Below are 50,257 nucleotides of genomic sequence, written 5' to 3' on the forward strand. Positions count from 1 at the left end.
GGCAGGTATCGAGAGTGCCTCTGGGGGGTGGCTGGGGGGGTCCTCTTCGTGGAGGGCGCCTAGGCCTCGGTGTTGGATCGCCCCTTTTGTGTCCCCCCCCCCCCCCCACCGGCGTTCACGGGTCGGCGGCGCGTACGGGGGGTACGGACGCGTCGGCGTGCGGCGCTATGGCCTCGGGCCGAGGCCCAGTTCACGCAGCCGGGCGTCGAACGCCTCGATCCGGGCGGTGTCCTCGTAGAAGTCCTCCTGCTCGACGATGCGACCCCACCTGGTGCGGACCTGCAGGATGGTCCTGTTTCGGTAGGCGACGGTGCCGTCGGGCGCGAGCGCATGGTCGTTGAAGCGGACGAGGATCGTCATCCGCCACGGCGGCCCGCCGAAGTAGGCCTCGACGATCTCGCCGCGCAGCCCGGCGTGGACGAAGCTCTTCAAGAACTCCTCGATCGCGTCCCGGCCGGCGTGCACCCCCGCCCACCGGTGATCGCCGTCCGCGAATCGCAGCACCGCATCGCGGTGGTACGAGCGCAGCAGCGGCCGGTGGTCGCCCGCGTTGAGGGCGTCGACGTTCCGCTTGAACTTGACCAGCAGCATCCTGAGCAGCACGTAGCGGCCGGTGAATGCCGTCGTCGCACCGGCCGCGAACCACGCTCTCATGACTGTCAGTGTCCCTCATTGGGGAGCGGCCTGTCAGCGGCTTCGGGGGCGAGGTGGCCGCGGCCCCGCTCGGGCCTACCCGGCGAGGAAGTCGCGCTGGAAGATGCCCATCCGGGTCGCGTCGCGGTAGCGCCCGGCGGCGAAGAACTCCTCCCGCAGCACTCCCTCGACGGTGAACCCGACCTTCTCGTAGATGTGCACCGCGGCGTGATTCTCGGTGTCGACGAGCAGATACACCTTGTGCAGATTGAGCACCCCGAACGCGTGGGCGAGGACCTTGCGGGTCGCGATGCCCGCGTAGCCCCTGCCCTGGTTGCCGGGTGCCACGATGATCTGGAACTCGCAGTTCCGGTGGATGTAGTCGATCTCCACCAGTTCCACCAGCCCGACCGCGTCGCCGCCGGATTCGATGACGAAACGCCGTTCCCGCTCGTCGTGGATGTGGCGGTCGTACAGCTGGGTCAGTTCGGCGAGCGACTCGTACGGCTCCTCGAACCAGTACCGCATCACCTGGGAATCGTTGAACAGCAGGTGCACGAACCGCAGGTCGTCGCGTTCGAGGGGACGCAGGTGCACGATCGTCGAGGTGTCGGCCACGGGGTCGAGGGTATCGGCTTCCCGCGCGGTGCGGCCGCCGCGCCGCGCGGCGGCGCGACCGGAATGTCCGGAGTTCCGCCTCCCCAGCCGCTCGATACACTAGTGTATCGAGCATGGCCAGGAGTCGAGCGCAGACCCGGGAACGGCTGCTCGCCGCCGCCCTCGACGCGTTCGCCGAGGAGGGTGTCGGCCGCGCCACCGTCGAACGGGTCTGCGAGCGTGCGGGATTCACCCGCGGCGCGTTCTACTCCAACTTCGGTTCACTCGACGAACTGTTCCTCGCGATGTGGGAGCAGCGGTCAACGGCCATGCTCGCCGACCTCCGCGCCGCCGTGACGACGGCCATGACAGCGGCGCTGCCCGACGGCCCACTCGACCTCGATCACGCGGCCGCGCGCATCCTCGACGCGATCCCGGTCGACGACCGGTGGTACCGCGTCACCGCCGAGTTCACCGCGCACGCGCTGCGCAACCCGGCCCTCAAGCCGGTCATGGCCGCCCGCGAGGCGGCGATCCAGGCGACGATCATGCCCATCGTCGAGTCCGCGCTCACCCGAGCAGGGCGCCGCATCCTCAACCAGCAGGCGCTCGGCCGCGCGCTCGTCGCGGTCCACGACGGCACCTCCAGCCAGGTGCTGATGGAACCGGACGACCCCCGAGTATCCCGTGCACGTACCGACCTGTTCGTCCATGTGCTCCGCAGTTACAGCGAGGAGAAGTGATGTCCGAGACAGCCGATGTCATCGTCGTCGGGGCCGGCCTCGCCGGCCTGGTCGCCACCTACGAACTGACCCGGGCGGGCAGAACCGTCCTCGTCGTCGACCAGGAGAACGAGGCCAACCTCGGCGGTCAGGCGTTCTGGTCGCTTGGCGGACTGTTCCTCGTCGACAGCCCCGAGCAGCGCCGGATGGGCATCAAGGACTCCTACGAACTCGCGCTGCAGGACTGGCTCGGCAGCGCCGGGTTCGACCGGGACCGCGAGGACCACTGGCCCCGGCAGTGGGCGCGTGCCTACGTCGACTTCGCTGCCGGTGACAAGCGCGCCTACCTGCACGAGCTGGGCCTGCGGGTGATGCCGAACGTCGGCTGGGCCGAGCGCGGCGGCGGGCTCGCCACCGGGCACGGCAACTCGGTGCCCCGCTTCCACATCACCTGGGGCACCGGCCCCGAGGTGGTGCGGGTGTTCCTCGAGCCGGTGCTCGACGCCGCAGCCCGCGGGCTGGTCACCTTCCGGCACCGGCATCGGGTCGACGAGCTGATCGTGGAGAACGGCGCCGCGGTCGGCGTCCGGGGCGCCGTCCTCGCCCCGGCACACGAACCTCGCGGTGTCCGGTCTAACCGGGACACCACCGGGGAGTTCGAACTGCGTGCGCAGGCCGTGATCGTCACCTCCGGCGGCATCGGCGGCAACCCCGACCTGGTGAAGCGGAACTGGCCGGTGGAGCGTCTCGGTCGCGCGCCGGAGCGGATGATCACCGGCGTCCCCGCCCACGTGGACGGCCGGATGCTCGGCATCACCGAGGACGCGGGCGGCAACATCGTCAACCGGGACCGGATGTGGCACTACACCGAGGGCATCATCAACTGGAACCCGATCTGGCCCGACCACGCGATCCGGATCATCCCCGGCCCCTCGTCGCTGTGGCTCGACGCCACCGGTACCCGACTGCCCGTCCCACTGTTCCCCGGTTTCGACACCCTCGCCACGCTCAAGTACATCCTCGGCACCGGCCACGACCACACCTGGTACATCCTGACCCAGTCGATCATCGAGAAGGAGTTCGCGCTGTCGGGTTCCGAGCAGAACCCCGACATGACCGGCAAGGACCTCAAACTGCTGCTCGGCCGGGTCAAAAAGGGTGCGACCGGGCCGGTTGAGGCGTTCAAGCAGCACGGCGAGGACTTCGTCGTCCGCGACAATCTCCGCGACCTCGTCGACGGGATGAACGCCATCAACCCCGGCCCGCAGCTGGACTACGAGCAGGTCGAGCGGGAGGTGATCGCGCGGGACCGGGAGGTGGACAACGCCTACTCGAAGGACATGCAGATGATGGCGATCCGCAACGCCCGCGCCTACCCGGCGGACAAGGTGGTGCGCGTCGCGAAACCGCACAAGCTGCAGGACCCCGAGCACGGCCCGCTGATCGCGGTGCGCCTGAACCTGCTCACCCGCAAGACCCTCGGCGGGCTCGAGACCGACCTCGACTCGCAGGTGATCCGGCCCGACGGCACCGCGTTCGACGGCCTGTACGCCGCGGGCGAGGTCGCGGGGTTCGGGGGCGGCGGCGTGCACGGCTACAACGCGCTCGAGGGCACCTTCCTCGGCGGCTGCATCTTCTCCGGGCGCAGCGCAGGCCGCGCCCTGGCCCGCCGCCTCTAGTGCGCTTCGCGCCCGTGCGCGATTCGTACCCCACCCGGGGTACGAATCGCGCACGGCCCGCTGCCCGGCGTCGGGTAGGCTGGGACGACTTGTGGCCACCACCGTTTCGTGAAGGGCAGCGTACCGCCGAGATGAGACTTTTCCTGGACATCCTGCTGATCGTCACCAGCCTCCTGCTGGTACTGCTGGTGCTGCTGCACCGCGGCAAGGGCGGCGGCCTGTCCAGCCTGTTCGGCGGCGGCGTGCAGTCCAGCCTGTCGGGTTCCACGGTGGTCGAGAAGAACCTCGACCGGCTGACGGTCTTCACCGCCGCGATCTGGCTGATTGCGATCCTCGGCATCGGCCTCGAGATCAAGTTCAGCTGACCTGGCGGCGCGCCCGTCCAACTACCGCAGGTTCGCGACACCGTCGCGTCCGGCGATGATCCCGACGCTTCCCTGATCCACACCCTCGCCGCCCCGGACCCCGCGCCGGGCGGGGGGATTTTGGCGTACCTCCGACACGCCCTGTGCGGGGCCCGCTCTCGGCCAACGCCTTCGGTCGAAGCACCGGACCGTTGTGGTGAGTGGGGTGTCAGTCGTTTGTGTCGGATTCGCGTGAAATATCCTCTTCGGTAAGTGGGACTTCCAGGTCGGCGAGAACCGGGTCGGCGGACGGGACGGACGCGGCGCCGGGGGTACGGCGGCCACGGAAACCCGGTGGGGTACAGCAGGTAGACGCATTCTCGACGTAGGCGCGGTCTCAGTTCGGATGCCGGCCTCCGTCGCGCAACCGCGTGTTCATCCGCACCCGCGACAGTGCTCACCCATGCGAACGACACGTTGACCGCGACCACAACAGGAGGACAGATGGGATTCTGGGACCAGCTCAAGGCGAAGACTCAGGAACTGAACGGGCAGCTGCAGACGAAGACCGCCCAGTTCAAGAACAAGGAGTTCGCGAACGGCTCGATGGCCATGTGCGCCTTGATCGCCGCGGCCGACGGCAGGATCGACCCGTCCGAGCGCCAGAAGACGGCGGCGCTGATCATGTCGAACGAGTCGCTGAAGGTGTTCACCCCCGACGAGCTGCGCGAGAAGTTCGACTGGTACTGCGACAAGCTGGCTGGCGATTTCGACTTCGGCAAGGTCGAGGCCACCGCCACGATCGGCAAGCTCAAGTCCAAGCCCGAGCAGGCCCGTGCGGTGATTCAGATCGGCATCATCATCGGCGGCGCGGACGGCAACTTCGACCAATACGAGAAGAACGCGGTCAAGGAAGCATGCTTCGCGGTCGGCATCGACCCCGGCGAGTTCGACCTCTGATCGTCGCATCGGCCGTCGATCGACCGCACACCGGCCACCGGCCGGAAGGTGCACCTACGACGTCGGTTTCCGGAACACGCCGGGAACCGTGACAGCACAACGAGTCCAGGAGGACCAAACATGGGCGTGAGCCTGACCAAGGGTGGCAATGTCTCGCTGACGAAGGAGGCCCCCGGGTTGACCGCGGTGGCCGTCGGTCTCGGCTGGGACCTGCGCACCACGACCGGGCAGGACTTCGACCTCGACGCGTCCGCGATCGCGCTGGGTACCGACAAGAAGGTCGTCTCCGACCAGCACTTCGTGTTCTTCAACAACCTCAAGTCCCCCGACGGAGCGATCGAGCACACCGGCGACAACACCACGGGTGAGGGCGACGGCGACGACGAGATCATCAAGGTCGACCTGGCCGCCGTGCCCGCGACCATCGACTCGATTGTCTTCCCGGTGTCGATCTACGACGCCGACAACCGCAGCCAGTCGTTCGGCCAGGTCCGTAACGCCTACATCCGCGTCGTCAACCAGGCCGACAACTCCGAACTGGCCCGCTACGACCTGTCGGAGGACGCGTCCACCGAAACCGCGATGGTGTTCGGCGAGCTGTACCGCAACGGTGCCGACTGGAAGTTCCGCGCCGTCGGCCAGGGCTACGCGTCGGGACTGTCGGGCATCGCCCGCGATTTCGGCGTCAACGTCTAGCACGTGACACGCGGGTGGCGGCGCACCGAGGAAAACGGTTGCGCCGCCACCTGTCCCGGGGCCAGCGCAGTCGCCCCTCTCGTGCCGTAGCACCGTTCGCACCATTCCGAGACGGGGGACGTCGTCGTGCGGTCCCCCTTCCCGGCTCACCACTTTCGGATGGAGATTCCATGAGCGTGTCACTCGCCAAGGGCGGCAATGTTTCCCTGTCGAAGCAGACGGCGAACCTGACGTCGATCACCGTCGGACTCGGCTGGGATCAGCGCACCACCACCGGCGCCGCCTACGACCTCGACGCCTCGGCGCTGCTGACCGGAGCAGAGCGCAAGGTGCTCTCGGACAGCCACTTCGTGTTCTACAACAACCTCAAGTCCCCGGACGGTGCGGTCGAGCACACCGGCGACAACCTCACCGGTGAGGGCGACGGCGACGACGAGTCGATCAACATCGACCTCACCGCCCTCGACCCGAAGGTGACGAACATCTTCTTCCCCGTCTCGATCCACGACGCGGTCGAGCGCGGACAGTCCTTCGGCCAGGTCATCAACGCGTTCATTCGCGTCGTCGACCGCAACACCGGCATCGAACTGGCCCGCTACGACCTGTCGGAGGACGCCTCCACCGAGACCGCCATGATCTTCGGCGAGGTCTACCGCAACGGTGCCGAGTGGAAGTTCCGTGCCGTCGGCCAGGGCTACGCATCCGGTCTGGCGGGCATCGCCCGCGACTACGGCGTCAACATCTGACGTTCCACTTCTCGGTGGTGCCCGAGCCGCAGTGACCCGGCGCCGCCACTTCATTCCCCATTGAGAAAGGCCACCTCCCGTGGTACTCCGCACATTCGGCATCTCCATTGTCGTCACTGTCGTCTCCCTGGTGGTGGCGTTCCTCTACGGTGGACCGCAGGCACTCCTGCTGTGCCTGATCCTCGGCATCTTCGAGGTCTCCCTCTCGTTCGACAACGCGGTCATCAACGCGACCGTCCTGCGCCGGATGAGCGAGTTCTGGCAGAAGATCTTCCTCACGATCGGCATCGTCATCGCCGTCTTCGGCATGCGACTGGTGTTCCCGCTCGTCATCGTCTGGCTCGCCTCCGGGCTCGGCCCGATCGCGGCCCTCGACCTGGCACTCAACCCGCCGGCCGACGATGCCGCCTACTTCCCGGACGGGTCACCGAGCTACGAAACCCTGATCACCGACGCGCATCCGCAGATCGCGGCCTTCGGCGGCATGTTCCTGCTGATGCTCTTCCTCGGTTTCATCCTCGAGGAGAAGGAGATCACCTGGCTGTCGTGGATCGAGCGGCCGCTCGCCAGGATCGGCAAGCTCGATCAGCTCGACGTCGTCATCGCCGTAGGTCTGCTCGTACTCACCGCGGTGTTCATCGCCCCGGCCGACGAGACATCCACCGTCATGATCGCCGGTGCGCTGGGCATGATCACCTACATCGCCGTCAACGGCCTCGGTGAACTGTTCAACGTCGCAGAAGAGGACGAGTCGACGGGACGGTCCGGACCGACCGAGCTGGCGAAGGCCACCGGCAAGGCCGGCTTCTTCCTGTTCCTCTACCTTGAGGTTCTGGACGCGTCGTTCTCGTTCGACGGTGTGATCGGCGCGTTCGCGATCACCTCGGATCCGATCATCATTGCGCTCGGCCTCGGTTTCATCGGCGCCATGTTCGTCCGCTCGCTCACCGTGTACCTGGTGCGCCAGGGAACGCTGTCGGAGTATGTGTATCTCGAGCATGGTGCGCACTGGGCGATCGGTGCCCTCGCGCTGATCCTGCTGTATTCCATCGGAACCCACGTCAACGAGGTCTTCACCGGCCTGATCGGCGTTGTCCTGATCGTTGCTGCCCTGGTCACCAGCGTCATTCGCAATAAGCGCGGTGCCGACACCGGCGGTGACCTCGATCCGGACGATCGCGCCGCGGTCAACGCCTGACCCGCTGGCACCACCCGCGCTACTCGCCGCCCCACCCCGCAGGCCGGGGTGGGGCGCGACATCAACCAGACAAGGAGTCGCACCATGGCGATCAACCTGAACAAGGTGACCCTCGACAAGGCCACCCCCACCATCTCCCTGGCGAAGTCGGGTGACGGCCAGGGCACGATGCGCGTGAACCTGAACTGGACCGCCGGAGCAGCGGCGCCCGCGGGCAAGGGCTTCCTGGCGAAGCTCAAGGCAGCGGCGGCGCCGAGCATCGACCTGGACCTCGCGGCGATGTACGAGCTGGCCGACGGCTCCGTCGGCGTGGTCCAGGCGCTCGGAAACTCGTTCGGCGCATTGAACCAGCGACCGTTCATCCACCTCGACGGCGACGACCGCAGCGGCAGCAACACCGCAGGGGAGAACCTCCACATCAACCTCGCCGACATCAGCAAGTTCCGGCGGATCCTGATCTTCGCGTACATCTACCAGGGTGCGCCGAACTGGTCGCAGGCCAACGGTGTCGTCACCCTGTTCCCGACGTCGGGACCGCAGGTCGAGGTCAAGCTCGACTCGGCGGACAACCAGGCCATCTCCTGCGCGATCGCGATGTTGCAGAGCAACGGTCGCGAGCTGACCGTCACCCGCGAGGTCCGCTACGTCCGTGGTGCGCAGAAGGAAATCGATGAGGCGTACGGGTTCGGCATGAACTGGACCGCTGGCCGCAAGTAGCAGGCGAGCAGCCCGGCCAGGGTGTGGGCAGGCGTGTCTGAGGACCGCCCGCCCACACCGGGCACGGCCTTCCCTTGAAAGGATCCGTTCACCTCGTGATCACCCCGACTCGCGGCGCCAACACGACCAGGATCGCAACCATGCGGGCACTCCGGGCCGCCCCGAACCAGCGCCGATAGCAGCGGACCGTGGCCAGGACATTCATGCGTCGACTCTTCGCAGGCGACTCGGGCGACGACCCCGCCGCCGCCGACGCCTACAGCGCGATGACGACGGCATTCCTGCAGTCCGATCAGCTGATCACCGACATCGAAAGCGGTGTCGCGGCGGCCCGTGCAACCGACCCGACGGGCCAGGCGACGCAGCAGTGGGCACCGATCAGGGAACAGCATTCCGCGGCGACCGCGACCTACCTCCAGTTGCAGCGATCGGAGCCCGATTCGCCGTACCAGGCCGCGTCGGTGTACCAGGAGTGCACTCGCTCCCTGGACCGGGTGTGTGCCGAGATGATCCGGTTCCGGGACAGGTTCAGCGACGCGCTCGGCCGGGCCCGCGCGGTGCAGCAGCTCGCAGCCAACGCATCACAGCAGGCACGCGCCGACGCGAATGCTGCCGTCACCGCGCTCGACCGCACGGAGAACCTGCCGTTCCTGCAGTACCCGTCGGTGATCGCCGCCGTCGACGTGCTGGCGGGGCAGGTCCGCACACTCGACGCGGTCACCAACAGCGCCGACGAACGGGACGCCGCGGCCGCGGTGACCGACGCGGCCGCAGCCGTGCACGCGCTACTCGCGGCGGCCCCGGGCCGCGGCGCCGAGGCGCAGAATGCTGTCCGGTCGATCGCGACCCGGATCAGTGCGGTCGCGACCCGCGCCGACCAGCTGGGGCCTGCCCGGTCGGCGTTGCTGCGCGAGTTCAGTGCCGCCTGCTCGAACGACCTGGTCGACAACGACCGGATCGCCGCATCCGCGGCGGCCGCCGCCGAGCAGGAGGTGGCGGCCGCCCGCGGCGAGATCGCCGCTGGCCGGCCCGAAGCCGCGCTGGCGCACTGCGCGTCGGCGCGTGACCACCTGCGGGAGGCCGACGCCGCCGTGGATGCGGTCACCGACCGGCTGCGGTCCCTGCGCGAGGTCCGCGCGAACCCCGCCCGGACGGCGGACACGGTGCGGTTCCGATTGCGGGACGCGCAACAGCTGGCGATGCAACGCGACCTCGTCGGCGAATGGGGGTCGGTCCTCGACGCCCAGGTCGACCGCATCGACCGCGCGTGTGCCGCACTCGACGGGGTGCATCCCGACTACTGGACCTACACGACCGACCTCGAGGCGATCGAGCGCTTCATCGTCGGGGTCGTCGACCGCATGAGAGGACGCGGATGACCCGCCACCTTGACACCCCCGATCTTCGGATTGGGCAGGCGTTGCACCACTTTCACCACCTGGACCCGCTGACCCGGGACCAGCTGTTCCTGCGCCAGCCGACCCCGTTCACCGACACCGACACCCGGGAACGGTTGGCCGTCGCCCTCGGTGCCACCCTGTACGTGCCGGGGAACCGACCGGACCTGGCCGACACCATCATTCGCCGGTGCGCCGAGGGGGTGATGTCGATGGTCATCGACCTCGAGGACGCGGTCGCCGACGACCAGGTCGACGCCGCCCTCGCCGGCGCGGTCGCCGCACTCGACGCCCTCGCCGCCACCCCGGCCCGCGGGATGCTGCTCTTCGTTCGGGTCCGCACCGCCACCGAGATCCGCGCCGTCACCGCGGCGCTCGGCGCCGGAGTCGAGGCACTGACCGGGTTCGTGATCCCGAAGTTCACCGCCGCCACCGGAGCCGGCACCCTGAACGCGGTGCGGGAGGCGTCGGAGACCCTCGGCAAACACCTGTACGTGATGCCGGTCCTCGAATCCCCGGTGCTGGCGTACCGGGAGGCCAGGGACACCGAACTGCAGACGATCGCCGCGCTGCTCACCGAGCATCGGGAGCGGGTGCTCGCGGTGCGGGTCGGGGCCACCGACATGTGCGCACTGTTCGGGATCCGGCGCGACCGCGACCTGACGATCTACGACGTGCGCGTCGTCTCCGATGTGATCGCCAGCATCGTCAACTATCTCGGCCGCACGGACGGCACCGGGTTCGTGATCACCGGCCCGGTGTGGGAGTACTTCGCCGACCACGAACGCATGTTCCGGCCGCAACTGCGGGAAACCCCGTTCGCGGAGCACGACGCGGTGCGGTTCCGCCAGCAACTCGTCAGCCGCGACCTCGACGGCCTGCTCCGGGAGATCGCCCTCGACCACGCCAACGGCATCCAGGGCAAGACCGTCATCCACCCCTCGCACATCGCGCCGGTGCACGCGCTGGCCGCGGTCACCGCCGAGGAGTACCACGACGCGGTCGACATCCTCGGCGGCGACACCGGCGGGGTCCTCGCATCGGGATACGGCAACAAGATGAACGAACTCAAACCGCACCGGGATTGGGCACAGCGGGTTGCGCTGCGCGCGTCGGTGTTCGGCGTGACCAACCCGGGAGTGACCTTCGTGGACCTGCTGACCGCCCTGGCGGCCCGATGACCACCACCACGGCCACCGGCATCGCACCGGCGTGGGCGACCGCACAGTTCGGCCTCGCCCTCCACGACAGCGACACCGACACCGATTCCCGGTGGCGGGTCACCGATCTCGTGCGGCCCGGACTGCGCCGCAACCCGCGGCGCGCGCACCTGCTGGTGTCCACCGTCCTCGGCAAGCACGTGCCGACCGACCCGGCGCGGGTGCGCGCGGCCGCGGACGCCCTCGCCGATCGGGTGGTCACCGTTCTCGGTGGCGACGCTTCGGCAGCGGTCGTCCTCGGATTCGCGGAAACCGCGACCGGTCTCGGGCATGCGGTCGCCGCCCGGATGGGTGCCGCCTGCTACCTGCACTCGACCCGCCGCCGCACTCCGGGCGTCCCGGTCCTGGGCGGGTTCGAGGAGGGGCATTCGCACGCCACCTCGCATCTGCTGCAGCCGACCTCCCCGGACCTGTTCACCGGTGATGCGCCGCTGGTCCTCGTCGATGACGAGATCTCCACCGGCGCCACCGCCGTCGACGCGATCCGGGCCCTGCACCGGATCGCGGCCCGCGACCGGTACGTGATCGCGTCGCTGGTCGACATGAGCGAACCCCACCACCGGGCGGCGATCGACGTGGCCGCCGCCGAACTGGGCGTGCGGATCGACCACGTCGCGCTCGCCGCCGGTCGCACCGAACTCCCGGACGGGCTCACCGAGCGGGTCACCGCCCTCGCCCCGCCCGTTCTCAACCCGGCAGGCGACCCGGCGGGGGACACGGTGGTCGTGCCGGTCGGCTGGCCGGCGGACCTGCCCGACGGCGGCCGCTACGGCATCCTCGACGCCGACGCCGACGCGTTCACCGCCGCCGTCGCGGCGGCCACGGACACGCTCGTACCGCACCTGGACCCGGCACGCCCGGTGATCGTGATCGGGCACGAGGAGCTGATGTACCTGCCGCTGCGGATCGCCGAACACCTCGCGGACGCCGGGTTCGCCGTCCGCTACCAGACCACCACCCGATCCCCGGCCTACGTCCACGACGATCCCGGCTATCCGCTGCGCCGCGGCTTCGAGTTCCACGCCCCGGAACCGGATCCCGACGCCCGCCGCTACCTGTACAACGCGACCTGGCCCGGCCCGGGGCCGGATGCGCAGCTGCTGATCGTGATCGACACCCCCGCCGACACCGCCGAGCTGCGCTCTCCCGGTGGGCTTCTCGACGTCCTCACCGCCGCCAGCCACGACGTCGTCGTCGCTGTCGTCCCGGCCACCGACCACCACGCCCTCACCGCAGCGAGGAACCGCCCATGACCACCATCCCTGTCGCGCCGCCGCCGTTGACCGGACCCGGCTTCGGCTCCTACGCCGCCGACGAGGTCGCCTGGCTGCTCAAGGACCTCTCCGCCCTCGACCTCGAGGCCGACCTCGCCGAACGCGAGCGGGCCATCCAGGCGGGGACCGCGCACTACGCCGAGTCCCTGCCCGTCGAATACCAGCCCGACGCCGCCTACCGGGACCTGTTCGACACCGCCCTTGCCGACTCCGCGGCGCGTCTCGCGCACGCCGTCGGCACCGTCACCGAACTCCTCGTCGCCGAACGCGGACCGAACCTGACCCTGGTGTCGCTGGCGCGGGCCGGTACCCCCGTCGGCGTCCTGATCCGCCGCTGGGCCACGCGATTCCATCAGGTGTCGTGGCCGCACTACGCGGTCTCGATCGTCCGGGGCCGCGGCATCGACACCGTCGCCCTCGACCACATCACCGGCCGCCACGACCCCGACTCGGTGGTGTTCGTCGACGGCTGGACCGGCAAGGGTGCCATCACCCGCGAACTCACCGCCGCACTGGACGCCTACGCCGCCGCCGGGGGTCCGCGCCTGTCGGACGACCTCGCGGTCCTCGCAGACCCCGGCCACTGCGTGCGCACCTACGGCACCCGCGACGACTTCCTCATCGCGTCCGCCTGCCTGAACTCCACCGTCTCCGGACTGGTGTCGCGCACCGTCCTGAGCGACCGGCACATCGGGCCCGGCGAATTTCACGGCGCCAAGTTCTACCGCGACCTCACCGGCCAGGACGTGTCGAACCGCCTGCTGGACACCGTCACCGCCGAGTTCGACGCCGCCCACCCTGCGGCCGTCACAGCCGCCGGTGCGATCGCCGCGGGGGACCGGACACCGTCGTGGACGGGATGGGCGTCGGTGGACGCGGTCCGTGCCGAGTACGGCATCGGCTCGGTGAACTTCGTCAAACCCGGTGTCGGGGAAACCACCCGCGTCCTGCTGCGCCGCATCCCGTGGAAGGTCCTCGTCCGCGACGCCGACGCCCCCGAACACGCCCACATCCGGATGCTCGCCGCCGCCCGCGACGTCCCCGTCGAGGTGGTGCCCGACCTCGCGTACTCGTGCATGGGCTTGATCAAGGAGCAGCCGTGACCGCACGTTCGTCGCTGGTGGCCACCGACCTCGACCGCACCATGATCTACTCCCGCGCCGCCGCCGGGGCCGACCAGTTCGCGGCGACCGCGCCGGTGTGCGTGGAGATCTACGACGACGCGCCGCTGTCGTACATGACCGCCGCCGCCCACACCCTTCTCGCCGACCTGACCGCGCGCACGGTGGTCGTGCCCACCACCACCCGGACCCCCGCCCAGTACCGGCGGATCGACCTGCCTGGCGGCCCGTACCCGTACGCGGTCACCAGCAACGGCGGCGCCGTCCTCGTCGACGGCCACCCGGACCCGGTGTGGCGGCAACGGATCGACCGGATCGTCGCCGCCGCAGGCCCGCCGGTCACCGCGGTCGTCGACGCACTGCGCACCCGCATCGACGACGGCTGGGTGCGCAGCCTGCGGACCGCCGACGACCTGTTCTGCTACCTCGTCGTCGACACCGCCGCCCAACCCGACGACTTCGTCGCCGCCTGGCGGGCGTGGTGCGCGCCGCGCGGCTGGAACGTCTCCCAGCAGGGCCGCAAGATCTACACGATGCCGAACGCGGTCACCAAGAGCGCCGCCCTGCGCGATGTCCACGACCGCCTCGTCGCCGACGGCGCACTGCACGCGGGCAGCCGGGTCCTCGCCGCCGGTGACGGTGTCCTGGACATCGACCTCCTCGAACACGCCGACGCCGCGATCCGCCCCCGCCACGGCGAACTCGAGGACACCGGCTGGCAGCACCCGGACGTCGCCGTCACCGCGGCCAGCGGTATCGCCGCAGGCGAGGAGATCCTCACCTGGTTCCACCACCACACCGCCCCCACCGAAGCACTGCTCCCGCAAAGGAAGTCGACGTGACCCACCAGCTGACCAAAGGCCAGAACGCGCCCCTGCAGACCGACACGATCGTCGTCTCCGTCGCCCTGTCGACGCAGGCCGACGTGTCCGCGCTGCTGCTCACCGAATCCGGGAAGGTCCGCACCGACGCGGATTTCGTCTTCTTCAACCAGCCCACCGGCCCCGGTGTGCAACTGGTGAGCGGCGCCGCCGGGACGAACCTGCGGATCACCACCGGTCAGATCCCCGGCGACATCGATAAGGTCCGCGCGATCATCACACTGGACGATTCGGGTTCCTCGTTCGGCCAGTTCCCGGCGCCGACCGCGCACGTCGCCGACGCGTCCGGGGCTCCGCTGTTCGAGTACTGCATCGACGGGCTGTCCAGCGAGTCCGTCGTCATCGCCCTCGAGATCTACCGCCGCCAGGACACCTGGAAGGTGCGGGCGGTCGGGCAGGGATACGCCGGTGGGTTCGCGGCCCTGGTCACCGACCACGGCATCACCGTCGACGACGCACCCGCACCCGCACCGACCCCGCCCCCGGCGCCCGCACCGCAGCCCGCACCCGCCCCCGCGGCGGCGCCCGCCGAGGTCAACCTGACCAAGGGGCGTCCCGTCAGCCTCGCCAAGGGGCAGAAGGTGAACCTGCGCAAGGACGGTGGTGTCGCGCTGACGATGGTGAAGATGGGTCTCGGCTGGGATCCGGTGGAGAAGCGCGGCATGTTCGGCAGCCGCGCCGTCGACATCGACCTGGATGCCTCCGCCGTCCTGTTCGCCGACGACCAGATCGTCGACGTCTGCTACTACGGGCAGCTCCGCTCGAAGGACGGTTCGATCCACCACCAGGGCGACAACCTCACCGGCGCCGGGGACGGCGACGACGAGGTGATCAACGTCGACCTCACCCGCATCCCCCCGTACGTCACCACCGTCCTGTTCATCGTCACCTCCTACAAGGGGCAGACGTTCGCGCAGGTGCAGAACGCGTTCTGCCGGCTCGTCGACGCCACCACCAGCAGCGAACTCGCCCGCTACACCCTGCACGGCGGCATGCCGTTCACCGGCATGGTGATGGCCAAGGTGTTCCGCGGCCCCGACGGCTGGAAGCTGCAGGCGATCGGTGACGGCATCCAGGCCAGGCATGCCGGTGAGGCCGCACCGCACCTGGTGCCGTTCACCCGGAACTGAGCACACCCGACCGAGGAGGAACGACGGTGCAGCTGACCCGCGGGCAGAACTCCGTGCTGCCGACCACGACACTGCGGTTCACCGCCACCGGTGACATCGCACTCGACGTGTCCGCGTTGGTCACCGACGCTGGCCTGCAGGCACTGTCGTCCGAGGACTTCGTGTTCTACAACCAGCCGCACACCCGCGGTGTCCGGATGGGGGAGGGCAGCGTCGAGGTCGACCTCGACGCTGTCCACCCCGACGCCAACGCGGTGCTGTGCATCGCCAGCGTCGACCCCCTCGCCGGAGCCGGGGCCGTCGTCACCACCGTCACCGCCGTCCTCACCGACCCGGCGGGGACACCGGTCGCCGGCTGCGACATCGATTGCCGGTCCGCCGAAACCGCGGTGATCTGCTGGGAGCTGTACCGGCGCGGCGGGAAGTGGAAGGTCCGGGCCGTCGGCCAGGGCTACGCGGACGGGCTCGCTGGCCTGATCACTCACCACGGTGTCGACGTCGACCGCGGGGACACCGAACCCGAACCCGCCCCGCCGGCCCCAGCGCCCGCCACCGGCGAGTACGGGCCGATCGAACCACTCGACCCGAACCACATCATCGAACGATTCACCATGATCTTCGAGGACGCGGCCCGCAGCGCCGGTGCACTGATCGCCGCCCGCCGCTTCGCCGAAGACCGTCTCGACCGGGAACTGACCGACGCGGTCGCCGACCCGGCCACCCGCAACAGCGCCCACACCGCGGGCATCCGCGACCAGGCCCGCCGCCGCCACGACACCGTCGTCGCCGACGCCGACGCTCGCTACCGCGGCGACACCGGGCACCTGGACACCGAACTGCGCACGATCGGCCCGCTGTTGCCGCGGTCGTTCGCCGACTGGGACGCGCCCGCCTGGACCGCGGGCACCCCGGAACCCGGTCCGGCCGACGGGATCCGGATCGGTGATCTGTCCGCGCCCGAGTGCGGACCGCTCCGGGTCCCGGTCTGCCTGCCGTTTCCGCTGCGGCGGCCGCTGCGCATCGTCGGCGCCGACACCCCGGCGACCGCGTCCGTCACCGCCGCCGCCGTCCTGCGGATCCTGGCCGCCGACCCGAACATCGTCCTTGACGTCGTCGACCTGTCCGGTGGGCTCCGCCCGCTCACCGACGGATTCGCCCACCGCGGGGGAGTCACGATCACCCGGGCCGATGACATCGGCCCCTACCTCGACACCACCGCGGCGGCAGCCGAACTCGCGCTCCTGGACCGCGGCACCCCGCACGGCGCCCCGCCGCAGCCGCGGTTGATTGTGCTCGACCACTTCCCGTACGGATACGACCCGAGGCGGCTACCGGCCATCGCGTTCCTCGCCGAACACGGCCCGGCGCTGGGGGTGGTCACCGTCCTCGTCACCGACGATCTCGCCGCGGTCGAACGGATCCACCCCGACCTGCCGCGCGGCAGCTACGCCCTGCCCGTGGCGGGCGCCGACGACTGGCGCGACCCCTGGACCTCGACCCCCTGGACGTTCACCGCCGACCGCGCCCCCGCCGACACCGGCCGGGTCGTCGACGTCCTCGCCCGCACCACGAGACGGTAGGCCGGTCCGGGGCGGGGGAGCTCAGTCGTCCTCGACCTCGAGGCCGTAGCCGGTGGCCATCGCCGCCAGATCGTCGTCGTGGCCCTGGCCGACGGCACGAATCCGCCAGGCGCCGTGCCGCCGGTAGATCTCGGTGAGGATCATGGTCCGCTCGACGGTGCCCGCGTCCAGCACGAACGTCGCGAAGGTGTGGTCCGGGCCGTCGACGCTGACCGCGACCGCGCCAAGATCACCGAAGGTGCGGCCACCCTCGATCGCCGCGGCGATCACGACGCGGTGGCAGTCGTCGGGCAGCGCCGCGAGGTCGACCCGGACGCACTGCTCGCTGCCGCCGTCGATGGAGAGCACGACCGCGTCGTCCCCGTCGGTGGGATTGTTGTAGAACACGAAGTCCTGATCCGAGTCCACCCGCCGGTCGTCGCCGAGCAGGAAGGCGACGACGTCGACGTCGAACTCGTCGCCGACGCTCTCCGCCCGCCACGACACGTTGACGGACCACACCGTCGGTGTCGCGGGCAGGTCAACCGTCTGCCCGCGCAGCAGGATCGGCGCGGACACCCGCGACTCGTGCCGCATGTGCGGCGGGACGAACCCGGAGGTGATCCCGTCGGTCACGTCGGACTCCCGAATCACCGGCAGTCCGCGTGCCTCGACCCGCGGCATCCGCCGATCGGCGCCGCCGCCCGACAACACCAGCACGTCGGTGACGGCGGCGGTGAGGTTGAGGGACGGGCGGGCACCGAGTTGGATGATGCGAGACCGCATCATCACGCACTCCAGGTGTGTTCCGCCCATCAGCAGGATCCGGCGACCCCGCCATGCAGCACCGGCACGGGAGGCCGCCGGTGCTGGCGCGGGATGCACCACCTCGACCTGGTTGCCCGGTGGGGCGACCGCGGCCCGCGTCGCCTTCGGCTGACCCGGGACGACCCTGGTCAGGAGCCCGTCCAGCTGCGCCTCGGAGATGATCGGGATGCCCTCCGCGGCAGCCCGTCTCACCTTGGCGTGCGGCGACTGCGGATCGTCGCAGACGACGACGCTGGTGTGGCGGCTCACCGAGTTCATCACGTCGAACCCGGCCCCGGACAGGGCGGCGGCGATCGCGGGCCGCGGTGCACGAGTCGGTCCGCTGACGACGATCCTCATGCCCTGGACGAGACCGACCGCCGGGTCGAACCGACCCGGATTCCGGTACCCGGACGGCACCCGCTGCACCTGCTCCGGACGCATCGCCACGCGTCGCCCCGCACACGCGACGACGGGGAGGGGCAACTGCAGCGCTTCCGCCAATGACACGCTGCGCGTGAACACCTCGGTGAGAACGCGGGCGTCGTCGAGGGCATCGTGTGCGTGGAACTGGGGCACTCGCCAGTAGTCCGCCAGGGTGGCCAGCTGATGATTGGGGACGTCGAGTTCGAGTCGCCGCGACAACGCGAGCGTGCACAACCGATTCTCGATCGGTGTGCGCACCCCGGCGCGCTGGAACTCCGCGTCCAGGAACCCGTAGTCGAACGACGCATTGTGCGCGACCATCGTCCGGCCGGCCAGGAGTTCGGCGAGCTCGGCGGCGATCTCGCCGAACTGGGGCGCCCCCGCCAGCCTGCCTGCGGTGAGACCGTGGATGTCGACGGCTCCCGGATCGACGCCCGGATTCAGCAGCGTGGAGAATTCCCGTTCGACGGATCCGTCCTCACGCAACACCACGGCCGCCACGCTGAGGACCCGATGCGACGCCGCATGCATGCCGGAGGTCTCGGTGTCGACCACCACCCACCGGTGGCCCGTCGATACGTCACGAGAACCGGTCTCGCGCGCCGCCACGCTCGTCATTCGCTACCTCCGATGTGTGCCACTGCTGTGGAATCCCCGGCAATCATCGCCGATACCGCAGACCTGTACCGCCGCGCCCCGGCCCGGACCCGGATGATGCCGCTGCCGGGTGATCCGAATCCCCGGGTACCCGGCCGCTGAACCGGCGTCTGATCAGGGGGAGTCGGAACCGAGGCGGTGGTGCCCGCGTCAATTCAGGTAGCAGCAGCGTCGATCCAGGAAACGACACGGGGCGGGGACCACCATGGAGCAGTGCACTCGAACGCGGGACTGGCGCACGGGCGTCCGTGCATCCGCATACGCGCGGAGCGCGCCGCGCAGCCGTTCGCTGCTCCGTGGCATCCGGGCGGATGCGGCGCCGCGCGAGACGAATCCGATTGCCGCGGACGAGGAGCCGACCCGGGAGTGAACTCCTCAGGCAGGCAGGTTCGCGGCCGCCGCCCGGTCAAGGAACCAGACGGTCTCCTCGGCCCCGAGCGCACCCGCGGCGGGGATGTCGACGGTATCCGCACCCGCGATCGCGGCGGCGACCGCGTCCGCCTTGTCCGCGCCGGCGACCAGCAGCCACACCCGCCGCGACCGGCGCACCGCGGGCAGGGTGAGGGTGACCCGCTCGGCGGGCGGCTTGGGGGAGTCGGTGACACCGACGACGAAGCGGTCCGCTTCCCGGACCGCATCGGTGTCGGGGAACAGCGAGTTGACGTGTCCCTCACCGCCCATGCCGAGCAGGTGCACGTCGAACTCCGGGATCGGTCCGCCGCCCGCGTGGGCGGCGAGGAGATGCTCGTATGCGTGCGCGGCCGCGTCCGGGTCCCCCGCGTAGGCGCCGTCCCCGTACGGCATCGGGTGCAGCCGCGCGGACTCGACGGGGACGTGGTCGAGCAGCGCGTCGTGGGCTTGCACCTCGTTGCGGTCCGGATGGCCGCGCGGGACGAAACGCTCGTCGCCCCAGAACACGTCGACCCGTGACCAGTCGATCGCACCCGAGTCCGCCCGCAGCTTGCGCAGCAGCCCGATCCCGTTGCCGCCGCCGGTGAGGACGACCGACGCGGACCCCCGTGCGGCCTGAGCGTCGACGATCACCTCGACGAATCGGCGCGCGGCGGCCGAGGTGAGGGCGTCGGAATCGTCGTACGTCTGCACGGTCACGGAGTCAGTCATGGCGAACACCCTATTCGCTGGGGTCTCTCAGGGGGAGGACCGTTTTCGAGTCGAAGGACCTACCCGAACTCGACGCGGGCGAGCCCGGCGAGCGCGGCATGGTAGATCTCGTCCGGATCCAGCCTGCGCAGATCCTCGGCGAGGCAGTCCCGGGTCTCCCTGCGCGCCAGGGACACCAGCGAGTCCGGTGCCCCGGTCCGGCTGAGGGTCGCCGTCTTCCCGGTCTGCGGCCTGCTCAGGGCGATCGTTCCGCTGGTGCGGTGCAGTTCGATCCGCAGGTCCCCGGCCAGTCGGCGCACCGGGCCGTCGATTCGGCTGGCGAGCCACCCGGCGATCAGGTCGACCGCCGGTTCGGTGGGCAGCCCCGACACGGTCGCCGACAGCAGTGGCTGGTGCGGCGGCTGATCCAGGGCGGACGTCAACAGCGCCCGCCACGGGGTGGCGCGCGCCCATGCCAGGTCGGTGTCGCCCGCGGTGTACGCCTGCAGGCGGGACTTGATCGTCGTCGCCGGGTCGGGTGCGCCGGTGGCGTCGGTGATCCGCCGAATGGCCAACCGCCCCAGCGGATCACGTGCGGGAACGGCGGGCGGCTTGTCGGGCCACCACGCGACGACCGGGGTGTCCGGCAACAGGAACGGGATGACGACGCTGTCCTCGTGCCCGGCGAGCTCGCCGTACAGGCGCAGCACCACGACCTCGGAGGCTCCGGCGTCGCCGCCGACCCGGATCTGCGCATCCAGCCGGGACTCGCCGTCCCGGTCACCGCGAGTGACCACGATGACGCGACACGGGTGTTCGCGGCTCGCCTCGTTGGCGGCCTCGATGACCGACTCGGCGTTCTCGTCGTCGTCGGTGCTCACCACCAGCGTCAGCACCCGCCCCAGCGTGACGGCGCCACCGGTCTCGCGGATCTCGACGAGCCGCTTGTTGACGGCGCCGGTCGTTGTTGCGGGGATGTCGATGATCACGAGTGGAATTCTCCCATCAGGAGCGGCGTCACGGCCGCCGCCATTCGCGTCCGGTCCGGCGGAGCATCTCGTGCGCCGACTCCGGACCCCAGGTACCCGCCTCGTACGGGTCGGGTTGTCCGCTCGCCGCCCAGTGCTCAAGCACCGGGTCGAGGATCTTCCACGACAGTTCAACCTCGGCGTTGACCGGGAACAGGGACGGCTCGCCGAGCAGCATGTCCAGGATCAGCCGCTCGTACGCCTCGGGGGACGACTCGGTGAACGCCTGCCCGTAGCTGAAGTCCATGTTGACGTCCCGGACCTCCATCGAGGAGCCGGGCACCTTGGACCCGAACCGCATCGTGACGCCCTCGTCGGGCTGCACCCGAATCACCAGCGCGTTCTGCCCGAGTTCCTCGGTCATGGTGGCATCGAACGGCAGGTGCGGTGCCCGCTTGAACACGACGGCGATCTCGGTGACCCTGCGGCCGAGCCGTTTACCGGTGCGCAGGTAGAACGGCACGCCTGCCCAGCGGCGGGTGTCGACCTCGAGGGTGATCGCGGCGAACGTCTCGGTCGTCGACTCGGGGGAGAAGCCCTCCTCCTCGAGCAGGCCGACCACCTTCCGTCCGCCCTGCCAGCCGCCCGCGTATTGACCGCGGGCGGTGGTCTCGTCGAGGGGTTCGGCGAGCCGGGTCGCGGACAGCACCTTGATCTTCTCCGCCTGCAGTTCGGCGGGTTCGAAGCTGACCGGCTCCTCCATCGCGGTGAACGCGAGCAGCTGCAGCAGGTGGTTCTGGATGACGTCCCTGGCCGCGCCGATGCCGTCGTAGTAGCCTGCCCGGCCACCGAGACCAATGTCCTCGGCCATCGTGATCTGCACGTGGTCCACGTAGTGGGCGTTCCAGATCGGGTCGAACAGCTGGTTCGCGAACCGCAACGCCAGGATGTTCTGCACCGTCTCCTTCCCGAGGTAGTGGTCGATGCGGAACACCGAATCCTCGGGAAAGACCGTGTTGACGACGGCGTTGAGCTCCTTCGCCGAGTCCAGGTCGTGGCCGAACGGCTTCTCGATCACCACCCGCCGCCACTGGTCCGCGACCGGCTGCGCCAGCCCCGACCGCGACAGCTGCTCGCACACGGTCGGGAACGCCGCGGGTGGGATCGCAAGGTAGAAGGCGTGATTGCCGCCGGTGCCGCGTTCGGCGTCGAGCACGGTCAGGGTCCGGGTCAGCTCCGCGAACGCGGCATCGTCGTCGAAGCTGCCCTGCACGAAGCGGATTCCCTCGGAGAGTCGGTCCCACACCTCCTCACGGAACTCGGTGCGGGCGTGCTCGCGGACCGCGTCGTGCACGACCTTGCCGAAGTCCTCGTTCGCCCAGTCGCGGCGGGCGAACCCGACCAGCGCGAACCCCGGCGGCAGCAGGCCCCGGTTCGCCAGGTCGTACACGGCGGGCATCAGCTTCTTGCGCGCCAGGTCGCCGGTGACCCCGAAGATCACCAGGGAGCACGGGCCCGCGATCCGCGGCAGTCGCTTGTCTCGCTCGTCGCGCAGCGGATTGATCCACTCCTGCGCGGCTCCCGTGCTCCCCATCGCCATCTACGAGGCCGCGGTGAGGGACGCGGCGGTGGCCTCGAGGAGCTCGTTCCAGGAGACCTCGAACTTGTCGACGCCCTCCGACTCGAGCTTGTCGAAGACGTCACCCAGGTCGACCCCGACCCCGGCGACCGCGTCGAAGACGTCCTGCGCGGCGGCCGCGGTGCCGGAGATCGTGTCGCCGGTGACGACGGCGTGGTCGGCGACCGCGTCGAGCGTCTTCTCCGGCATCGTGTTGACCGTGTTCGCGGCGACCAGTTCGGTGACGTACAGGGTGTCCGGGTAGTCGGGGTTCTTCACACCCGTCGACGCCCACAGCGGACGCTGCACCCGCGCACCGGACGTCGCGAGCGCGGCAAACCGGTCGCCGGACTCGAAGACGTCCTGGTAGGCCGCGTACGCGAGCCGGGCGTTGGCGACGCCGGCCTTGCCGCGCAGCGCCAGCGCCGCGTCGGTGCCGATCTGCTCCAGCCGGGCGTCGATCTCGGTGTCGACACGGGAGACGAAGAAGGACGCGACCGAGTGAATCGTCGACAGGTCGTGCCCGGCGGCCTTCGCCGCCTCGAGGCCTGCCAGGTAGGCGTCGATGACCGCCCGGTGCCGGTCCACGGAGAAGATCAGCGTCACGTTCACGCTGATACCCTCCGCGATCACCCGGGTGATCGCGGGCAGGCCCGCGAGGGTGGCCGGGATCTTGATCAGCAGGTTCGGCCGATCCACGATCTTCCACAGCTCGATCGCCTGCGCAACCGTGCCGTCCGTGTCGTTGGCCAGCCGCGGATCGACCTCGATCGAGACCCGGCCGTCGACGCCGCCGGACGCCTCGTGCTGCGGCGCCAACAGGTCGCAGGCGTTGCGGACGTCGTCGGTGGTGAGCGCGCGGACCGTGTCGTCGACGTTCGCTCCGCGGCCGGCGAGCTCGTGCAGCTGCGCGTGGTACTCCGGGCCCTGGAGCGCGGCCTGGAAGATCGACGGGTTCGTCGTCACGCCGACCACGGACTTCTCCGCGACCAGCTGCGCGAGGTTGCCCGTCTCGAGTCGGTTGCGGGACAGGTCGTCGAGCCACACCGAGACACCGGCGGCCGACAGTGCGGCGAGATTCTCGTTCTGTGCCATGGCAATTCAGCCCTTCACTGCGGTGATTGCGCGGCGGGCCGCGGCCGTCACGTTCTCGGCCGTGAACCCGAACTCGCGGAACAGGGTCTTGTGGTCGGCGGAGGCGCCGAAGTGCTCGATGGACACGGCCTCGCCCGCGTCGCCGAGCAGTCGCCACCACGGCATCGCGATCCCGGCCTCGACGGAAACCCTGGCGCGGGTCGCGGGCGGCAGCACCTCATCGCGGTACGCCTGGTCCTGCTGGAGGAACCAGTCCAGGCAGGGGACGGACACGACCCGGGTGCCGATGCCGTCGGCCTCGAGGGCGGCGCGGGCCGCCACGGCGAGGTGCAGCTCGGAACCGGTCGCGAGCAGGATCACCTCGGGAGTTCCGGTGGCGGAGTCCTCAAGCACGTACGCGCCCCGCTTGACGCCCTCGGCTGCCTTCTCCTTCGTGCCCTCGAGCACCGGGATGTCCTGACGGGTCAGGGCGAGCGCGGTCGGCCCGGTGGTGTGCTCAAGCGCGTACCGCCAGGCCTGCGCGGTCTCGTTGGCGTCACCGGGACGCAGCACCGACATGTTCGGGATGGCGCGCAGTGCGGCGAGGTGCTCGATCGGCTGGTGCGTCGGGCCATCCTCGCCGAGACCGATCGAGTCGTGCGTCCACACGTAGACGGCGGGGGTGCCCATCAGCGCCGCGAGCCGGACCGCTGGCCGCATGTAGTCGCTGAACACCAGGAACGTGCCGCCGTAGGGGCGGGTCGGACCGTGCAGCGCGATGCCGTTGAGGATCGACCCCATCGCGTGCTCGCGGATGCCGAAGTGCAGCGTCCGGCCGTACGGCTGCGCGGTCCAGTCCTTCGTGGAAATCGATGTCGGACCGAACGAGTCGGAGCCGTCGATGGTGGTGTTGTTGCTGCCCGCGAGGTCGGCGGACCCACCCCACAGCTCCGGCAGGATCGGGCCGAGGGCATTGAGCACCTTGCCCGAGGCCTTGCGGGTGGCTGCGCCCTTAGCGTCCGGCTCCCAGGTGGGCAGCGCGTCGGTCCAGCCTTCCGGGAACTCCCCGGCGTCCAGGCGGTCGAACAGCGCCTTGCGCTCGGGCTCGCGGGCGGCCCAGGCGTCGAACTCGCCCTGCCAGGCGGCGTGGGCGGCCGCGCCGCGGTCGAGGACCTCCCGCGCGTGCGCCAGGGCGGCCGGGTCGACGTCGAAGCTCTTCTCCGGGTCGAAGCCGAGGGCCTTCTTCACCCCGGCGACCTCCTCGGCGCCGAGCGCGGCACCGTGCGCGTCGCCGGTGTTCATCTTGGTCGGCGCCGGGTACCCGATGATGGTGCGCAGCACGATGATCGACGGCCGGTCGGTGACCGCCTTCGCGGCCTCGACCGCATCCAGCATCGCGGAGACGTTCTCGCCGCCCTCGACCCGCTGCACGTGCCAGCCGTACGCCTCGTACCTCGTGGCGACGTCCTCACCGAACGCGATGTGGGTGTCGTGCTCGATGGAGATCTCGTTGTCGTCGTAGAAAACGATCAGGTTGCCCAACTGCTGCACGCCCGCGATCGACGACGCCTCCGAGGTGACGCCCTCCTGCAGGTCGCCGTCGGAGGCGATCACGTACACGTGATGGTCGAACGGGCTGGCGCCCGCGGCGGCGTCGGGGTCGAACAGGCCGCGCTCGCGCCGCGCCGCCATCGCCATGCCGACGGCCGACGCGAGACCCTGACCGAGCGGTCCGGTGGTGATCTCGACGCCGGTGGTGTGCCCGTACTCGGGGTGACCGGGCGTCAGCGACCCCCAGGTGCGCAGCGCCTCCAGGTCGGCCAGCTCGAGGCCGTACCCGGACAGGTACAGCTGCAGGTAAAGGGTGAGGCTGGAATGCCCGCAGGACAGGACGAAGCGGTCCCGGCCGACCCACTCCGCGTCCGCGGGGTCGTGGCGCATGATGCGCTGGAAGAGCGTGTAGGCGAGCGGGGCGAGGCTCATCGCGGTGCCGGGGTGGCCGTTGCCGACCTTCTGCACGGCGTCGGCGGCGAGGACACGCACGGTGTCGACCGCCTTGGTGTCCAGGTCGGTCCAGTCGCCGGGGTGCACCGGCTGGGTGAGGACGCGGATCTCGTCTGTGATCGACACGAGCTTCAAGTCTCCTGACATCGGGTGATCGGCACGGTGACGGCGGGACGGACGGCGGGTGCGGTGAACCCGGCGTCGGCTCCGACACTCCAGCGTAGTTCCGACCCAAGGGTAGTGCGCGCGTGCACGCCGGTCGATCCGGCGTCCGCCGCGGCGGTGGTCGCGGGCCTGCTGGCCGCCGCGGCGTCCGATTCGGGTCGTTCGACCCGTGCCCGGTTCGGATCTGTTCGCGCCGCCGTCTACCATCGGGTGTAGTAGTGCTCGGGTCCCCGGCCGTGGCGCCGCGTCCGCGGCTGCCCCTGCACCGTGGACCACCGGAGCGGATGTCGCACGGCGCCAGGCCAGTGGGGCGAACCGTGATACCGGGCCCTCGTCGGGGCCCGAGAAGTAGGAGTGACGGTGCGGATAGTGGAGCGTGGCGGACACGGTCTCGCTGGTGCCCCCGATGCCACCCCCCGGAACGGGTCGGACTCCCTCTGGGGTCGGATCACCGGGAAGGTTCTCGCCTACCTGGCGCTGACCAAGCCACGGGTCATCGAACTTCTTCTGGTGGCGACGATCCCGGCGATGCTCCTCGCGGATCGCGGCACCGTCGACTTCCCGCTGATCCTCGCCACCCTGTTCGGTGGCTGGATGGGCGCCGCCAGCGCCAACACCCTCAACTGTGTCGTCGACGCCGACATCGACAAGGTGATGAAGCGCACCGCGCGCAGGCCGCTGGCCCGGATGGCGGTCCCCACCTCGCACGCGCTGGTGTTCGGCCTGGTGCTCGGCGCCGCGTCGTTCTGCTGGCTGTGGTGGGCGGCGAACCTGCTCGCCGGCATCCTCGTGCTGCTGACCATCGCGTTCTACGTGCTGGTCTACACGATGGTGCTCAAGCGGCGGACCTGGCAGAACGTGATCTGGGGCGGTGCCGCCGGCTGCATGCCCGCGCTGGTCGGCTGGGCCGCCGTCACCGGCAGCCTGAGCTGGGAACCGATCGTCCTGTTCCTCGTCGTCTTCTTCTGGACGCCGCCGCACACCTGGGCGCTGGCAATGCGGTACAAGGAGGACTACAAGGCGGCCGGGGTGCCGATGCTGCCGGTGATCGCCACCGAGGAGCGCGTCACCAAGCAGATCCTCGTCTACACCTGGTTGACCGTCCTGACCACCCTGGTGCTCGTTCCGGCCGCCGGCGTCATCTACGCCGCCGTCGCGCTCGTCGCAGGCGCCTGGTTCCTGCTCATGGCGCACCAGCTGTACTCGGGGGTGCGGAAGGGGCAGCCGATCAAGCCGCTGCGCCTGTTCCTGCAGTCGAACAACTACCTCGCGGTCGTGTTCTGCGCGTTGTCCGTCGATGCCGTCCTCGGCTGGGACACCGTCGCCACGTTCTTCTCCTGACCCCGCACCGCCCGCGCCCGCGGTCAGGGAAGCAGGACGATCGACCCGGTCGTCCGGCGGGACTGCAGATCCCGGTGCGCCTGCGCGGCGTCGGCGAGCCGATATGTCCCGCCGACCCGGATGGTCAGCGTGCCGTCGGCGATCGCCGCGAACACGTCACCGGACCGCCACAGCAACTCCTCCCTGGTTCGGGTGTAGTGCGCCAGTGTCGGGCGGGTCACGAACAGCGAGCCTGCCGCGTTCAGGCGCTGCAGGTCGAACGGCGGCACCGGGCCGCTCGCCGCACCGAACAGCGCGAGGGTGCCGCGGACCCGCAGCGACGCCAGGCTCGCCTCGAAGGTGTCGGCCCCGACCCCGTCGTACACCGCAGCGACCCCGTCACCGCCCGTCAGTGACCGCACCCGCTCGGCCAGGTCGGTGCCGTACCGCAGGACCTCGGCCGCCCCGCACTCCCGGGACAGCGCCTCCTTCTCGCCCGTCGATACCGTCGTGATCACCCGGATGCCACGCGCGACCGCGAGCTGCGTCAGGATCTGCCCGACCCCGCCGGCGCCCGCGTGCACCAGAATCGTCTCGCCCGGCTGCGCCGGATACACCGAGTGCAGCAGGTAGTGGGCGGTCATCCCCTGCAGCAGCGCCGACGCGGCCTGCCCGGCCGGAACGTCGGCAGGCACCGGCACCGCGGCCGCGGCGGGTACGACGACGAGTTCGGCGTAGCTCGACGGCGCGTCCGCCCACGCCACCCGGTCCCCGGCCGCGAGATCGGTGACGTTCGCGCCGACCGCCTCGACGACACCGGTGCCCTCGCTGCCCGCGATGTACGGCAGGCTCATCGGATAGGCGCCGGTGCGGCGGTAGGTGTCGATGAAGTTCACGCCGACCGCGTCGGTGCGGACCAGGACGTCATCGGCGCCGGGAACCGGGTCGGGCTGGTCGGTCAGGGTCAGGACGTCGGGTCCGCCGAACTCGGCGACGGTGATTGCGCGCATGAACCCGATTCTGCCCTGTCGTATCCTGAGCGCATGAGTGTGGACACCCAGGATTCCGGCGCGGCAGCGCCGTCCGTCGTCGCGCCGGCCCGCACGGTCACCGCGGTACGCAAGTTCGTCGCCGAGCACGGTGGTTCCGCGACCGCCGTCGTCCAGCCGATCGGCCTCGACGGGGTGCGGATCACCCTCGTCGGCGCCGACGGCGTCCTCGGCGACCAGGTCGTCGACGACCTCGCGACCGCGAAGGCCGTCGTCGCGGGCGTCGACGGCGTCACCGCCTCCGGTTGGGAGCGCTCGGTGACCAGCATCGTCACCCCGCGGGTCGGGCACTGGCAGAAGATGGCAGGCTGGGTCGCGAAGCAGACCCGATTCCCGAAGGCCCGCAACGGCCTCGGCTGAACCACGACACGACGGGCCGGCTCACCGACAGCGGTGAGCCGGCCCGTCGCGTTCCGGACAGCTACCGGTCGGCGAGCCGGGTGAGTGCGGCCAGGTTGGCGGCCATGCCGTCGCGCCACACCGACATCCGATGCTCCAGGATCACGGCCTCCTGCTCCGGATGCCGGTCGATGAACTCCGACAGCGGGGACGCGCCGGTACCGACCTTCGCCCACTGCCGGACGACGGCACCGCTGTCGCCGCCGTCGACCTCGAAACCCCAGAGCGCGATCGGGGACTCCGCCGCCCCGACCCGCCAGACCCAGCGCCTGCCGTTCTCGACCTCGACGACCTCCGACTCGGTCTGCCACTCGCCCATCACGGTGTTGGCGTTGTGCCCACGGAACCGGGCGCCCACCGCGACCCCGGTCGCGCCGTCCAGCCACTCGACCCGCTGCAGTTCGCCGTCGGTGCGGGTCGGCAACTCGATGTCGGTGACCAGGGCCCAGGCCCGCTCCGGGCTACAGGTGAGGCGTTCGGTGACCTCGACGGTGGGGGTGTCGCGCAGACGCATGCCGGCTCCTTCGGATGGATGATCGGAGGTGACGCTGCGCAGATCGTATTCGGTGGGACCCGATCAGTCCGCGACCGCTCCCGCCGTCGCCGCCCCGACACCCGCACGCACCGGTTCCCGCACCCGACCCGCCGCGTACAGCGCCGCGGTGGCGGCGGTGCAGGCACCGGCCAACGCGACATGGATCGACACCAGCGCGGCGGGCACATGCGTCCAGAACTGGACCAGCCCAATGCACGCCTGCAGCGCGACCAGCGCGACCACCACCTTCAGGCGCAGCTTCAGCGCGTCCCGCGCAGCGACCGCGTACAGCGCGAACCCGAGGCCGACCAGCAGCGCCAGGTAGGCGACCAACATCTCGGCATGCAGATGCACCAGATTCGTGATGTCCAGGTCGAGCCGCTCCACGGTCCGTTCCGGATTCTTGTCCCCGGCATGCGGCCCGGCACCGGTCACCATCGTGCCCGCAACCAGGGTGGCCGCCAACGCGACCCCGGACAGCGCCGTCAGCCAGCGCAACTGCCTCGGCAGCACCACCGTGTCGACACCGTCGTCGGGCTGATCGATCTTGTGGTACAGGATCACCGCCAGCCACACCATCGCCATCGACACCAGCAGGTGAATCGCGACGGTCCACCACAGCAGCCCGGTCAGCACGGTGATGCCGCCGATCACCGCCTGCAGCACCGTCGACGCCGGCATCAGCCAGGCGTAGACGAGGACCTCACGGCGACGGGCGGCGCGGGTGACCGCGATGACCACCGCCGCGGACACGGCAACGACGACGAACGTCAGCAGCCGGTTACCGAACTCGACGGCCTGATGGAACCACGGCGCGGTGGAGGTACCGGTCGGGATGAAGCTGCCCGGATGGCACTGCGGCCAGGTGGTGCAGCCGAGGCCGGACGCCGTCACCCGCACCACGGAGCCGGTGACCGCGATGCCGCCCTGGGCGACGATCACCGCGAACGCGATCCACTTCTGAACGGCAAGCGACGGCAGGGGCAGACGGTTGACCAGGCTCACGAACCCGCGATACAGCACGGGGTCGATCGTAGAGCCCGGTCAACTACGCCGTGTCGTTGGGGCGGCTCGCCGCCGTGTCGTCGGTCCGGCTTGCCGCCGTGTCGTCGGTCCGGTTCGCCGCCGTGCCACCGGTCCGGCTCAGCCGCGCGCCACCCGCACGACACCGTTGAGGGTGCCCTGCAGGTAGTCCCCGTCGTCGGTGATCAGGCCGGACATCTGGATCGTGTCGCCGAGCGTGCTGCGCGGCAGGTCCGTGGTGGCCCGGACCGCGCCGTTCGCCGGGTCGATCGCCGCGAACGTGAACCCGTCCAGCGCGCCGCCGGTGCCCGAGCGCAGCACCGTGTAGATGTTCCCGTCGGCGGCGGACAGGTGCGGGACCGCGGCACTCTTGACGTCGGTGTCCCAGACGACCGTGCAGCCCGCCGCGCCGACGTCGACCCGGGTCATGCCGCCCGCGAACGGCGCGGACCCCGGCACCGACGGCCCCGCGCTCTCCGGGACGGCCGGGTACGGGTAGCCGTAGGTGCCCGCGACGAACACGCTCGACCCGACCGCGATCGGTGAGTTCTCGCTGCCCGGACCGCCGTCGGCCAGGACCGGGGTGGAGCACACCTGCGCGCCGTCGGAGACGCGGTACACGAGCAGCGAGACCCGGGTGTCGGCGTTGTCGACGATCGTCACGTACTCGTGCCCGGTGGCCGGACCGAAATAGGTGGGGGTGGAGCCGGTACCCCAACTGAGTTGGCCGGGCTTGCGGGCACTGCCCCGGTCGTAGGCCGTGCGCCAGTCGATGCGGGGGGTGCCGTCGGGACCGGCCGACAGCTGATAGAGCGCGTGCGTGGTGGCGACGGAGGTGCCGGACGGCGAGGTGGAAATGCTGTTCTCGACGCGTTCCCCGGCGGGCAGGTCCACCGTCCGGGCCACCCCGGCGGCGTCGACCACGCCGACCCGCCCGGCGCCGGTCGCGAACCACACGTTGCCTGCCCAGTCCGGGGAGAGGCCGGTCACGGCGTCGTCGGCGGCGATCGCGCCGGACAGGTCGACCGATTCGTCGACGGACAGGGTCCACCTGCCGCCCGAGGCGGCGTGCCCGATCCGGACCAGCCGCCGGGTGCCGTCGACCGCGACGAGGCGGTTCTCGTTGTCCAGGTACGCGTAGACGCCGCCGAGCAGGCTGCCCTTCGGCAGTTGCAGCTCGGCCAGCGACGCGCCCGCGGCCCGGCCACCCGTCGAGGCGGACGCGATCGAGCCGAGGTCGGTCGACCCAAGCCCGCCCGCGGACCCGGACGCGTCGGTGTCGATCAGGTGCACCGTCGGGTTCCGGCCGACCATCGTGGTGCATAGCGCGAGGACCATCGAGTCGGATCCCTGCAACAGCGTCGGGCAGGCCGAGGCGAGCGAGGTGGCCCCGACCGTCAGGTTCCCGGTGCCCGGACCGGCGAGCGGGGTGACGTCGGAGGAGCCTGCGTCGCTATGCATCGTCGAGGTCCCCGGGGGTCCGAGGAATGGGTTGTGCGGGGCCAGCGGCCCCCAGGTCGGCTGCGCGGCTGCGGCGCCCGCGCCGAGCGAGACGGACAGGGTGGCGGCGGACAGCGCGGCGATGGCGCGCAACGTTGCGGTGAGCACGGACACTGATCTTGCACAATTGCGATCCGGAATGGGTCGAAACGTCGCAGCGCCACCCCGATCCGGGGTCAGGTGAACTTGAACCAGCGGGTCGCGAGCCACGCCGCGACCGCCCCCCACACCACGACCACGGCGATCGCGAACCAGTCCACCGACCCGGCGACCGCGTGGTCGAGGGCCTCCGCGAGCGCACCCGACGGCACCAGCCGCGCCAGGGTGTGCAGCGCGTCGGGGATACCGTCGCCGCCGAACACGACCGCACCGATGCCTGCCATCACGAACCACAGCACGTTCGCGAGCGCGAGCACGATCTCCGCCTTCAGCGTCCCGCCGAGCAGCAGCCCCAGCGCGGCGAACATCGCGGTGCCGAGTGCGATCACGACCGCACCGCACAGCAGACCGACCACGCCCGGTCGCCAGCCGAGGGCGAACCCGATCCCGCCGAGCACGAGCATCTGGATCGCGACGACGATCACCACGGCCGCCGACTTGCCCGCGATGATCCCCCAGCGGGGCAGCGGTGTCGCGCCGAGCCGCTTCAACGCCCCGTAGCGTCGGTCGAACCCGACCGCGATGGCCTGACCGGTGAACGCGGTCGACATGACCGCGACCATCATCACCGCGGGCATCACCCGGTTGACGCGGGGATCGCCGAGGTCACCGAACGGCAGCAGGGTCAGGCCGATCAGCAGCGTGATCGGAATGAACATGGTCAGCAGCAGCTGCTCGCCGTTGCGCAGCAGCAGCGTCAGTTCCAGCCGGGTCTGCGCCGCCAGCATCCGCGCGGGCGGCGCGGCCTGCGGGCGCGGTGCGAAGATGCCGGGCTCGAACCGGTTGTCGGCGAGGCGGTCGGTGCGGGACATGGTCAACCCCGAAGCTCCCTTCCGGTGAGGTCGAGGAAGACGTCCTCGAGGCGGCGCTGGTCGATGCGGATCTCGGTCGCGAGCACGTTCAGCCCCGCACACCAGGTGGTGACCGCGACGAGCACGGACGGGTCGATGTCGCCCTCGACGACGTAGCTGCCTGGGCTCGGCTCGCTCGGGGTGAAGCCCGCGGGCAGCGCCGCCGCCAGCGCGTTCAGGTCGAGGTGCTCGGGGGCGGTGAACCGGAGTTGGCCCGCCGCCCCGTGCCGGGTCAGTTCGCTGGGGGTACCCTCGGCGACGACCCGGCCGTGGTCGATGATCACGAGGCGATCGGCGAGGGCCTCCGCCTCGTCCATCAGGTGGGTGGTCAGCAGCACCGACACCCCGTCCCGCCGCAGCGCGTCGATCAGCTCCCACACCATCAGCCGGGCCTGCGCGTCGAGGCCAGCGGTCGGCTCGTCGAGGAATACCAGCTCGGGGCGGCCGACCAGGGCGCACGCGAGCGCCAACCGCTGCTGCTGCCCGCCCGACAGGCGCCGGTACGGGGTGCGGACCGCGTCGGTGAGACCGAGTTCGCGCAGCAGCCACGCCGGGTCGAGCGGATCCGCCGAGTACGCGGCGACGAGATCGAGCATCTCGCCCGCCTTGGACCCGGGATAGGCGCCGCCGCCCTGCAGCATCACCCCGATCCGGGCGCGCACCTCCCCGGACGCGGTGACCGGGTCGAGCCCGAAGACGCGGACGGTGCCGCTGTCGGGCCGCTGGAAGCCCTCGCACATCTCGACGGTGGTGGTCTTCCCCGCGCCGTTCGGTCCGAGCAGGGCAAGGACCTGGCCGCGGTCGAGGGACAGGTCGAGCCCGTCGACCGCGGTGGTCTCGCCGAACGTCTTGACGACGGCATCGAGTTGGAGCACGGGCGGTGCGGACGCGGAAGAACTCACGGGACCCCAGCGTAGGCGGCGGCCGATGGGCGTCCGTCGCCGGACTCCGCCCGCCACGGCAGCAGGTTGCGGGTGGCGACGATGACGGAGCCGCACACGAGGATCGTCGCGATCGCCGCCTGCACGATGATGAACGGTTCGTACTCGCCGCCGTTCGGCATCACGATCAGGCTCACCACGGACGAGAAGGCGATGGCCGGGATCCGGAACACCGGCCGGGTCGCCCACGCGGCGAGCGGGATCACCGCCCACAGCAGGTACCAGGGCTGGACGACGGGGAACAGCAGCACCAGGAAGCCGAGCGAGACGCCGAGTGCGCCGACCGGGTGGATCCGGCCGACCAGGACGGCGATCAGCATCCGCAGCGCGATGAACGCGGCGACCAGCGAGGCGATCGGACGGGTGAGGCCGAGGACGGCGGTGGTGTGGTCACCGAGACCGAGCAGGACTCCCGCAAGGCCGGTGCCGAGACCGAGCAGCGTCGGCAGCGACATCCAGCTGCGCACCTCGTTCGCGGTGCCGAGGGTGTCCGGGTTGAGCCACCCGAAGCCGAGCCCGCTGACCAGGCTGACGCCCGCGATCACCGTCACCGACACCCCGAGCAGCAGCGCCGCCGCCGAGCCAACGGACCGCAGCGACCCGCCCCACCGCCGGGCCAGCGCCATCCCGACGAAGCCGAGGGCGAGCAGCGTCGGGATCTTCACGGTCGCGGACAGCGCGATCAGTCCGGAGCCGGCGAGCAGCAGCCCGAGGCCGCCGCCGCCCCCGAACCGGAGCGGGGCGGACTGTTCGATGGCCCGCAGCGCGAGCTCGAGCCCGGCGAGCATCAGCCCGATCATCAGGGCCTCGTTGTGGATGCCCGCCACCAGGTGGAACAGCAGCAGGGGATTCGCGGCGCCGAGCCACAACGCGCTGACCGCGGCGACCCCGCACCGGCGGGCCAGCCTGGGTAGCGCCCACACGATCAGCGCGACACCGGCCAATGCGAGCAGTCGGTGCAGGAAGATGCCCGCGACGATGTTGTCCCCGGTGATCGTCGAGATGCCCTTGCCGAGCCAGATGAACAGCGGTCCGTACGGCGCGGGGGTGTCCCGCCAGATGTTCGGGACGGTCCGGGCGAGGACGTGATCCACCCCGAGGGCCTGCGCGGGGCCGATCGCGTACGGGTCCATGCCGCGGGCCGCGATCTCGGACTGCGCGAGGTACGAGTACACGTCCTTGCTGAACATCGGCGGCGCGATGGTGAGCGGAATCACCCACAGCAGCAGGGTGCGGTCGAGTTGGGAGCGGGTCAGCCGCCGCACCGGTGACCCGGCGCGCAGCGAGCCGATCGCGAAGCGGCCGAGCAGCAGCCAGGCCAGCACCACCATCACGCTGCCGGTCAGCGTGATCGTCATCGCGACGCTCGGCATCCGCGCGGGCAGTCCGAGGAGCCGCATCCCCTGAACGGGATTCTGCAGGACCGGTTGGGCCCCCGCGCCGAGGGCGCCGAGGGTCATGAGCAGGGCGCCGGTGGCGCCGAAGCGCCGCACGCGGCGCAGCTGCTCGGTCTCGGTCGCGTTCAGCCCCGGCGCCTCCGCCTCGTCGCCGTGCAGGCTGCTGACCACGAACCGGTCCGGGCGGCCGTCGAGTCCGAGCGCCCGGACGGCCAGCGTCCTCGACCGGGACAGCACGCGACCGACCCGACCTGTCCGGGGTCCGGTCGTCACGCTGTCACCGGGCTCCGGTGTGTCGTCGGTCTGCGGCACACGTCGAAGCGTAGCGGCCCTACCCAGGGCACCCTTGGTGGACCGTCGGATCGAATTCCGTCACACTGGTGTTGTGAAAACGGCAGCAACCCCCAACGCGTACGGTGAAAGCGCAGGTCACGTGCCTGTAGCTGCGCCGCGTCCGGGGCAGTCGCCGGCCACGGTGGCGGGTCATGAGGGTCACACCCGGGCCGCCGTCGTCACCCTCCTTCTGGAGCGGGGGCCGATCACCGCGACCGAGATCGGTGCCGAACTCGGGTTGAGTGCGGCGGGCGTGCGGCGTCACCTTGAGGTGTTGATCGACGCGGGGGAGGCCCGCGCAACGCGGTCCGCCAGCTGGCAGCAGAAGGGGCGCGGCCGCCCCGCCAAGCAGTTTCAGCTCACCGCGGCGGGCCGGTCCCGGCTCGGACACTCCTACGACGACCTGGCGGGCGCCGCGATGCGCCAGCTCAGGGAGATCGGCGGCGACACCGCGATCGTCGAGTTCGCCCGCCGCCGCGTGCAGACGATCGTCGCCGACATCGACCCCGCTGGCGGGCACGACCCCGTCGAGGTGGAGCAGACGGCAGGCTCGATCGCCGAGGCGTTCACGTCCGCCGGCTTCGCGGCAACCACCCGCCCGGTCGGCAACGGCGTGCAGATCTGTCAGCATCACTGCCCGGTGTCCCACGTGGCGTCCGAGTTTCCCGAACTGTGCGAGGCGGAGACCCAGGCCTTCGCCGAACTGCTCGGCACCCACGTTCAGCGGCTCGCGACGATCGCGAACGGCGACTGTGCCTGCACCACCCACGTGCCGCTGGTTCCGCCGGGGGCGCAGCACCAGGAAGCGACCTGACCTGACCTCCAGCACCTCACCCCGACACCGTCATCTCCGTGGGCGCTCAGCCCGCACCGCGGATCCGAGAAGTACCAACGCAACAAGACTCCGGAAGGAGCTCGCATGACCGTCACCCAAGACCAGGCGGCCGGTGGTTCGCAGGCCATGACGCAGGACGAGACCATTGCCTCGCTCGGCCACTACGGCTACGGCTGGTCCGACTCCGACGTCGCAGGCGCCAGCGCCCAGCGTGGCCTGTCCGAGGCCGTCGTGCGGGACATCTCCGCGAAGAAGAACGAGCCGGAGTGGATGCTCGACATCCGCCTCAAGGCGCTCAAGACCTTCGACAAGAAGCCGATGCCGCACTGGGGCTCCAACCTCGAGGGCATCGACTTCGACAACATCAAGTACTTCGTGCGGTCCACGGAGAAGCAGGCCGAGTCCTGGGAAGACCTGCCCGAGGACATCAAGAACACCTACGACAAGCTGGGCATCCCGGAGGCGGAGAAGCAGCGGCTGGTCGCCGGTGTCGCCGCGCAATACGAGTCCGAGGTGGTCTACCACCAGATCCGTGAGGACCTTGAGGCCCAGGGCGTGATCTTCCTGGACACCGACACCGGGCTCAAGCAGCACCCGGAGATCTTCAAGGAGTACTTCGGCTCGGTGATCCCCGCCGGGGACAACAAGTTCTCCGCGCTGAACACGGCCGTGTGGTCCGGCGGGTCGTTCATCTACGTGCCGCCCGGCGTGCACGTCGACATCCCGCTGCAGGCCTACTTCCGGATCAACACCGAGAACATGGGCCAGTTCGAGCGGACCCTGATCATCGTCGACGAGGGCGCCTCCGTGCACTACGTCGAGGGCTGCACCGCGCCGATCTACAAGTCCGACTCGCTGCACTCGGCGGTCGTGGAGATCATCGTGAAGAAGGGCGGCCACTGCCGCTACACGACGATCCAGAACTGGTCGAACAACGTGTACAACCTGGTGACCAAGCGCACCAAGGTGGACGCGGGCGGCTCGATGGAGTGGATCGACGGCAACATCGGCTCCAAGGTGACGATGAAGTACCCGGCCGTGTGGATGATGGGCGAGCACGCCCGCGGCGAGGTCCTGTCGGTCGCGTTCGCGGGCGAGGGCCAGCATCAGGACACCGGCGCGAAGATGCTGCACCTGGCGCCGCACACCTCCTCGACCATCGTGAGCAAGTCCGTTGCCCGTGGCGGCGGCCGGTCCTCGTACCGCGGCCTCGTCCAGATGAACAAGGGCGCGCACGGATCGAAGGCGAGCGTGCAGTGCGACGCGCTGCTCGTCGACCAGATCTCCCGCTCGGACACCTACCCGTACGTCGACATCCGCGAGGATGACGTCTCGATGGGTCACGAGGCCACCGTCTCGAAGGTGTCCGCGGACCAGCTGTTCTACCTGATGAGCCGTGGCCTCACCGAGGAAGAGGCAATGGCGATGGTGGTGCGCGGCTTCGTTGAGCCCATCGCCAAGGAGCTGCCGATGGAATACGCCCTCGAGCTCAACCGCCTGATCGAACTGCAGATGGAAGGGGCCGTGGGTTAGTGGCCAACGCAAGTGAGGCGACCGGCGTGAAGGCCGCCGTCGCCGGTGAGAATGCCGTGCCTGCCGCAAATAAGGGCGAGGTCTTCACCTCGTTCGACGTGAACGCGTTCGAGGTGCCCGCCGGCCGTGACGAGGCGTGGCGGTTCACCCCGCTGCGCAGGCTGCGCGGCCTGCACGACGGCACCGCGGTCCGCTCCGCCGATGCCACCGTCGAGGTGTCGGCAGCGGACGGTGTCACCGTCGAGACCGTCGGTCGCGATGACTCCCGCCTCGGGCAGGGTGGTGTTCCCGCGGATCGTGTTGCCGCGCAGGCCTACTCGAGCTTCGAGACCGCGACGGTGGTGACCGTCGGCGCCGAACGTGAGGTCGCCGAGCCGGTCACCGTCGTGGTCACCGGCCCCGGCGCCGGCCAGGTCGCGTTCGGGCACATCCAGATCCGGCTCGAGGCGTTCTCCGCCGCGACGATCGTGCTCGACCAGAAGGGCAGCGGCACCTACGCCGAGAACGTCGAGTTCGTCCTCGGGGACAGCGCCAAGCTGACCGTCGTCGCCGTCCAGGACTGGGCCGACGACACCGTGCACACCGCGGCCCACCACATCCGGGTCGGACGGGACGCGACGCTGCGCTACACGGCGGTCACCCTCGGCGGCGACGTCGTCCGGGTCACCCCGACCGTCCGCTACGACGGCCCCGGCGGCGACGCGGAACTGCTCGGCCTGTACTTCGCGGACGCGGGCCAGTTCTTCGAGCACCGGCTGCTCGTCGATCACGCGCAGCCGCACTGCAAGTCGAACGTCGTCTACAAGGGCGCGCTGCAGGGCGAGGCGGGCGGCGCGCACAGCAGGGACGCGCACACCGTGTGGGTCGGCGACGTCCTGATCCGCGCGGCGGCCGAGGGCACCGACACCTATGAGATGAACCGCAACCTGGTGCTCACCGACGGCGCCCGCGCCGACTCGGTGCCGAATCTCGAGATCGAGACCGGCGAGATCGTCGGTGCAGGCCACGCCAGCGCCACCGGCCGCTTCGACGACGAGCAGCTGTTCTACCTGCGCTCGCGGGGCATCCCGGAGGATCAGGCCCGCCGCCTGGTGGTCCGCGGGTTCTTCCACGAGGTCATCAACCGCATCGCGGTCCCCGAGGTGCGTGAGCGTCTCGAGGCCGCCATCGAGGTCGAACTCGCCGCGGTCGGCGTCTGAGACCGGACGCCCGTCACCGCCCTCGACACACCACATTCCCAAAGGACTTCATCACATGACGACCCCCGAAAACTCCGTGCTGGAGATCAAGGACCTGCACGTCCGCGTCGCGCAGACCGACGAGAACGCCGAGCCGATCACCATCCTCAAGGGCGTGAACCTCACCGTCCGCTCCGGTGAGACGCACGCGATCATGGGCCCCAACGGGTCCGGCAAGTCCACGCTGTCCTACGCGATCGCGGGCCACCCGAAGTACGAGGTCACCTCCGGCAGCATCACCCTCAACGGGGAGGACGTGCTGGAGATGAGCGTCGACGAGCGCGCCCGCGCTGGCCTGTTCCTGGCGATGCAGTACCCGGTCGAGGTGCCGGGCGTGTCGACGTCGAACTTCCTGCGCACCGCCGCCACCGCCGTCCGCGGTGAGGCACCCAAGCTGCGGCACTGGGTGAAGGAGGTCAAGGAGGCGATGACCGAGCTGGAGATCGATCCGGCGTTCGGTGAGCGGTCCGTCAACGAGGGCTTCTCCGGTGGCGAGAAGAAGCGCCACGAGATCCTGCAGCTCGGTCTGCTGCAGCCGAAGATCGCGATCCTCGACGAGACCGACTCCGGCCTCGACGTCGACGCGCTGCGCATCGTCTCCGAGGGGGTCAACCGCTACCAGGAACGCGAGCACGGCGGCGTCCTGCTGATCACCCACTACACCCGCATCCTGCGCTACATCACGCCGCAGTTCGTGCACGTGTTCGTCGGCGGCCAGGTGGTGGAGTCCGGTGGACCCGAGCTCGCCGACGAACTCGAGGCGAACGGCTACGTGCGGTTCACGCAGGCCGCGGCCGCGGGAGCCTAACTTCATGACCACCACCGCGGCCGCGCTCGACGTCACGAGCATCCGCAAGGACTTCCCGATCCTGGCCCGCACGGTCCGGGACGGGAAGCCGCTGGTCTATCTCGACTCCGGCGCGACATCGCAGCGGCCGGTGCAGGTGCTCGACGCCGAACGCGAGTTCCTCACCACCTCCAACGCGGCCGTGCACCGCGGCGCCCATCAGCTCGCCGAGGAGGCGACCGACGCGTACGAGGAGGCCCGCGCCGCGATTGCCCGGTTCGTCGGCGCCGACCCCGACGAGCTGGCGTTCACGAAGAACGCGACCGAGGCGCTCAACGTGGTGACGTATGTGCTCGGCGACGACCGGTGCGACCGGCACGTCGGGCCGGGCGACGAGATCGTGATCACCGAGCTCGAGCACCACGCGAACCTGGTGCCGTGGCAGGAACTGGCGCGCCGCACCGGTGCGACCCTGCGCTGGTACGGCGTCACCGACGAGGGCCGCATCGACCTGGACTCGCTCGAGCTGAACGAGAACGTGAAGGTCGTCGCGTTCACCCACCAGTCCAACGTCACCGGCGCGGTCGCCCCGGTCGAGGAGCTGGTGCGGCGGGCACGGGCGGTCGGCGCGCTGGTCGTGCTCGACGCCTGCCAGTCGGTGCCGCACATGCCGGTCGACTTCCACGGCCTCGACGTCGACTTCGCGGCGTTCTCCGGGCACAAGATGCTCGGCCCGTCCGGTGTCGGCGTGCTGTACGGCAAGCGGGACCTGCTCGCGGCGATGCCGCCGTTCATCACCGGTGGCTCGATGATCGAGACGGTCACGATGGAGGCGAGCACCTACGCGCCGCCGCCGCAGCGGTTCGAGGCGGGCGTGCCGATGACCTCCCAGGTCGTCGGGCTCGGCGCTGCGGTGCGGTACCTGGAGGCGATCGGGATGGACGCCGTCGCCGCGCACGAGCACGAGCTGACCGCGCTGGCCCTTGAGCTGCTCGGAGGCATCGACGGGGTGCGGATCGTCGGACCGGCCACCGCCGAAAACCGGGGTGGCGCGGTGTCGTTCGTGGTCGACGGGATCCACGCCCACGACCTCGGGCAGATCCTCGACGACGAGGGCGTCGCGATCCGGGTCGGGCATCACTGCGCGTGGCCGCTGCACCGCCGGTTCGGCATCGCGGCGACCGCGCGGGCCTCGTTCGCGGTGTACAACACCGTCGACGAGGTGCATGCGCTGGCGGCCGCGATCCGGCGGGCCCAGGAGTTCTTCGGGACGCACCCGAGCACGGGCGGCTCCGACGACACGATCGACGGGGCGTCCTGAGATGCGGATGGAACAGATGTACCAGGAGGTGATCCTGGACCACTACAAGCATCCGCACGGCCGCGGGCTGCGGGAACCGTTCGGTGCCGAGGTGCATCACGTGAACCCGACCTGCGGCGACGAGATCACGCTGCGGGTCGCGATCACCGACGACGGCCGGGTCGGCGACGTGTCCTACGACGGGCAGGGCTGTTCGATCAGCCAGGCGTCGACGTCGGTGCTGTTCGACCAGATCGTCGGGATGCCGCTCGACGAGGCGCTGGGCACCGTCGAGGCGTTCAACGAGATGATCACCAGCCGGGGCACCGTCGACGGCGACGAGGACGTGCTCGGTGACGGCATCGCCTTCGCCGGGGTCGCGAAGTACCCGGCGCGGGTCAAGTGCGCGCTGCTGGGATGGATGGCGTTCAAGGACGCCGTTGTTCAGATAGTCGACGACGGCACGACGGTGCCGGCAGGGACCGGAGGAATCGCATCATGACCGACACCACTGCGGCGGAGACGCCGGACTCGGCAGCCACCCCCGACGAGGCCGGGCAGCCCGCGGCGCCGCTCACCCCCGAGCAGCAGGCGTTCGTCGACGACCTCGAGGAGGCGATGCGGGACGTCGTCGACCCCGAGCTCGGGATCAACGTCGTCGACCTCGGACTCGTGTACGGCATCTCGGTCGACGAGGCGGCGGAGACCGTCGCGACGATCGACATGACCCTGACGTCGGCGGCGTGCCCGCTGACCGATGTGATCGAGGAGCAGGCGCGCGGGGCGCTGGTCAAGAGCGGCCTGGTCGACGAGCTGAAGATCAACTGGGTCTGGATGCCGCCGTGGGGTCCGGACAAGATCACCGAGGACGGGCGCGAGCAGCTGCGCGCGCTCGGGTTCACCGTCTAGAGATCCGCGCCCGACACGAACGGGAGCCCACACCGCGCCGGACGGCACGGTATGGGCTCCCGTTCCGCGTTGGCGGTCAGCAGCAGGTCGGGTCGGTGATGAACATCGTGAGGCCGATCTGCTTGAGGAACCCGTTGATGGCGTCGCCGAACGGATCGGCCGCCGCCACCTCGACGGTGACCGGGGACCGACCCATCCCGCCGCCGCAGTTGAACGTGACGGTGTGTGGTCCCGGCGTGACGTTCGTGAACAGCGTCGAGCCGGGGGCGTCGAGGGTGACCTGGTAGTGCTGGACCGGCCCACTCTCGAGGTGGGCGTTGCAGGTGGAGGTGCCTCCCGGCGTCGATCGTTCGGTGGCGACGAGCACCCGGGTGGGTCCCGCGGTGACGGTGGTGGTGAGGTGGCTGCTCGCCTGGGCGGGCCCGGCGCCGACGAGGAAGACCGTCGGCGCGAGCAGGGCGGTCGCGGCAAGCGCGCGCGCTGTGTGGGTGACCATGATGAGACCCCGTGTTCGGATTCGATCAGCCCGGATTGGCTGAGGGGGCATCTCGATCGTCCCACCGGACGTCCGCGCGGAACAGGGAACGCGCGTTCGACGCCGGGGCAGCCGATCGCGGAATCCCGTCGAGACCCGGTGCGGTGCCCTACACTCGCGCCGGATGTGAGTCGCGATTCGCTGCCGGGTTCGGGCGGATCCGGACCGACGCAACTGGGGGAGCGGTGGGAACACGAGCGCGTGCTGCGGTGCTGACCGGCATCGGTGAGCCGGTGCGGGTCCGGGACGTCGAGATCGACACGCTGCGCGAGGACGAGGTGCTGGTGCGGATCGCGGGGGTGGGGATCTGTCACACCGATCTGACCGCGGCCGCGGGCGGAGTCCCGATCCCGCTGCCCGCCGTCCTCGGTCACGAGGGGGCCGGGACGGTCGAGGCGGTGGGCAGCGGCGTCGATACCCTCGCGCCCGGCGACCGGGTGGTGCTCAGCTACTCGGCGTGCCGGGACTGCCGCAGCTGCCACAACGGGCACCCCGCCTACTGTCGGCACTTTGCGGTCCGCAACTATTCGGGCCGCCGTCTCGACGGCACCACCACACTGCACATGAACGGTGCTGCGCTGCACGGAAACTGGTTCGGCCAGTCGTCGATGGCCAGCCACGCGGTGGTGCGTGCCGCCGACGCGGTCCAGGTGTCCGGTGACCTCCCGATCGAACTGCTCGGGCCGCTCGGGTGCGGTATCCAGACCGGGGCGGGGGCGGTGCTGCGGGTGCTGCGCCCGCGTCCCGGCGCCTCGATCGTGGTGTTCGGCGCCGGAGCCGTCGGGCTCGCCGCGGTGCTCGCCGCCGTCGTCGCCGAGTGCGCGTCGATCGTCGTCGTCGACCCGCTCCCGGACCGGCGCGAGCTGGCCCTGAGCCTCGGCGCGACCGCCGCCGTCGACAGCGCCGAAGCGGACCTGCTCCGGCTGCTGCGGACGGCGACCGGCGGCGGCGCCGACCACAGCGTCGACACCGTCAGCACCCAGGAGGTTCTCGCGGCCGCGACGGCGGTGCTGCGCTCGCCGGGCAGCTGCGCCACCGTCGGGCTGCGCGGCAACCGCAACCCGGTGACGCTGGACCAGTCCGCGCTGCTGATGGGGCGCAGCGTCACCGGTGTGATCGAGGGCGACGCCGACCCGCAGCAGTTCGTGCCCGAGCTGATCGCGCTGTGGCGCTCGGGACGCTTCCCCTTCGACCGGATCCTCACCCCGTTCGCGTTCGACGACCTCGACGCCGCCTGGGAGGCCGCCCGGACCGGCGCCGTGGTCAAACCCGTCCTCGTCCTCGGCGCGAACCCCGATCAGGAAGGAACCCGATGAACCACCACGAGCGGACCGAGGAGCTTCTGGCAGCGGAGTCCGTCGACCCGCGGGACCTGGACCGGTTGTGGGCGCAGCTGCCGGTGGTCGGGGTCGACGAGCTGTCGGGGCGCTGGCGGGGCCGCGGTTTCCGGACCGGGCACTGCACCGGCAGGCTGCTGGACACCACCCGCTGGTACGGCAAGACGTTTGGCTCCCGCGTCGACGTGCAGCCGCTGATCTGCCGGGGCGAGAACGATGAGCTGTTCTCCGACGTCGCGGGCGGCAACGGCGAGGCCAGCCTGTGGATGGTCGAGTTCCGCGGCGAGGTCACCGCGACGATGGTCTACGACGGGATGCCGGTGTTCGACCACTTCAAACGGGTCGGCGAGGACACGCTGCTCGGGGTGATGAACGGCAAGAACGTGCTCGACGGCGGGGAGCACTTCTGGTTTGTGCTCGACCGCGACGGGGCATGAGCGGGCGTCGCCTCCATTTGCCTACAGTATGTAGTTAGCTGCATAATGCCATTAGCCAGATTGGGGAGTGCTGATGGTTCGAGTGGGGTTGACCCCTGACCGGCTGACCCTCGCGGGCGCCGAGCTCGCCGACCAGGTGGGCTTCGAGCAGGTGACCGTGTCGGCGCTCGCGCGGCACTTCGGCGTGAAGTCCGCGAGCCTGTACTCGCACGTGAAGGGCACCGAGGACCTGAGAACGCGGATCGCATTGTTCGCCCTCGCGGAACTCGCCGACCGTGCCGCCGACGCCGTGGCAGGCCGGTCCGGCAAGGACGCGCTCGCCGCGTTCGCCGATGCCTACCGCGACTACGCGCGTGAGCATCCCGGCCGATTCGACGCCGCCCGATTGCGCCTGGATCCCGAGACGGCGGCGGCGAGCGCGGGAGTGCGGCACTCGCAGATGATGCGCGCGATCCTGCGGGGCTATGACCTGACCGAGCCCGGTCAGACCCACGCGGTTCGCCTGCTGGGCAGCGTCTTCCACGGCTACGTCACCCTCGAGCTGGCCGGCGGGTTCAGCCACACCGCCGTCGACTCGCAGCAGTCCTGGGAGTGGGTCGTCGACTCGCTCGACATCCTGCTGCGCACCCGAGCAGTCCCTGCCACCGAGAAGTAGGCGAGAAGTAGGAAATGACAAAGACCGACACCAGGTGGGTGACCACACCCATCACCGCAGATCTGCTGCGCGGCTTCCTGGACCTGGAACCGACCCGGCGCGGCGTGCTGCCGCATCGATTGCCCGCGGCGGCGCGCAAGCAGATCCCCGACAGTCAGCTCGCCATGGCCGAGGTGCAGCCGTCCGGAGTGCGGCTCGAATTCCGAACCCGCGCCACCACCATTGAACTGGACTCCCTGCCCACGAAGCGGGCCTACCGTGGCATGCCCGCGCTGCCGGACGGGGTCTACGACCTGCTCGCCGATGGCAAGCTCGCCGCGCAGGCGACGGTCGACGGCGGCAACGTCCACACGATCACCGACCTGCGCACCGGGGCAGCCGAACTGGCGGAGGGGCCAGCTGGCACCGCGCGGTTCACCGACCTACCCGCCGGTGACAAGCACATCGAGATCTGGTTGCCGCACGCGGAGATCACCGAGTTGATCGGCCTGCGCACGGACGCCCCGATCGAACCGATCACCTCCGACGGACGGCGGGTGTGGCTCCACCATGGCAGCTCTATCAGTCAAGGGTCCAACGCCGCGCACCCGAGCAGCATCTGGTCTGCGCTCGCCGCTCGGCACGGCGGCGGGGTCGAACTGATCAACCTCGGCTTCGGCGGTAGCGCGCTGCTCGACCCGTTCACCGCCCGCGCCATGCGCGACACTCCCGCGGACCTGATCAGCGTCAAGATCGGCATCAACATCGTCAACACCGACGCCATGCGGCTGCGCGCGTTCGGTCCGGCGGTGCACGGCTTCCTGGACACCGTCCGCGACGGGCACCCGCACATTCCGCTGCTGGTCGTGTCGCCGATCCTGTGCCCGATCCAGGAGGACACCCCCGGCCCGCTGGCGCCCGACTTCTCGACCGGCAGCATGCGGTTCAAGGCCACCGGCGACCCCGCCGACGTTGCGGCGGGTCGGCTGACGCTCAGCGTGATTCGCGATGAGCTGGCTCGGATCGTCGAACAGCGGGCCGTCGACGACCCGAATCTGCACTATCTGGACGGCCGGGACCTGTATGGGGACAACGACTTCGTCGAGCACCCGTTGCCCGACGCACTGCACCCCAACCCGGAGGGCCATCGCCGGATCGGGGAGAACTTTGTGCGGCACGTCTTCGCGGCCGGACGCCCGTTCGCGGAGTGAGGGCAGCTCGGCGCCGAGGCCTACTGGGTGCGGCGGTAGCGGGACTCGTAGTCGTCGCGTTCGGCGTCGAGCCGCTGCTGCCGATGCGCGTCGAGGAGTTCGGGATCGAGGCCGTGGCTGACGAGTCGGTGGCGCAGGTAGATCCGCTTGAGCGCGAACAGGAAGTAGACGAACGGCAGGAACAGCAGCAGCACCATGCCGATGCGGATGATCCAGGGTCCGGGGATGAGCAGCGGGGCGGCGAGGATCGGGACGCGTTAGAAGGTCTGATTCGGTACCGTCAGCCGGTCTTCGCCTTGTGCTTCGACGCGGGTTTGCCAGGCTCCTTCCTCGCCTCGTCCACGCTGCGCTGCAGCGCGGCGACGAGGTCGACGACCTCCGCGTCGGCCTCCCGCGTCGCACCAGCGGGAACGGACACCTTCTCGCCGCCTGCGGCGATGGTCTCATCCAGCAGCTTCTGCAGCTGCAGCTGGTAGTCGTCGGTGTACGACTCCGGCCGGAAATCCTCCGACATCGACTCCACCAGCATGGTGGCCATCGCGAGTTCCTTGTCGCTCGGCGTCGACGCGCCCTCAAGCTTCTCGAAGTCGGCGGCCCGGACCTCGTCCGGCCACAGCAGCGTCTGGATCACCAGGACGCCGTCGCGGACCCGCAGCGCGGCCAACCGGGTGCGCTGCCGCAGCGTGAAGTGCACCAGCGCGGTCCGGTCGCTCTCGGCCAGCGTCGACGCCAGCAGCTGATACGCCTTCGGTGAGGCCGAGTCGGGTTCGAGGAAGTAGCTCTTGTCCAGCAGGATCGGGTCGATCTGCTCCGACGGCACGAACTGCAGCACCGGAATTTCATGCTTCTCCGCGGCGGGGAGCTTGTCGAAGTCCTCGTCGGTGAGGACCACCTGCGCGCCGTCCTCGGACCGGTACGCCCGGTCGATGTCGGCGTACTGCACCACCTCGCCGCATTCGGAGCAGACCCGGTTGTAGCGGATCCGTCCGCCGTCCCTGCCGTGGACCTGATGGAACTTGATGTCGTGGTCCTCGGTGGCGGAGTAGACCTTCACCGGCACGTTGACGAGACCGAACGCGATGGAGCCTTTCCATATCGACCGCATCATCCCATGATGGTCCATACTGTGGGATCAGGCCAGGTGAAGTCGACTCGGTTGGCGGGGGCAGATGGCGCACAACGCGGTGGTTCGCGTCGGGAACAGGCGTCTGACCTTGACCAATCTCGACAAGGTGCTCTACCCGGAGTCGGGCACCACCAAGGCCGAGGTGCTGCAGTACGTCACCGAGATCGGCCCGGTGTTGCTGCCGCTGCTGACCGGACGGGCATTGACCCGCAAGCGGTGGCCCGACGGCACCGCGGCCGAGCCGTTCTTCCAGAAGAACGCGGAGACCGCGACGCCGGACTGGATTCCGCGGCACCCGCTCGCGGCGGGCTCGAAGACGGTGGACTATCCGGAGGTCACCGAGCTGGCCGCGCTGGTCTACTTCGCGCAGTCCGGGGCCCTCGAGTTCCACGTGCCGCAGTGGCGATTCGCGGACGACGGGACCCCGGCCGACCCGGACCGTCTGGTGATCGACCTCGATCCGGGTCCCGGGGTGGATCTCGACGCGTGCGCGCGGGTCGCGTTGCGGGTGCGGGCAGCGCTGGTGGCGCGCGGCCTCGACGCCCTCCCGGTGACGAGCGGCAGCAAGGGGATTCACCTCTATGCCGCGGTCCCTTCGGGGTGGACGTCGAGACGCTGCAGCGAGGTGGCGAAGGCGATCGCGGTGGAACTCGAGCGGCAGACCCCGGAGTCGGTCACCGCGACGATGACGCGGGCGCACCGGACCGGGAAGGTGTTCGTGGACTGGAGCCAGAACTCGGCGTCGAAGACCACCGTCTCGCCGTACTCGCTGCGCGGGACGGCCCGGCCGCATGCGGCGGCGCCGCGCACGTGGGACGAGCTCGCGGCGCCGGGACTGACGCAGCTGGAGTTCCCCGAGGTGCTCGCGCGGGTGCGGTCGGGCATCGCGCCCGCGGTGCTGCCGGGACCGGGGTCCGCCCCTGCCGCGTCCCCGGCGTGGTCGCCGATGCTCGCGACCGCGACCACCGCTGCCGACTTCGCGGGCCGCGCCGACCCTGCGGTGTGGGCGCTGGAGTACAAGTTCGACGGCATCCGCGCGCTGGTGCACTTCGACTCGGACGCCGCATCCGGCACGGAAACGGTGCGCCTGGTCAGCCGCAACGGGCACGATCTGACCGTCGGCTACCCGGAGCTGGTGCGGATTCCGGCCGCGCTACGCGGGCACGCCGGGGTCCTCGACGGCGAGATCGTCGCGTTCGGCACGGACGGCGCACCGAGTTTCGCGCGGCTGCAGCAGCGGATGGGACGCAGCAGGGCCGCTGACGCGGCGGCGGGCGCCGCGGCGAACCCGGTGGCCCTGCTGGTGTTCGACGTGCTCGAACTCGACGGCACCGTGCTCGCCGGGAAGCCGCTGCGGGACCGGCGCACCGTCCTGGACGCGATCCGGTTCGCGGCCGGGGAGCCCTGGCGGATTCCGGATCTCGCCGCCGAGGGGTTCACCGACGCCCTCGCGGCCAGCTCGGAGCGGCACATGGAGGGGTTGGTCGCGAAGCGGTGGGATTCGGTGTACCGGCCGGGGCGCTCGCCGAACTGGCTGAAGATCAAGCACTTTCGCAGCTGCGAGGTGGTGATCGGGGGCTGGCAGGCAGGGGAGGGCGGACGGGCGCGAGGTATCGGGTCGCTGCTCCTCGGTGCGGGTGACCCCGCAGCGCCGCGGTACGTCGGGAAGGTCGGCAGCGGGTTGACCGCGGCGGCACTGTCCGAGCTCGCCGACCGGACGGCGGCGCTGGCGACCGATCGCCCGTCGCTGGTGGGTGTTCCGGACGCCGAGGCGCGGACCGCGCACTGGCTGCGTCCGGAACTGGTTGCGGAGGTGCGGTTTTCTGAGGTCACGCCGGACGGCAGGCTGCGGCACCCGGTGTGGCGAGGGCTGCGGCCGGACCGATCCGTCGAGGATCTGGGTGACCCGCCGTCGTCGGCGCGGTGACCGGGAGGGGGAGATCGGGGGCCGTTCGGCGACGGGACGATGAACATCGCGGCGGGAAGGCCTCCTCGCCCTGCGATTGGTCTAGTCCTAAATCAGGATCGGGTGCGTGACCACGAACAAGCACATCGCAGCAACCACCACCACCCTTCTCGCCGCGGTCGCGGCAGGTGCCGTCCTCGCGGGCCCGGCAGCCGCGCAGGGCCTCGGAACCACCATCGTCGACCTCGGATCCACCTCGGGCGCACCGACACCGACCAAGACCGTCGTCATCGGCCTCGACGGAACCATGCTCGACCAGATCAAGGCCGCCGACGCGCCCCGGCTGAACCAACTGATCGCGGAGGGCACCAGCGGTGAGTCGTCCATCGCGGGCCACCCGACCATCTCCGGGCCGTCCTGGTCGACGATCCTCACCGGCGTCTGGAACGACAAGCACGGCGTGCAGGACAACTCGTTCGCCGGGGCGCGGTACGACCAGTACCCGACCGCCTTCACCCGGATCGAGACCGCGAACCCGGAACTGCACACCCAGTCGATCTCCACCTGGGACGGGATCGCGACCATCGCGGGCAGCGGGTCGCCCGCGGCCGACGTCGTCACCACCACCGCCAACGCGGGCAGCGTCGGCGCGACCGACACAGCGACCGCCACCGCTGTCGCGAACCAGATCGCCTCCGCCGGCCCCGATTTCATCTTCACCCAGCTCGACCAGGTCGACGGCGCCGGACACGCCGCAGGCACCGATGGGCCCGGCTACCAGAAGGCCCTGACCCGGGTCGACGCCGAGGTCGGCAGGATCGTCGACGCCGTCGACAGGCGCGCCGCCGACACCGGCGAGCAGTGGACCATCCTCGTCACCGCCGACCATGGCCACAAGCCGACCGGCGGTCACGGCGGCCAGACCCCGGAGGAGGCGACCACGTTCGTGATCGCCCGCGGCGCCGGGTACGCCGCGGGCGCCACCGACAACGGCTACACGATCGCCGACATCACCCCGACCGTGCTGACCAACCTCGGTGTCGCGCTGCCCGACAACCTGGATGGCGCACCGCTCGCGAAGACCGCGGCCGTGCTCCCGGTCTTCGGTTCGTAGTCCCGCCCTACCCCCTTTTCGCCCGCCTCGGCGGGGTTTGGCCCCGGCGGGGGGGGGGGTGTGGGTGGGGTGGTGGGTGCCCCCGGTCGGTCCCCCGTCCCCCCCCTCCGGTGGGGGGCTTGTTTTTCCTCGCTCCAAGAGGTTTTTCGTCCTC

48 protein-coding genes are annotated in these 50,257 nt (G+C 70.3%); 30 read left to right on the forward strand and 18 right to left on the reverse strand.

What is annotated here, in order from left to right:
- Nucleotides 1-165 precede the first annotated feature (165 nt).
- A complete protein-coding gene (locus ACFWQG_RS04140; RefSeq protein WP_378506312.1) occupies nt 166-654 on the reverse strand; it encodes a nuclear transport factor 2 family protein in 489 nt (162 codons plus the stop codon).
- A 75-nt stretch (nt 655-729) separates the two neighbouring features.
- Nucleotides 730-1,251, reverse strand: a complete 522-nt coding sequence (speG, locus tag ACFWQG_RS04145; RefSeq protein WP_378506313.1) for a spermidine N1-acetyltransferase — start codon at nt 1,249-1,251, stop codon at nt 730-732.
- 113 nt (nt 1,252-1,364) lie between these two features.
- Here speG and ACFWQG_RS04150 point away from each other — a divergent pair, with 113 nt between their 5' ends.
- The 15 genes from ACFWQG_RS04150 (at nt 1,365) to ACFWQG_RS04220 (ending at nt 16,895) form a co-directional block, all read left to right on the forward strand.
- Nucleotides 1,365-1,973, forward strand: coding sequence for a TetR/AcrR family transcriptional regulator (locus ACFWQG_RS04150; protein WP_378506314.1), 609 nt, complete (start codon nt 1,365-1,367; stop codon nt 1,971-1,973).
- Nucleotides 1,973-3,631 (forward strand): FAD-binding dehydrogenase, encoded by a 1,659-nt coding sequence (locus ACFWQG_RS04155; protein WP_378506315.1) that lies wholly within the window; start codon nt 1,973-1,975, stop codon nt 3,629-3,631. Before ACFWQG_RS04150 ends, ACFWQG_RS04155 begins: the two co-directional genes overlap by 1 nt.
- Before the next feature lie 131 nt (nt 3,632-3,762).
- On the forward strand, nt 3,763-3,996 hold the full coding sequence (gene secG / locus ACFWQG_RS04160; RefSeq protein WP_378506316.1) for a preprotein translocase subunit SecG: 234 nt from the start codon (nt 3,763-3,765) through the stop codon (nt 3,994-3,996).
- Nucleotides 3,997-4,479: 483 nt separating this feature from the next.
- Nucleotides 4,480-4,935, forward strand: a complete 456-nt coding sequence (locus ACFWQG_RS04165) for a tellurite resistance TerB family protein (protein WP_378506317.1) — start codon at nt 4,480-4,482, stop codon at nt 4,933-4,935.
- Between the two features lie 120 nt (nt 4,936-5,055).
- Complete coding sequence (locus tag ACFWQG_RS04170; RefSeq protein ID WP_378506318.1) at nt 5,056-5,631, forward strand: TerD family protein; 576 nt, start codon at nt 5,056-5,058, stop codon at nt 5,629-5,631.
- 170 nt (nt 5,632-5,801) lie between these two features.
- A complete protein-coding gene (locus ACFWQG_RS04175) occupies nt 5,802-6,377 on the forward strand; it encodes a TerD family protein (RefSeq protein WP_378506319.1) in 576 nt (191 codons plus the stop codon).
- A gap of 79 nt (nt 6,378-6,456) precedes the next feature.
- On the forward strand, nt 6,457-7,575 hold the full coding sequence (locus tag ACFWQG_RS04180) for a DUF475 domain-containing protein (protein WP_378506320.1): 1,119 nt from the start codon (nt 6,457-6,459) through the stop codon (nt 7,573-7,575).
- Between the two features lie 84 nt (nt 7,576-7,659).
- Nucleotides 7,660-8,292 (forward strand): Tellurium resistance, encoded by a 633-nt coding sequence (locus tag ACFWQG_RS04185; protein WP_378506321.1) that lies wholly within the window; start codon nt 7,660-7,662, stop codon nt 8,290-8,292.
- 203 nt (nt 8,293-8,495) lie between these two features.
- The gene (locus ACFWQG_RS04190) at nt 8,496-9,671 is read left to right on the forward strand and encodes a hypothetical protein (protein WP_378506322.1); all 1,176 of its coding nucleotides are present in this window, start codon (nt 8,496-8,498) and stop codon (nt 9,669-9,671) included.
- Nucleotides 9,668-10,870, forward strand: a complete 1,203-nt coding sequence (locus ACFWQG_RS04195) for an HpcH/HpaI aldolase/citrate lyase family protein (RefSeq protein ID WP_378506323.1) — start codon at nt 9,668-9,670, stop codon at nt 10,868-10,870. The genes ACFWQG_RS04190 and ACFWQG_RS04195 overlap by 4 nt, the downstream gene beginning before the upstream one ends.
- Nucleotides 10,867-12,162, forward strand: a complete 1,296-nt coding sequence (locus ACFWQG_RS04200) for a phosphoribosyltransferase family protein (protein WP_378506324.1) — start codon at nt 10,867-10,869, stop codon at nt 12,160-12,162. The genes ACFWQG_RS04195 and ACFWQG_RS04200 overlap by 4 nt, the downstream gene beginning before the upstream one ends.
- Complete coding sequence (locus tag ACFWQG_RS04205) at nt 12,159-13,286, forward strand: cysteine protease StiP family protein (RefSeq protein ID WP_378506325.1); 1,128 nt, start codon at nt 12,159-12,161, stop codon at nt 13,284-13,286. Before ACFWQG_RS04200 ends, ACFWQG_RS04205 begins: the two co-directional genes overlap by 4 nt.
- A 41-nt stretch (nt 13,287-13,327) precedes the next feature.
- On the forward strand, nt 13,328-14,146 hold the full coding sequence (locus tag ACFWQG_RS04210; RefSeq protein WP_378506405.1) for an HAD family hydrolase: 819 nt from the start codon (nt 13,328-13,330) through the stop codon (nt 14,144-14,146).
- On the forward strand, nt 14,143-15,315 hold the full coding sequence (locus tag ACFWQG_RS04215; RefSeq protein WP_378506326.1) for a TerD family protein: 1,173 nt from the start codon (nt 14,143-14,145) through the stop codon (nt 15,313-15,315). Before ACFWQG_RS04210 ends, ACFWQG_RS04215 begins: the two co-directional genes overlap by 4 nt.
- Before the next feature lie 26 nt (nt 15,316-15,341).
- Complete coding sequence (locus ACFWQG_RS04220; RefSeq protein ID WP_378506327.1) at nt 15,342-16,895, forward strand: TerD family protein; 1,554 nt, start codon at nt 15,342-15,344, stop codon at nt 16,893-16,895.
- A gap of 21 nt (nt 16,896-16,916) precedes the next feature.
- Here the strand turns inward: ACFWQG_RS04220 and ACFWQG_RS04225 are convergent, their stop codons facing one another.
- The 6 genes from ACFWQG_RS04225 to tkt form a co-directional block, all read right to left on the reverse strand.
- Nucleotides 16,917-18,725: a TerD family protein gene (locus ACFWQG_RS04225; protein WP_378506328.1), complete on the reverse strand. Its 1,809-nt coding sequence runs from the start codon at nt 18,723-18,725 to the stop codon at nt 16,917-16,919.
- A gap of 414 nt (nt 18,726-19,139) precedes the next feature.
- Nucleotides 19,140-19,886: a 6-phosphogluconolactonase gene (gene pgl / locus ACFWQG_RS04230; RefSeq protein ID WP_378506329.1), complete on the reverse strand. Its 747-nt coding sequence runs from the start codon at nt 19,884-19,886 to the stop codon at nt 19,140-19,142.
- Between the two features lie 59 nt (nt 19,887-19,945).
- Nucleotides 19,946-20,854: a glucose-6-phosphate dehydrogenase assembly protein OpcA gene (gene opcA, locus ACFWQG_RS04235; RefSeq protein ID WP_378506330.1), complete on the reverse strand. Its 909-nt coding sequence runs from the start codon at nt 20,852-20,854 to the stop codon at nt 19,946-19,948.
- Between the two features lie 28 nt (nt 20,855-20,882).
- Entirely contained in the window at nt 20,883-22,427 is a 1,545-nt protein-coding gene (zwf, locus tag ACFWQG_RS04240; RefSeq protein WP_378506331.1) for a glucose-6-phosphate dehydrogenase, read from the reverse strand.
- A 6-nt stretch (nt 22,428-22,433) separates the two neighbouring features.
- Entirely contained in the window at nt 22,434-23,546 is a 1,113-nt protein-coding gene (gene tal, locus ACFWQG_RS04245; RefSeq protein ID WP_378506332.1) for a transaldolase, read from the reverse strand.
- A 6-nt stretch (nt 23,547-23,552) separates the two neighbouring features.
- Complete coding sequence (gene tkt / locus ACFWQG_RS04250) at nt 23,553-25,655, reverse strand: transketolase (protein WP_378506333.1); 2,103 nt, start codon at nt 25,653-25,655, stop codon at nt 23,553-23,555.
- 399 nt (nt 25,656-26,054) lie between these two features.
- Here tkt and ACFWQG_RS04255 point away from each other — a divergent pair, with 399 nt between their 5' ends.
- The gene (locus ACFWQG_RS04255) at nt 26,055-27,035 is read left to right on the forward strand and encodes a heme o synthase (RefSeq protein ID WP_378506334.1); all 981 of its coding nucleotides are present in this window, start codon (nt 26,055-26,057) and stop codon (nt 27,033-27,035) included.
- Nucleotides 27,036-27,058: 23 nt separating this feature from the next.
- Here ACFWQG_RS04255 and ACFWQG_RS04260 read toward each other — a convergent pair whose 3' ends face one another.
- The gene (locus ACFWQG_RS04260; protein WP_378506335.1) at nt 27,059-28,024 is read right to left on the reverse strand and encodes a quinone oxidoreductase family protein; all 966 of its coding nucleotides are present in this window, start codon (nt 28,022-28,024) and stop codon (nt 27,059-27,061) included.
- A 33-nt stretch (nt 28,025-28,057) separates the two neighbouring features.
- On the opposite strand from ACFWQG_RS04260, the gene ACFWQG_RS04265 reads away from it, so the two are divergent.
- Nucleotides 28,058-28,423, forward strand: coding sequence for a hypothetical protein (locus tag ACFWQG_RS04265; RefSeq protein ID WP_378506336.1), 366 nt, complete (start codon nt 28,058-28,060; stop codon nt 28,421-28,423).
- 61 nt (nt 28,424-28,484) lie between these two features.
- Here the strand turns inward: ACFWQG_RS04265 and ACFWQG_RS04270 are convergent, their stop codons facing one another.
- From ACFWQG_RS04270 to mptB, 6 genes are all read right to left on the reverse strand, one after another.
- On the reverse strand, nt 28,485-28,976 hold the full coding sequence (locus tag ACFWQG_RS04270) for an SRPBCC family protein (protein ID WP_378506337.1): 492 nt from the start codon (nt 28,974-28,976) through the stop codon (nt 28,485-28,487).
- Between the two features lie 63 nt (nt 28,977-29,039).
- Nucleotides 29,040-30,020: a heme A synthase gene (locus tag ACFWQG_RS04275; RefSeq protein WP_378506338.1), complete on the reverse strand. Its 981-nt coding sequence runs from the start codon at nt 30,018-30,020 to the stop codon at nt 29,040-29,042.
- A 120-nt stretch (nt 30,021-30,140) separates the two neighbouring features.
- Nucleotides 30,141-31,628, reverse strand: a complete 1,488-nt coding sequence (locus ACFWQG_RS04280) for a hypothetical protein (RefSeq protein ID WP_378506339.1) — start codon at nt 31,626-31,628, stop codon at nt 30,141-30,143.
- Between the two features lie 68 nt (nt 31,629-31,696).
- Nucleotides 31,697-32,491: an ABC transporter permease gene (locus ACFWQG_RS04285; RefSeq protein WP_378506340.1), complete on the reverse strand. Its 795-nt coding sequence runs from the start codon at nt 32,489-32,491 to the stop codon at nt 31,697-31,699.
- Between the two features lie 2 nt (nt 32,492-32,493).
- Nucleotides 32,494-33,432 (reverse strand): ABC transporter ATP-binding protein, encoded by a 939-nt coding sequence (locus tag ACFWQG_RS04290; protein WP_378506341.1) that lies wholly within the window; start codon nt 33,430-33,432, stop codon nt 32,494-32,496.
- Nucleotides 33,429-35,180: a polyprenol phosphomannose-dependent alpha 1,6 mannosyltransferase MptB gene (mptB, locus tag ACFWQG_RS04295; protein WP_378506342.1), complete on the reverse strand. Its 1,752-nt coding sequence runs from the start codon at nt 35,178-35,180 to the stop codon at nt 33,429-33,431. Before mptB ends, ACFWQG_RS04290 begins: the two co-directional genes overlap by 4 nt.
- A 37-nt stretch (nt 35,181-35,217) precedes the next feature.
- Here mptB and ACFWQG_RS04300 point away from each other — a divergent pair, with 37 nt between their 5' ends.
- The 7 genes from ACFWQG_RS04300 (at nt 35,218) to ACFWQG_RS04330 (ending at nt 41,803) form a co-directional block, all read left to right on the forward strand.
- A complete protein-coding gene (locus ACFWQG_RS04300) occupies nt 35,218-36,015 on the forward strand; it encodes a helix-turn-helix transcriptional regulator (protein WP_378506343.1) in 798 nt (265 codons plus the stop codon).
- Nucleotides 36,016-36,120: 105 nt separating this feature from the next.
- Nucleotides 36,121-37,569 carry a Fe-S cluster assembly protein SufB gene (sufB, locus tag ACFWQG_RS04305; RefSeq protein WP_378506344.1) on the forward strand — a complete coding sequence of 483 codons (1,449 nt, stop codon included), beginning with the start codon at nt 36,121-36,123 and terminating at the stop codon, nt 37,567-37,569.
- Nucleotides 37,569-38,768: a Fe-S cluster assembly protein SufD gene (gene sufD, locus ACFWQG_RS04310; RefSeq protein WP_378506345.1), complete on the forward strand. Its 1,200-nt coding sequence runs from the start codon at nt 37,569-37,571 to the stop codon at nt 38,766-38,768. Before sufB ends, sufD begins: the two co-directional genes overlap by 1 nt.
- Nucleotides 38,769-38,823: 55 nt before the next feature.
- Nucleotides 38,824-39,615, forward strand: a complete 792-nt coding sequence (sufC, locus tag ACFWQG_RS04315; RefSeq protein WP_378506346.1) for a Fe-S cluster assembly ATPase SufC — start codon at nt 38,824-38,826, stop codon at nt 39,613-39,615.
- A 4-nt stretch (nt 39,616-39,619) separates the two neighbouring features.
- Nucleotides 39,620-40,915 (forward strand): cysteine desulfurase, encoded by a 1,296-nt coding sequence (locus ACFWQG_RS04320; RefSeq protein WP_378506347.1) that lies wholly within the window; start codon nt 39,620-39,622, stop codon nt 40,913-40,915.
- Nucleotide 40,916: 1 nt separating this feature from the next.
- Nucleotides 40,917-41,396 carry a Fe-S cluster assembly sulfur transfer protein SufU gene (sufU, locus tag ACFWQG_RS04325; protein WP_378506348.1) on the forward strand — a complete coding sequence of 160 codons (480 nt, stop codon included), beginning with the start codon at nt 40,917-40,919 and terminating at the stop codon, nt 41,394-41,396.
- Complete coding sequence (locus ACFWQG_RS04330) at nt 41,393-41,803, forward strand: metal-sulfur cluster assembly factor (protein ID WP_378506349.1); 411 nt, start codon at nt 41,393-41,395, stop codon at nt 41,801-41,803. The genes sufU and ACFWQG_RS04330 overlap by 4 nt, the downstream gene beginning before the upstream one ends.
- A gap of 76 nt (nt 41,804-41,879) precedes the next feature.
- Here the strand turns inward: ACFWQG_RS04330 and ACFWQG_RS04335 are convergent, their stop codons facing one another.
- A complete protein-coding gene (locus ACFWQG_RS04335) occupies nt 41,880-42,299 on the reverse strand; it encodes a hypothetical protein (RefSeq protein WP_378506350.1) in 420 nt (139 codons plus the stop codon).
- A 224-nt stretch (nt 42,300-42,523) separates the two neighbouring features.
- Between ACFWQG_RS04335 and ACFWQG_RS04340 the strand changes: the two genes are divergently transcribed.
- From ACFWQG_RS04340 to ACFWQG_RS04355, 4 genes are all read left to right on the forward strand, one after another.
- On the forward strand, nt 42,524-43,654 hold the full coding sequence (locus tag ACFWQG_RS04340; protein WP_378506351.1) for an NAD(P)-dependent alcohol dehydrogenase: 1,131 nt from the start codon (nt 42,524-42,526) through the stop codon (nt 43,652-43,654).
- Entirely contained in the window at nt 43,651-44,112 is a 462-nt protein-coding gene (locus ACFWQG_RS04345; protein ID WP_378506352.1) for a DUF4334 domain-containing protein, read from the forward strand. The genes ACFWQG_RS04340 and ACFWQG_RS04345 overlap by 4 nt, the downstream gene beginning before the upstream one ends.
- A gap of 73 nt (nt 44,113-44,185) precedes the next feature.
- Nucleotides 44,186-44,767, forward strand: a complete 582-nt coding sequence (locus ACFWQG_RS04350) for a TetR/AcrR family transcriptional regulator (RefSeq protein WP_378506353.1) — start codon at nt 44,186-44,188, stop codon at nt 44,765-44,767.
- Between the two features lie 14 nt (nt 44,768-44,781).
- Nucleotides 44,782-45,957, forward strand: a complete 1,176-nt coding sequence (locus ACFWQG_RS04355) for a GDSL-type esterase/lipase family protein (RefSeq protein ID WP_378506354.1) — start codon at nt 44,782-44,784, stop codon at nt 45,955-45,957.
- 20 nt (nt 45,958-45,977) lie between these two features.
- Here the strand turns inward: ACFWQG_RS04355 and ACFWQG_RS04360 are convergent, their stop codons facing one another.
- Nucleotides 45,978-46,205 carry a DUF5313 family protein gene (locus ACFWQG_RS04360; RefSeq protein ID WP_378506406.1) on the reverse strand — a complete coding sequence of 76 codons (228 nt, stop codon included), beginning with the start codon at nt 46,203-46,205 and terminating at the stop codon, nt 45,978-45,980.
- Between the two features lie 32 nt (nt 46,206-46,237).
- Nucleotides 46,238-47,062, reverse strand: coding sequence for a Ku protein (locus ACFWQG_RS04365; RefSeq protein ID WP_378506407.1), 825 nt, complete (start codon nt 47,060-47,062; stop codon nt 46,238-46,240).
- Nucleotides 47,063-47,171: 109 nt separating this feature from the next.
- On the opposite strand from ACFWQG_RS04365, the gene ligD reads away from it, so the two are divergent.
- Complete coding sequence (gene ligD, locus ACFWQG_RS04370) at nt 47,172-49,010, forward strand: non-homologous end-joining DNA ligase (RefSeq protein WP_378506355.1); 1,839 nt, start codon at nt 47,172-47,174, stop codon at nt 49,008-49,010.
- A 106-nt stretch (nt 49,011-49,116) separates the two neighbouring features.
- Nucleotides 49,117-50,103 (forward strand): alkaline phosphatase family protein, encoded by a 987-nt coding sequence (locus ACFWQG_RS04375; RefSeq protein WP_378506356.1) that lies wholly within the window; start codon nt 49,117-49,119, stop codon nt 50,101-50,103.
- Nucleotides 50,104-50,257 lie beyond the last annotated feature (154 nt).

It is taken from the genome of Rhodococcus sp. NPDC058532, assembly GCF_042719255.1.
Taxonomy (GTDB): Bacteria; Actinomycetota; Actinomycetes; order Mycobacteriales; family Mycobacteriaceae; genus Rhodococcus_G.

What these genes read in the sequence shown, in the direction of transcription:
- ACFWQG_RS04140 (WP_378506312.1), bottom strand. Translation starts at nt 654, where the DNA reads ATGAGAGCGTGGTTCGCGGCCGGTGCGACGACGGCATTCACCGGCCGC.
- ACFWQG_RS04150 (WP_378506314.1), top strand. Translation starts at nt 1,365, where the DNA reads ATGGCCAGGAGTCGAGCGCAGACCCGGGAACGGCTGCTCGCCGCCGCC.
- ACFWQG_RS04155 (WP_378506315.1), top strand. Translation starts at nt 1,973, where the DNA reads ATGTCCGAGACAGCCGATGTCATCGTCGTCGGGGCCGGCCTCGCCGGC.
- secG (WP_378506316.1), top strand. Translation starts at nt 3,763, where the DNA reads ATGAGACTTTTCCTGGACATCCTGCTGATCGTCACCAGCCTCCTGCTG.
- ACFWQG_RS04165 (WP_378506317.1), top strand. Translation starts at nt 4,480, where the DNA reads ATGGGATTCTGGGACCAGCTCAAGGCGAAGACTCAGGAACTGAACGGG.
- ACFWQG_RS04170 (WP_378506318.1), top strand. Translation starts at nt 5,056, where the DNA reads ATGGGCGTGAGCCTGACCAAGGGTGGCAATGTCTCGCTGACGAAGGAG.
- ACFWQG_RS04175 (WP_378506319.1), top strand. Translation starts at nt 5,802, where the DNA reads ATGAGCGTGTCACTCGCCAAGGGCGGCAATGTTTCCCTGTCGAAGCAG.
- ACFWQG_RS04185 (WP_378506321.1), top strand. Translation starts at nt 7,660, where the DNA reads ATGGCGATCAACCTGAACAAGGTGACCCTCGACAAGGCCACCCCCACC.
- ACFWQG_RS04190 (WP_378506322.1), top strand. Translation starts at nt 8,496, where the DNA reads ATGCGTCGACTCTTCGCAGGCGACTCGGGCGACGACCCCGCCGCCGCC.
- ACFWQG_RS04195 (WP_378506323.1), top strand. Translation starts at nt 9,668, where the DNA reads ATGACCCGCCACCTTGACACCCCCGATCTTCGGATTGGGCAGGCGTTG.
- ACFWQG_RS04200 (WP_378506324.1), top strand. Translation starts at nt 10,867, where the DNA reads ATGACCACCACCACGGCCACCGGCATCGCACCGGCGTGGGCGACCGCA.
- ACFWQG_RS04205 (WP_378506325.1), top strand. Translation starts at nt 12,159, where the DNA reads ATGACCACCATCCCTGTCGCGCCGCCGCCGTTGACCGGACCCGGCTTC.
- ACFWQG_RS04210 (WP_378506405.1), top strand. Translation starts at nt 13,328, where the DNA reads ATGATCTACTCCCGCGCCGCCGCCGGGGCCGACCAGTTCGCGGCGACC.
- ACFWQG_RS04225 (WP_378506328.1), bottom strand. Translation starts at nt 18,725, where the DNA reads ATGACGAGCGTGGCGGCGCGCGAGACCGGTTCTCGTGACGTATCGACG.
- pgl (WP_378506329.1), bottom strand. Translation starts at nt 19,886, where the DNA reads ATGACTGACTCCGTGACCGTGCAGACGTACGACGATTCCGACGCCCTC.
- zwf (WP_378506331.1), bottom strand. Translation starts at nt 22,427, where the DNA reads ATGGGGAGCACGGGAGCCGCGCAGGAGTGGATCAATCCGCTGCGCGAC.
- tal (WP_378506332.1), bottom strand. Translation starts at nt 23,546, where the DNA reads ATGGCACAGAACGAGAATCTCGCCGCACTGTCGGCCGCCGGTGTCTCG.
- ACFWQG_RS04260 (WP_378506335.1), bottom strand. Translation starts at nt 28,024, where the DNA reads ATGCGCGCAATCACCGTCGCCGAGTTCGGCGGACCCGACGTCCTGACC.
- ACFWQG_RS04265 (WP_378506336.1), top strand. Translation starts at nt 28,058, where the DNA reads ATGAGTGTGGACACCCAGGATTCCGGCGCGGCAGCGCCGTCCGTCGTC.
- ACFWQG_RS04270 (WP_378506337.1), bottom strand. Translation starts at nt 28,976, where the DNA reads ATGCGTCTGCGCGACACCCCCACCGTCGAGGTCACCGAACGCCTCACC.
- ACFWQG_RS04285 (WP_378506340.1), bottom strand. Translation starts at nt 32,491, where the DNA reads ATGTCCCGCACCGACCGCCTCGCCGACAACCGGTTCGAGCCCGGCATC.
- sufB (WP_378506344.1), top strand. Translation starts at nt 36,121, where the DNA reads ATGACCGTCACCCAAGACCAGGCGGCCGGTGGTTCGCAGGCCATGACG.
- sufC (WP_378506346.1), top strand. Translation starts at nt 38,824, where the DNA reads ATGACGACCCCCGAAAACTCCGTGCTGGAGATCAAGGACCTGCACGTC.
- ACFWQG_RS04320 (WP_378506347.1), top strand. Translation starts at nt 39,620, where the DNA reads ATGACCACCACCGCGGCCGCGCTCGACGTCACGAGCATCCGCAAGGAC.
- sufU (WP_378506348.1), top strand. Translation starts at nt 40,917, where the DNA reads ATGCGGATGGAACAGATGTACCAGGAGGTGATCCTGGACCACTACAAG.
- ACFWQG_RS04330 (WP_378506349.1), top strand. Translation starts at nt 41,393, where the DNA reads ATGACCGACACCACTGCGGCGGAGACGCCGGACTCGGCAGCCACCCCC.
- ACFWQG_RS04335 (WP_378506350.1), bottom strand. Translation starts at nt 42,299, where the DNA reads ATGGTCACCCACACAGCGCGCGCGCTTGCCGCGACCGCCCTGCTCGCG.
- ACFWQG_RS04345 (WP_378506352.1), top strand. Translation starts at nt 43,651, where the DNA reads ATGAACCACCACGAGCGGACCGAGGAGCTTCTGGCAGCGGAGTCCGTC.
- ACFWQG_RS04350 (WP_378506353.1), top strand. Translation starts at nt 44,186, where the DNA reads ATGGTTCGAGTGGGGTTGACCCCTGACCGGCTGACCCTCGCGGGCGCC.
- ACFWQG_RS04355 (WP_378506354.1), top strand. Translation starts at nt 44,782, where the DNA reads ATGACAAAGACCGACACCAGGTGGGTGACCACACCCATCACCGCAGAT.
- ACFWQG_RS04365 (WP_378506407.1), bottom strand. Translation starts at nt 47,062, where the DNA reads ATGCGGTCGATATGGAAAGGCTCCATCGCGTTCGGTCTCGTCAACGTG.